51 protein-coding genes and 2 tRNA genes (2 of these 53 cut by a window edge) are annotated in these 57,235 nt (G+C 64.3%); 27 read left to right on the top strand and 26 right to left on the bottom strand.

Features of this window, described 5'->3' with window-relative positions:
* Positions 1-518: the final stretch of a DUF3298 domain-containing protein gene (locus VE26_RS17195; RefSeq protein WP_152658838.1), read on the top strand. The gene continues 538 nt to the left of window position 1, outside the view; the window shows 518 of its 1,056 coding nt (coding positions 539-1,056); the start codon falls outside the window, past its left edge; it ends in the stop codon at positions 516-518.
* On the opposite strand, the gene VE26_RS12525 is transcribed toward VE26_RS17195, so the two are convergent.
* A complete protein-coding gene (locus VE26_RS12525; protein ID WP_046105582.1) occupies positions 515-817 on the bottom strand; it encodes a GNAT family N-acetyltransferase in 303 nt (100 codons plus the stop codon). The two genes, VE26_RS17195 and VE26_RS12525, sit on opposite strands and share 4 nt — an antisense overlap.
* Positions 818-951: 134 nt before the next feature.
* On the opposite strand from VE26_RS12525, the gene VE26_RS12520 reads away from it, so the two are divergent.
* Positions 952-1,341, top strand: coding sequence for a RidA family protein (locus VE26_RS12520; protein WP_200897268.1), 390 nt, complete (start codon positions 952-954; stop codon positions 1,339-1,341).
* A gap of 101 nt (positions 1,342-1,442) precedes the next feature.
* Here the strand turns inward: VE26_RS12520 and nadA are convergent, their stop codons facing one another.
* On the bottom strand, positions 1,443-2,501 hold the full coding sequence (gene nadA / locus VE26_RS12515) for a quinolinate synthase NadA (protein ID WP_046105581.1): 1,059 nt from the start codon (positions 2,499-2,501) through the stop codon (positions 1,443-1,445).
* A 161-nt stretch (positions 2,502-2,662) separates the two neighbouring features.
* On the opposite strand from nadA, the gene eda reads away from it, so the two are divergent.
* The 5 genes from eda (at position 2,663) to VE26_RS12490 (ending at position 6,505) form a co-directional block, all read left to right on the top strand.
* Complete coding sequence (gene eda / locus VE26_RS12510; protein WP_046105580.1) at positions 2,663-3,298, top strand: bifunctional 4-hydroxy-2-oxoglutarate aldolase/2-dehydro-3-deoxy-phosphogluconate aldolase; 636 nt, start codon at positions 2,663-2,665, stop codon at positions 3,296-3,298.
* Positions 3,299-3,359: 61 nt separating this feature from the next.
* A complete protein-coding gene (locus VE26_RS12505; protein ID WP_046106309.1) occupies positions 3,360-3,719 on the top strand; it encodes a winged helix-turn-helix domain-containing protein in 360 nt (119 codons plus the stop codon).
* 70 nt (positions 3,720-3,789) lie between these two features.
* Entirely contained in the window at positions 3,790-4,518 is a 729-nt protein-coding gene (gene modA, locus VE26_RS12500; protein ID WP_046105579.1) for a molybdate ABC transporter substrate-binding protein, read from the top strand.
* A gap of 23 nt (positions 4,519-4,541) precedes the next feature.
* Positions 4,542-5,222 carry a molybdate ABC transporter permease subunit gene (gene modB / locus VE26_RS12495; protein WP_046105578.1) on the top strand — a complete coding sequence of 227 codons (681 nt, stop codon included), beginning with the start codon at positions 4,542-4,544 and terminating at the stop codon, positions 5,220-5,222.
* 92 nt (positions 5,223-5,314) lie between these two features.
* Positions 5,315-6,505 carry an alpha-hydroxy acid oxidase gene (locus tag VE26_RS12490; protein WP_046105577.1) on the top strand — a complete coding sequence of 397 codons (1,191 nt, stop codon included), beginning with the start codon at positions 5,315-5,317 and terminating at the stop codon, positions 6,503-6,505.
* Here the strand turns inward: VE26_RS12490 and VE26_RS12485 are convergent.
* From VE26_RS12485 to VE26_RS12475, 3 genes are read right to left on the bottom strand one after another with little or no spacing between them, the layout of a single operon-like run.
* Positions 6,490-7,278: an anti-sigma factor family protein gene (locus VE26_RS12485; RefSeq protein ID WP_046105576.1), complete on the bottom strand. Its 789-nt coding sequence runs from the start codon at positions 7,276-7,278 to the stop codon at positions 6,490-6,492. The two genes, VE26_RS12490 and VE26_RS12485, sit on opposite strands and share 16 nt — an antisense overlap.
* The gene (locus tag VE26_RS12480; protein ID WP_046106308.1) at positions 7,275-7,781 is read right to left on the bottom strand and encodes a sigma-70 family RNA polymerase sigma factor; all 507 of its coding nucleotides are present in this window, start codon (positions 7,779-7,781) and stop codon (positions 7,275-7,277) included. Before VE26_RS12480 ends, VE26_RS12485 begins: the two co-directional genes overlap by 4 nt.
* A 29-nt stretch (positions 7,782-7,810) precedes the next feature.
* A complete protein-coding gene (locus VE26_RS12475) occupies positions 7,811-8,209 on the bottom strand; it encodes a COG4315 family predicted lipoprotein (RefSeq protein WP_046106307.1) in 399 nt (132 codons plus the stop codon).
* 236 nt (positions 8,210-8,445) lie between these two features.
* On the opposite strand from VE26_RS12475, the gene VE26_RS12470 reads away from it, so the two are divergent.
* Both VE26_RS12470 and VE26_RS12465 read left to right on the top strand, forming a co-directional pair.
* The gene (locus VE26_RS12470) at positions 8,446-9,546 is read left to right on the top strand and encodes a TRAP transporter substrate-binding protein (RefSeq protein WP_046105575.1); all 1,101 of its coding nucleotides are present in this window, start codon (positions 8,446-8,448) and stop codon (positions 9,544-9,546) included.
* A 159-nt stretch (positions 9,547-9,705) separates the two neighbouring features.
* A complete protein-coding gene (locus VE26_RS12465) occupies positions 9,706-11,568 on the top strand; it encodes a diguanylate cyclase (RefSeq protein WP_052715886.1) in 1,863 nt (620 codons plus the stop codon).
* Positions 11,569-11,636: 68 nt separating this feature from the next.
* On the opposite strand, the gene VE26_RS12460 is transcribed toward VE26_RS12465, so the two are convergent.
* Positions 11,637-13,280 (bottom strand): Na/Pi cotransporter family protein, encoded by a 1,644-nt coding sequence (locus VE26_RS12460; RefSeq protein ID WP_046105574.1) that lies wholly within the window; start codon positions 13,278-13,280, stop codon positions 11,637-11,639.
* 198 nt (positions 13,281-13,478) lie between these two features.
* Here VE26_RS12460 and VE26_RS12455 point away from each other — a divergent pair, with 198 nt between their 5' ends.
* On the top strand, positions 13,479-15,101 hold the full coding sequence (locus VE26_RS12455) for an ABC-F family ATP-binding cassette domain-containing protein (protein WP_046105573.1): 1,623 nt from the start codon (positions 13,479-13,481) through the stop codon (positions 15,099-15,101).
* 2 nt (positions 15,102-15,103) lie between these two features.
* Here the strand turns inward: VE26_RS12455 and VE26_RS12450 are convergent, their stop codons facing one another.
* The 3 genes from VE26_RS12450 to VE26_RS12440 form a co-directional block, all read right to left on the bottom strand.
* Positions 15,104-15,814 carry an SDR family NAD(P)-dependent oxidoreductase gene (locus VE26_RS12450; RefSeq protein ID WP_046106305.1) on the bottom strand — a complete coding sequence of 237 codons (711 nt, stop codon included), beginning with the start codon at positions 15,812-15,814 and terminating at the stop codon, positions 15,104-15,106.
* 119 nt (positions 15,815-15,933) lie between these two features.
* The gene (locus VE26_RS12445) at positions 15,934-17,325 is read right to left on the bottom strand and encodes a TRAP transporter large permease (protein WP_046105572.1); all 1,392 of its coding nucleotides are present in this window, start codon (positions 17,323-17,325) and stop codon (positions 15,934-15,936) included.
* Positions 17,325-17,882 carry a TRAP transporter small permease subunit gene (locus VE26_RS12440; RefSeq protein WP_046105571.1) on the bottom strand — a complete coding sequence of 186 codons (558 nt, stop codon included), beginning with the start codon at positions 17,880-17,882 and terminating at the stop codon, positions 17,325-17,327. Before VE26_RS12440 ends, VE26_RS12445 begins: the two co-directional genes overlap by 1 nt.
* A gap of 187 nt (positions 17,883-18,069) precedes the next feature.
* Between VE26_RS12440 and VE26_RS12435 the strand changes: the two genes are divergently transcribed.
* The 4 genes from VE26_RS12435 (at position 18,070) to VE26_RS12420 (ending at position 21,181) form a co-directional block, all read left to right on the top strand.
* On the top strand, positions 18,070-19,014 hold the full coding sequence (locus tag VE26_RS12435; RefSeq protein WP_052715885.1) for a carbohydrate kinase family protein: 945 nt from the start codon (positions 18,070-18,072) through the stop codon (positions 19,012-19,014).
* Positions 19,015-19,095: 81 nt separating this feature from the next.
* Complete coding sequence (locus VE26_RS12430; RefSeq protein ID WP_046106303.1) at positions 19,096-19,812, top strand: cytochrome c biogenesis CcdA family protein; 717 nt, start codon at positions 19,096-19,098, stop codon at positions 19,810-19,812.
* Between the two features lie 12 nt (positions 19,813-19,824).
* Entirely contained in the window at positions 19,825-20,235 is a 411-nt protein-coding gene (locus tag VE26_RS12425; RefSeq protein ID WP_200897247.1) for a thioredoxin family protein, read from the top strand.
* A 70-nt stretch (positions 20,236-20,305) separates the two neighbouring features.
* Positions 20,306-21,181 (top strand): c-type cytochrome, encoded by an 876-nt coding sequence (locus VE26_RS12420; protein WP_046105570.1) that lies wholly within the window; start codon positions 20,306-20,308, stop codon positions 21,179-21,181.
* Between the two features lie 7 nt (positions 21,182-21,188).
* On the opposite strand, the gene VE26_RS12415 is transcribed toward VE26_RS12420, so the two are convergent.
* The 4 genes from VE26_RS12415 to VE26_RS12400 all read right to left on the bottom strand — a co-directional run bounded on the left by VE26_RS12415 (position 21,189) and on the right by VE26_RS12400 (position 25,114).
* Complete coding sequence (locus VE26_RS12415; protein ID WP_046105569.1) at positions 21,189-22,778, bottom strand: L-aspartate oxidase; 1,590 nt, start codon at positions 22,776-22,778, stop codon at positions 21,189-21,191.
* A gap of 199 nt (positions 22,779-22,977) precedes the next feature.
* Entirely contained in the window at positions 22,978-23,829 is an 852-nt protein-coding gene (locus tag VE26_RS12410) for a fumarylacetoacetate hydrolase family protein (protein ID WP_046105568.1), read from the bottom strand.
* A gap of 84 nt (positions 23,830-23,913) precedes the next feature.
* Positions 23,914-24,348, bottom strand: coding sequence for an RbsD/FucU family protein (locus VE26_RS12405; protein ID WP_046105567.1), 435 nt, complete (start codon positions 24,346-24,348; stop codon positions 23,914-23,916).
* A gap of 16 nt (positions 24,349-24,364) precedes the next feature.
* Entirely contained in the window at positions 24,365-25,114 is a 750-nt protein-coding gene (locus VE26_RS12400) for a GntR family transcriptional regulator (protein WP_046105566.1), read from the bottom strand.
* Positions 25,115-25,246: 132 nt separating this feature from the next.
* Between VE26_RS12400 and VE26_RS12395 the strand changes: the two genes are divergently transcribed.
* A complete protein-coding gene (locus VE26_RS12395) occupies positions 25,247-26,800 on the top strand; it encodes a UxaA family hydrolase (protein ID WP_244465693.1) in 1,554 nt (517 codons plus the stop codon).
* A gap of 38 nt (positions 26,801-26,838) precedes the next feature.
* Here the strand turns inward: VE26_RS12395 and hpt are convergent, their stop codons facing one another.
* Positions 26,839-27,381 (bottom strand): hypoxanthine phosphoribosyltransferase, encoded by a 543-nt coding sequence (gene hpt, locus VE26_RS12390; RefSeq protein ID WP_046105565.1) that lies wholly within the window; start codon positions 27,379-27,381, stop codon positions 26,839-26,841.
* 133 nt (positions 27,382-27,514) lie between these two features.
* Here hpt and VE26_RS12385 point away from each other — a divergent pair, with 133 nt between their 5' ends.
* Positions 27,515-27,757 carry a DUF982 domain-containing protein gene (locus tag VE26_RS12385; protein ID WP_046106300.1) on the top strand — a complete coding sequence of 81 codons (243 nt, stop codon included), beginning with the start codon at positions 27,515-27,517 and terminating at the stop codon, positions 27,755-27,757.
* Positions 27,758-27,803: 46 nt separating this feature from the next.
* Here VE26_RS12385 and VE26_RS12380 read toward each other — a convergent pair whose 3' ends face one another.
* The 4 genes from VE26_RS12380 to VE26_RS12365 all read right to left on the bottom strand — a co-directional run bounded on the left by VE26_RS12380 (position 27,804) and on the right by VE26_RS12365 (position 35,744).
* Entirely contained in the window at positions 27,804-29,231 is a 1,428-nt protein-coding gene (locus tag VE26_RS12380; RefSeq protein ID WP_046105564.1) for a glutamate synthase subunit beta, read from the bottom strand.
* 155 nt (positions 29,232-29,386) lie between these two features.
* The gene (gene gltB, locus VE26_RS12375) at positions 29,387-34,120 is read right to left on the bottom strand and encodes a glutamate synthase large subunit (protein ID WP_046105563.1); all 4,734 of its coding nucleotides are present in this window, start codon (positions 34,118-34,120) and stop codon (positions 29,387-29,389) included.
* Between the two features lie 530 nt (positions 34,121-34,650).
* On the bottom strand, positions 34,651-35,124 hold the full coding sequence (dps, locus tag VE26_RS12370) for a DNA starvation/stationary phase protection protein Dps (RefSeq protein ID WP_046106299.1): 474 nt from the start codon (positions 35,122-35,124) through the stop codon (positions 34,651-34,653).
* A 167-nt stretch (positions 35,125-35,291) separates the two neighbouring features.
* Positions 35,292-35,744 carry an Hsp20 family protein gene (locus VE26_RS12365; RefSeq protein ID WP_046105562.1) on the bottom strand — a complete coding sequence of 151 codons (453 nt, stop codon included), beginning with the start codon at positions 35,742-35,744 and terminating at the stop codon, positions 35,292-35,294.
* Between the two features lie 454 nt (positions 35,745-36,198).
* On the opposite strand from VE26_RS12365, the gene VE26_RS12360 reads away from it, so the two are divergent.
* Positions 36,199-37,173, top strand: a complete 975-nt coding sequence (locus VE26_RS12360; protein ID WP_046105561.1) for an alpha/beta fold hydrolase — start codon at positions 36,199-36,201, stop codon at positions 37,171-37,173.
* A 21-nt stretch (positions 37,174-37,194) separates the two neighbouring features.
* Here VE26_RS12360 and hisN read toward each other — a convergent pair whose 3' ends face one another.
* Both hisN and VE26_RS12350 read right to left on the bottom strand, forming a co-directional pair.
* The gene (gene hisN, locus VE26_RS12355; protein ID WP_046105560.1) at positions 37,195-37,986 is read right to left on the bottom strand and encodes a histidinol-phosphatase; all 792 of its coding nucleotides are present in this window, start codon (positions 37,984-37,986) and stop codon (positions 37,195-37,197) included.
* 311 nt (positions 37,987-38,297) lie between these two features.
* Positions 38,298-39,194, bottom strand: coding sequence for an N-formylglutamate amidohydrolase (locus VE26_RS12350; RefSeq protein WP_244465692.1), 897 nt, complete (start codon positions 39,192-39,194; stop codon positions 38,298-38,300).
* Between the two features lie 210 nt (positions 39,195-39,404).
* On the opposite strand from VE26_RS12350, the gene cpdR reads away from it, so the two are divergent.
* From cpdR to VE26_RS12335, 3 genes are all read left to right on the top strand, one after another.
* Positions 39,405-39,764, top strand: a complete 360-nt coding sequence (gene cpdR, locus VE26_RS12345; RefSeq protein WP_046105558.1) for a cell cycle two-component system response regulator CpdR — start codon at positions 39,405-39,407, stop codon at positions 39,762-39,764.
* Between the two features lie 138 nt (positions 39,765-39,902).
* A tRNA-Val gene (locus VE26_RS12340) sits at positions 39,903-39,977 on the top strand.
* A 42-nt stretch (positions 39,978-40,019) separates the two neighbouring features.
* Positions 40,020-40,094, top strand: a tRNA-Val gene (locus VE26_RS12335).
* Positions 40,095-40,292: 198 nt separating this feature from the next.
* On the opposite strand, the gene VE26_RS12330 is transcribed toward VE26_RS12335, so the two are convergent.
* Positions 40,293-40,919: a pyridoxamine 5'-phosphate oxidase family protein gene (locus VE26_RS12330; protein WP_046105557.1), complete on the bottom strand. Its 627-nt coding sequence runs from the start codon at positions 40,917-40,919 to the stop codon at positions 40,293-40,295.
* Positions 40,920-41,005: 86 nt separating this feature from the next.
* Here VE26_RS12330 and msrB point away from each other — a divergent pair, with 86 nt between their 5' ends.
* On the top strand, positions 41,006-41,410 hold the full coding sequence (msrB, locus tag VE26_RS12325; RefSeq protein ID WP_046105556.1) for a peptide-methionine (R)-S-oxide reductase MsrB: 405 nt from the start codon (positions 41,006-41,008) through the stop codon (positions 41,408-41,410).
* A gap of 40 nt (positions 41,411-41,450) precedes the next feature.
* On the opposite strand, the gene hrpB is transcribed toward msrB, so the two are convergent.
* On the bottom strand, positions 41,451-43,895 hold the full coding sequence (hrpB, locus tag VE26_RS12320) for an ATP-dependent helicase HrpB (protein WP_046106298.1): 2,445 nt from the start codon (positions 43,893-43,895) through the stop codon (positions 41,451-41,453).
* Between the two features lie 179 nt (positions 43,896-44,074).
* On the opposite strand from hrpB, the gene VE26_RS12315 reads away from it, so the two are divergent.
* Positions 44,075-44,941, top strand: a complete 867-nt coding sequence (locus tag VE26_RS12315) for an aldose 1-epimerase family protein (RefSeq protein WP_046105555.1) — start codon at positions 44,075-44,077, stop codon at positions 44,939-44,941.
* On the opposite strand, the gene VE26_RS12310 is transcribed toward VE26_RS12315, so the two are convergent.
* From VE26_RS12310 to VE26_RS12300, 3 genes are all read right to left on the bottom strand, one after another.
* Positions 44,942-46,465 (bottom strand): helicase HerA domain-containing protein, encoded by a 1,524-nt coding sequence (locus VE26_RS12310; protein WP_046105554.1) that lies wholly within the window; start codon positions 46,463-46,465, stop codon positions 44,942-44,944. It abuts the gene before it with no gap.
* Positions 46,466-46,651: 186 nt separating this feature from the next.
* Positions 46,652-49,198, bottom strand: a complete 2,547-nt coding sequence (locus tag VE26_RS12305; RefSeq protein ID WP_046105553.1) for an ABC transporter permease — start codon at positions 49,196-49,198, stop codon at positions 46,652-46,654.
* Positions 49,198-49,899 (bottom strand): ABC transporter ATP-binding protein, encoded by a 702-nt coding sequence (locus tag VE26_RS12300; protein WP_046105552.1) that lies wholly within the window; start codon positions 49,897-49,899, stop codon positions 49,198-49,200. Before VE26_RS12300 ends, VE26_RS12305 begins: the two co-directional genes overlap by 1 nt.
* Before the next feature lie 274 nt (positions 49,900-50,173).
* On the opposite strand from VE26_RS12300, the gene VE26_RS12295 reads away from it, so the two are divergent.
* The gene (locus VE26_RS12295; RefSeq protein WP_046105551.1) at positions 50,174-50,683 is read left to right on the top strand and encodes a heme-binding beta-barrel domain-containing protein; all 510 of its coding nucleotides are present in this window, start codon (positions 50,174-50,176) and stop codon (positions 50,681-50,683) included.
* Positions 50,684-50,845: 162 nt separating this feature from the next.
* On the opposite strand, the gene VE26_RS12290 is transcribed toward VE26_RS12295, so the two are convergent.
* Positions 50,846-52,126, bottom strand: a complete 1,281-nt coding sequence (locus VE26_RS12290; protein WP_084620416.1) for a Gfo/Idh/MocA family oxidoreductase — start codon at positions 52,124-52,126, stop codon at positions 50,846-50,848.
* A gap of 199 nt (positions 52,127-52,325) precedes the next feature.
* Here VE26_RS12290 and VE26_RS12285 point away from each other — a divergent pair, with 199 nt between their 5' ends.
* The 4 genes from VE26_RS12285 to VE26_RS12270 all read left to right on the top strand — a co-directional run.
* Complete coding sequence (locus VE26_RS12285; protein ID WP_046105549.1) at positions 52,326-53,003, top strand: GntR family transcriptional regulator; 678 nt, start codon at positions 52,326-52,328, stop codon at positions 53,001-53,003.
* A gap of 96 nt (positions 53,004-53,099) precedes the next feature.
* On the top strand, positions 53,100-54,074 hold the full coding sequence (locus tag VE26_RS12280) for an aldo/keto reductase (protein ID WP_046105548.1): 975 nt from the start codon (positions 53,100-53,102) through the stop codon (positions 54,072-54,074).
* A 159-nt stretch (positions 54,075-54,233) separates the two neighbouring features.
* Positions 54,234-57,140, top strand: coding sequence for an insulinase family protein (locus VE26_RS12275; RefSeq protein ID WP_046105547.1), 2,907 nt, complete (start codon positions 54,234-54,236; stop codon positions 57,138-57,140).
* Positions 57,141-57,192: 52 nt separating this feature from the next.
* Positions 57,193-57,235, top strand: the start of a protein-coding gene (locus VE26_RS12270; protein ID WP_046105546.1) for an exopolysaccharide biosynthesis protein. 560 nt of this gene lie beyond the right edge of the window; the window shows 43 of its 603 coding nt (coding positions 1-43); the start codon lies at positions 57,193-57,195; its stop codon lies beyond the right edge, outside the window.

Below are 57,235 nucleotides of genomic sequence, written 5' to 3'. Positions count from 1 at the left end.
ATGCCCTCGCGCTGTCGCCGGTGATTGCCGGTACGATCGGCCCGGACAGCGAGGACGACGGCAGCACGAGCGATACCGACAATTCCCTGGGGCTGGAAGCGGTTGCCGGGGCGAGCCGGATCACGCTCAATGGCACAACCTATTGGTATGGACACGGCGCTGCGCATGGCAATTGGGGCATTTTCTACCGCCATTACCTGGTGAAGGAAGGTCGCTTCATGCAGGCCAGCGACCTGTTTTCCGGCGAAGGCTGGGAGGCGGCGCTGGTGGACCTGGCGCTTGCTGCCGCCGAGGCGGAGCATGGCGACAACCTGATGCTGGACGATACCAGCTATATGGCCGAGGCCGTGGTCGATCCGCAGCGCTGGGATCTGTCGGACCCCTACGCGCTGGTGATCCAGTTTCAGCCCTATGAGATCGCGGCCTATGCCTATGGCGCGCCCGAAGTGCGGGTCAAGTGGGAGGATATCGAGGGTTATCTCGTTGATGGCGCTGACGAAATTCGGTTCGGCTACTAGGCCTGCGCCAGAAGGTCGGCCCAGTCAGGATGGCGGCGGAACTGGACGACGACATAGGGGCATACAGGCTTGATCTTAAAGCCTTTTTCCCGAGCGTCGGCAATGGCGGCCTTGACCAGCTGGAGCGCGATGCCGCGACCCTCGAACTGCGGCGGAACGCCGGTATGGTCGATGACCATGGGACCGTCAGCGGCCTGGCGATAGGTCATCTCGGCCTCCAAACCCGGCGCCAGATCAATGACATAGCGACCGCCGGCGGGGCTTTTCTCGTGGACGATGGCGTATTCGGTGTCGGCCATGGCTGGCGCCTTTCTCGTTTGTCGCCGACAATGTGGGACTTTCGCCGCGGCATCGCAAGTCGGTGGCTGCGGTCAACAGACTGTTCACGTTGAGCTTCGCCTCAGCCCGCTAATGAGAAGATACGATGTCGGATCTGCTGCACCACATGATTTCGACCGGCCCCCGTCCGGTCGCTCCGTTCAGCCACGCGGTGGAAACAGATGGCTGGGTCTTCGTGACCGGCCAGATGCCGACCGATCCGGACGCGCCCGATGCGCCCTTGCCCGAGGGGATCGAGGCGCAGACGAGGCGCGTGGTGGACAATCTCAAGATCGTTCTTGGGGGGATCGGGCTGGGGCTCGAGCATGTGACCATGGCGCGGATCTATCTCACCCAGTTCGAGCGCGATTATGCCGCGCTCAATGCGCTCTGGCCGCGCTTTTTCGAAACCGGCAAGTTGCCGGCGCGGACCACGGTGGGCGTGACGGCCTTGGCGGTGGGGGCGCTGGTGGAGATCGATCTCGTGGCAAGGCGCCCGGGATAGCGCCCTGGGCTCTACCCCCTTCGGGCCTGGCCAGCTGCGCCCATGAAGGCCTTGGCCTTTATTGCGCTCGAAGGTGCTTTGGCGTCGCGGACGCGGAAGGGTTAGTCGCGCTTGCGGCTCATTTCGATCATGCGTTCCACCGCCTGGCGGGCGGGGCCGATAATGTCGGCAGGAATGGTGACTTCCTCGCTCATCGTGTGCAGCGACCACAGGACATTTTCGAGATTGATGCGCTTCATGTGCGGGCAGATGTTGCAGCCGCGCAGGAAATCGACGCCGGTGGTCTCGGAAGCCACATTATCGGACATGGAGCATTCGGTGACCATGACCACGCGAGGTGGTTTTGTGGTCTTGACCCAATCGATCATGGCGGCCGTGGAGCCGGCAAAGTCGACCGCGTCGATCACTTCGGGCGGGCATTCGGGATGGGCGATGATCTTGGCTGCCGGATAGGCATGGCGCAGCTCGGCGATGTCCTCGGCGGTGAAGGTTTCGTGAACCTCGCAGGCCCCGGCCCAGGTGATGATATTCTTATGGGTCTTCTTGGCGGTGTTCTTGGCCAGGTACTGATCGGGGATCATCATCACCGTGTCGCCCTCGACCCGGTTGACGATGTCGAGCGCGTTGGACGAGGTGCAGCAGACGTCGGTGACGGCTTTGACGGCAGCGGATGTGTTCACATAGGTGACGACGGGCACGCCGGGATAGCGGGCGCGCATGGCCATGACATCCTCGGCGGTGATGCTCTCGGAGAGCGAGCACCCGGCGCGGCTGTCGGGAATGAGTACGGTCTTTTCCGGGTTCAGCATCTTGGAGGTTTCGGCCATGAAATGGACGCCGCACTGCACGATGACCGATTGGTGGACCCGCGTGGCCTCGATGGCCAATTGCAGGCTGTCGCCGACGACGTCGGCGACGCCGTGATAGATCTGCGGGGTCTGGTAATTGTGGGCGAGGATGACCGCGTCCTTCTCCTTTTTGAGCCGGTTGATCTGCACGATCAGCGGCGCATAGAAGGACCATTCGATTTCCGGGATCTTGTCCTTGACCCGCTCGAAGACGGTTTCGGTTTCGCGTTCCACCGCCTTGGAAAATTTCAGATCGAAGCTGTCGGCCAGGATGGCGCGGGCCTCGGATAGCGGGGTCAAGGCATTGATCATCTGCACCATGGGGGCCTCCCTGCCGGGGTCGCGTCCGCCGCCCCCGCTCCAGTGCGCGGAACCTAGGGATTTTTGCCTTTCATTTCAATGAATGGCCTTGCGGGAAGTTTGCCGGACGCCTAACGCTTTTGCCGACTTCTTCCAGAAGAGGACTATTTGTCATGCCGCAGGACGCAAACGCCATCCGCTCCATTCTGTCGCTGGCCCCGGTCGTGCCGGTCATCATTCTTGATGACGTGGCGCAGGCCCGGCCGCTGGCCGAAGCCCTGGTGGCCGGTGGCCTGCCGGTGCTGGAGGTGACGCTGCGCACCCCCAATGCGCTCAAGGTGATGGAAGAGATGGCCAAGGTGACCGGCGCCATCGTCGGCTCGGGCACAGTGCGCAATGCCGGCCACATGAAGGCGTCGGTGGATGCGGGCTGCCGCTTCATGGTGTCTCCGGGCGCCTCGCCGCGCCTGCTCGACGCGGCCGACGATGTCGCCATTCCGCTCCTGCCCGGCATCGGCACCCCGACCGAGGCGATGGCTGCAGCCGAGCGCGGCTATTCCTTCCTCAAGTTCTTCCCGGCCGAAGCATTGGGGGGCGCCCCGGTGCTCAAGGCCTTCGCCTCGCCGCTGCCGGACATTACCTTCTGCCCGACCGGCGGGATCGATGCCGAAAAGGCCAAGACCTATCTCAGCCTGCCCAATGTGATCTGCGTGGGCGGCAGCTGGATCATGCCGGCCGATGCCCTGGCAGGCGGGGATTTCGCACGGATCGAGGCTCTGGCGCAGGAAGCGAGCGCCCTGCGAGGGTAAGACCTGACTTGCAAGAGTGTCGACCGTCGCCACCGCCCGGCTGGTTGGGGTACAAAGCGCGATGACCGAACCCCGCCAGGCCCTTGGCCACCTGCGCATCGTTCTATCGGACTCGGCCTATATCGGGCCGGGGCGGGCCGATCTGCTCGAGGGAATTGCCAAGACCGGCTCCATCTCTGCGGCGGGCAAGGCGATGGGAATGAGCTACAAGCGGGCCTGGGGCCTGGTGCAGGCGCTCAATGATGGGTTTGGCGCGCCGCTGGTGGAAACCAATCGCGGCGGGGTCGGGCAGGGCGGGGCGGTTTTGACGCCGCTCGGGCAAAAGGTCCTGGCCCATTACCGGGACATGCAGCGCAAGACGGAACGTGCCGTCGCCGATGATGTTGCGGCGCTGCGGGCGCTCTTGTCCGATATTTCCTGACGAACATATCGCTTGCGTCGTCCTGCTCTTTGGTCGACGATATGTTTAAGAAAACATATCGGAGCCTGACGTGCCCCGCCTCCTCCTTGCCACAGCCCTGCTGACCGCGACGGCGCTGCCCACTTTCGCAGACAATGTGCATGTGGCCGTGGCCGCCAATTTTACTGCCGTGGCGGAAGACCTGGCGGCCTTGTTCAAAGAGCAGACCGGCCACACGGCGCAGCTCAGCTTCGGGGCGACCGGGCAGCTTTATGCCCAGATCAGCCAGGCTGCGCCGTTCGGGGTGTTTCTCGCGGCCGATCGCACACGACCGGAAAAGGCAATCGATGAGGGCCTTGCCGTCGATGGGTCGTTCTTTGTTTATGCCGAAGGGCGGCTGGCGCTCTATGGTCCGGGTCGCGATCTCAGCGATGGGGCAGCGGCGCTATCGGGCCCTTTCCAGAAACTCGCCATAGCCGACCCGGCGTCTGCGCCCTATGGGCAGGCAGCGGTGGAGACGCTGACGGCGCTCGGCCTTTACGCGCTTGTGGAGCCCAAATTGGTGCAGGGGGAAACTATCTCCCAGACACTGCAATTTATCGTAAGCGGCAATGCCGAACTCGGCTTCGTGGCCGCGAGCCAGGTGCAGGGGCAAAACGATCAATGGCTGGTGCCAGCTGACCTGCATGCGCCGATTGCGCAGGGCGCGGTGTTGCTCGAGGCGGGCGCGGACAATCCGGCGGCTTTGGCTTTCGTGGACTTCCTGAAATCCGATGCGGCCGTGGCCGTGATCGAAGCCGCCGGGTATTCGGTGCCGTGAGACGGTCCGGCATTGGAGGCTAGATGGATTTCAATGCACTCATGGCTCCAATCAGCCTGACCATCTCGCTGGCACTTTGCGTGACAGCCATCCTTGTGGTGATCGGAACGCCGCTGGCCTTATGGCTGGCGCATGGGCGGGGCGTTGGCAAAGAGGCTGTGGGGGCTCTGGTGACCATGCCGCTGGTGCTGCCGCCCACCGTGCTGGGCTTTTATCTGTTGCTGGCGCTGGGACCCAATGGACCGGGCGGATGGCTGGCAGGGCTATGGGGCGCAAGGACGCTGGCCTTTTCGTTTGCGGGCCTCGTGATCGGCGGCGTGGTCGGCTCGCTCCCCTTCATGGTGCAGCCGCTGCGCAACTGCTTTGCTGCGATCGAGAGCGAGGTGATGGAGGCCGCTGCGACCCTGGGCGCCAGCCGGCTGCATCTGTTCTTTCGCGTGATGCTGCCGCTGGCGCGGCCGGGATATCTCGTGGGTGCGATCATGACCTTTGCCCATACGATCGGAGAATTCGGCGTGGTGCTGATGATCGGGGGCAATATTCCGGGCGAGACGAAGGTGCTTTCCATCGCCATCTACGACTTTGTCGAGCGGCTGGAATGGGACAAGGCGCATGTCCTAGCCGGAGGCATGGTGTTTTTCGCCTTTGTCGTGGTGTTCGCGACGCTGATGGTCAACCGGCGCGCGAACGTGGCCCTGCGATAAGCTTTTCGGCGTATAGCGTTCCGAGGCCATTTGACTTCCGCAACTAACATGTTAGTTGCGGGGGACGTGAGTGCTGAGCCCGGAGACCCCGCATGCCTGCCATCGACAAGGTGCTGACCGTCGCGGAAATGAAGCGCCTGGCGCATCGCCGGGTGCCCAAGATGTTCTTCGAATATGCCGATAGCGGCTCCTACACCGAAGGCACTTATCGGGACAATGAGAGCGATTTCGGCAAGATCCTGCTCAACCAGAAGGTGGCGGTGAACCTTGAGGGGCGTAATCTCAAGGTCAGGATGCTCGGCAAGGAGATCGCCATGCCGGTGGCCATCGCCCCGGCCGCCACGGGCGGCATGCAAACCGCGGACGGCGAGATCAAGGCGGCCAAGGCCGCGGAGCGCTTCGGCATTCCGTTTTCGCTTTCGACCATGAGCGTCTGCTCGATCGAGGACGTGGCGGAAAATACCAGTGCTCCGTTCTGGTTCCAGCTCTATGTGATGCGCGACCGGGACTTCATCAACCGGCTGATCGACCGGGCCAAGGCGGCGAAATGTTCGGCGCTGATCCTGACCATGGATCTGCAGATCCTGGGGCAGCGGCACAAGGATATCCGCAATGGGCTGGCCACGCCGCCCAAGTTCACGCCCTATTCGATCTGGCAGATGATGCAGCATCCGCTCTGGTGCCTGCGCATGCTGGGGACCAAACGGCACACGTTCCGCAATATCGTGGGCCATGTGGGGGGCGACCATGACCTGGCCTCGCTCTCGGCCTGGACGGCGAGCCAGTTCGATCCCACCCTCAACTGGGGCGATGTGCGCTGGATCAAGGAGCGGTTCGGGGGGCCGGTGATTGTCAAGGGCGTGCTCGACGCCGATGATGCCCAGGCGGCGGTCGACAATGGCGCTGATGCCATCGTCGTTTCCAACCATGGCGGCCGGCAGCTGGACGGGGCGCCGTCGACGATCCGCGTCTTGCCCGAGATCGTCGACCGGGTGGGGCACCGGACTGAGGTCTATCTCGATAGCGGCATCCGCTCGGGGCAGGATGTGATCAAGGCGCTGGCCTATGGCGCCAGATCCACCTTTATCGGCCGGCCGATGCTCTATGGCCTGGGCGCGGGCGGGGAGGCCGGGGTGCACAGGGTGCTCGAGATCATCCGCAAGGAACTCGATACCACCATGGCCCTGTGCGGGGAGCGCGACATTGCCAATATCGGCCTGCACACCATCTATTCAAACGATATTCCGCCGCGCAATGCGCCCCTGGCTCAGAGCGCGCGATAGGGCGAGCCGGGGGAGCCCGGGCTGAGCTGGGCAGCGATGGTGGTGAGGAGCGCCTCGAGCCTGTCGACCGGCTGCGGGCCGACCAGGGTGCAGGTAAAGGTGTCGTCGGCCCAATAGAGCGCGGTATCGAGGCCGAAATCGACCGCCTCATAGCTGGGGCCGTCAATGCCCGAGGACGGGGTGATGTAGAGCGTGAGGCGCGCGCCCGAGCCATCCTCGTACATCAATTGCGCGGCGCGGCCACCGGCGATCTCGGGGGCGGGCAGCAGGCGGCCGCCGAGAAAAGTGAAGCCGTCCGCCGACAGGTCGGGCATGGCCAGAGTCGTGGCGAGGCGGTTGGACAGCCAGCTCGAAAGATGGGCGCTGTCGTCGCCGGCGACTTCCACGGCATGGCGGTTTTCCGCGACATAGACGGTGTGTGCACTGACGGCATTGGCGATCAACCGGTCATAGAGCTCGGGCGCGTGGCTGGCGGGGCGGAGCCACCAGCCGGCGGCGATGCCCAGGCCGAGCACGGCGACGAACATGGCGGCGCGGCCGAGGGCTGCCCGGGTGCGGCGGGCCTGGTGGGCGGCGAGGCGATGCGGATCGAGCCGGACGGGCACGGGTTCGGCGCCGGCAGGGGCGTAGAGGGTGCGGATGGCATCGGACTGGCGCTGCAGCGCGGCAATCTCGGCCATGGCGACAGGATCGGCCTCGAGCGCGGCGCGGGCCCCGGCATCGAGCTGGCCATCGACATAGGCCATCAGCAGGTCGCGATCGGGAGCACTCATTTGACGGTCCTCAGATGCGGCTCGGCAGGGGTGCCGGTCAGGGCGCGCAGGGTGGAGCGGGCCCGGCCGAGGCGGCTCATCAAAGTGCCGGTGGGGATGCCAAGAATGGCGGCGGCGTCGGCATAGGGGAGGCCTTCAAGGGTCACCAGCAGCAGGGCTTCCTTTTGTTCGAGGGGCAGGGTTTCGATGGCGCGGGCGAGTTCGGCCAGGGCAAGATGCCCCGGTTGCGGAGCGGGGACGGCGAGATCGGGCAGAGTATCGATGTCGACCATCTCGCCATGACGGCGCCGGTTCCGCAGGGTGTTGCGATGCAGATTGGTGAGGATGGTGAACAGCCAGGGGCGCAGCGGGCCGCGCGGCCGGAAGAGCAGGCGGCGTGACATGGCGCGTTCGAGGCAATCCTGCACCAGATCGTCGGCGTGATCGATATTGCGAGTGAGCGCGCGGGCATAGCGGCGCAGGGCCGGAACGCAGGCTTGCAGCTCATCGCGGAAGTCGACCACGCCGGACAATCCCTGATGCGGGTTACGCCTTATTCGAGGGCAAGATGCCAGACGCCACCGACGCCGTCACCCTTGGTGTCGCCGGCCGCCATGTCTTCGTACCAATAGTAAAGCGGCCAGCCCTTATACGCCCACATCTTGCTGCCGTCATCGCGGGTGACGACGGTGAAATCGCCCTCGTCAGCCGCATCGGCAGCGGCCATGAGCGGCGGCCATTTGACCGCGCAATCGCCATTGCAGACGCTCTTGCCGTCGCCCTGAGTGTCCTTGTCGAAGGTGTAAAGCGTCATGCCTTCGGCGTCGGTCAGCACCATCTTGCCGCCGATGTCGGTCGACTTGACGGCTCCGCCCATGTAGTCGGCGGCAAAGGCGGGGGTCAGTGTAAGGGCCAGGGCGGTAACGCCGGCCAGAAGTCTACGGATCAGCATGGAAATTCCCTCCAATGGAGCCGCGACTGCGGCCTCCATGAAGATCAACACCAGGGCGCGTGCTTTAATCCCGGCGGCAGGACCAGAATTTGCGCAGGGAAAATTCGCCTGTTGCCGCAACAACATGCTGGACAGAACCCGGCCATATTGCTTTGTTGTCGCCAAGCGGCGCTTCATGGGAGAGCGGGGGCGTTGGCTCTGCGCGTCCTCTGGCGCGCTTTTTTGGGAGGACATCTATGAAAAGACGCGAATTCTTCAAGCAGGCTTCCGTGGCAACCATCGGCGCGGCCGCAGCTGCCACGCTGGCCACGCCGGCCATCGCCCAGGGCAACATCACCTGGCGCATGGTCACCACCTGGCCCAAGAACTTCCCCGGCCTGGGTGTCGGCGCGCAGACGCTTGCCGATCGCATCACCAAGGCTTCGGGCGGACGCCTCACCGTGCAGGTCTTCTCGGCCGGCGAAATGGTGCCGGGCCTGCAGGCGCTGGACGCGGTGATCGACGGCTCGGCCGAAATGAGCCATGGCACGCCCTATTACTGGCAAAACAAGAGCCAGGCTCTGAGCTTTTTCACCGGCGTGCCCTTCGGCATGACCAATCGCGAGCTGACCGCCTGGGTGCGTTATCTCGGCGGCCAGGAAATCTGGGACAAGGTCTATGACCAGTTCGGACTTCAGGGCTTCCTGTCGGGTGATACCGGCACGCAGGCGGGCGGCTGGTTCCGCAACGAGTTGACCGGCGTTTCCGATATCCAGGGCCTGCGCTTCCGCACGCCGGGCCTGGGTGGCCAGGTCTGGGGCAAGCTGGGCGCTTCGGTGACCAATCTGGCCGCAGGCGAAATCTTTGCCGCGCTGCAGTCCGGAACGCTGGATGCGGCCGAATTCGTGGGTCCCTACAACGACCTGGCGCTCGGCTTCTACCAGATCGCCAAGAACTACTACTTCCCCAGCTTCGTCGAGCCGGGCCTGGCCACCGAAATCGTGGTCGACAAGGCCAAGTTCGCTGCGCTGCCCGAGGACCTGCAGGAAATCGTACGCATCGCGGCCCAGGCTTCCTATGATGAAGTCGCCTCCGACATGTATGCCAACGACCCGCGCGCTCTCAATGCGCTGGTGTCCGAACATGGCGTGCAGGTGCGGCGCTTCCCCGAGGAAATCATCGAAGCCGGTGCCAAGGCATCGATGGAACTGATCGCGGAAATCCGCGAGGGTGGCGATGCGCTGACCAAGGAAACGGCAGAAAGCTTCGTTTCTGCCTTCAACCTGCTGCGCCAGCGCACCGAGGGCACCGACATGCCCTATCTCGCGGCACGCGAGAAATACATCACCTTCGACTAAGCACGATGCCGGAAGGCTGAACGAGCGGGCTCCCGGATCGCGGGGGCCCGTTCTTTTTTGCAAAAGTGAACCGGCCGAGGGGAAGTGCGCGGCATTTCTTTAACGCTTGTTAAAGACCTCCGACAGAAAGCTGAAGCCCTCTCTGACCCGGACCATGCCGTGACGGCCAATCTCCTCGCCAATCTTGCCGTTGTCGGCCTGTTCGTCGCCGTGCTTGCCCTGTCGCAGGAATGGGTGCAGTCCTGGTCGCGGTCCGCACGGATCATCGGCATGGGCGTGTTGATGGGCCTGGGCGCGGGGGCATCGATGGAATTGTCCATCGAAGTCGTCCAGGGCGTGCGGTTCGACCTCCGACTGGTCATGGTTTCGCTCTCGGGCATTTTCGGAGGACCGGTCGCCGGCCTTATCTCCGGTGTGATCGCGGCGCTGTTTCGTATCCAGCTGGGCGGGGCAGGCGTGCCGGTGGGCATCGCGGTGACGGCCATTGCGGTGGGATTGGGATGGGCGGGCTTCGTGCTCAGGCGTCGCTTCGGGCTGCGGCCGTCCCTCATTGCAGCGCTGTCGCTCACCGAGGCGATGATGCCCGCTCTCGTCGTGCTGATGCTGCCGCAAGAGGCGCGCAATGTCGCCGCCGGCACAGTGATGCTGCCCTTCATGGCCCTGACAGGCGTCGCTTTTTCCCTGGCGGTCATCGGCATCGAGCACAGCCGCTATCGCGGCTGGCTCACGCACCTGACCAAGGTGGCGCTGAGCCAGGCGCCGGATTTCTTCTATATCAAGGATCGCCAGGGCCGCATCGTCTTGGCCAATGACGCCGCCGCGCGCGTCAGCGGCCTTGCCGCGGGAGGGGATGCCGTTGGCCTGACCGATTTCGACCTGACCGATGCCGACCGCGCGCAGGTGCTGTTCGACGCCGAACAGGCCTTGTTCCGCACCGGGGTTCCGATCGTCGACTTCGAGGAAGATGTGCCCCAGGCGGATGGTTCGGTGCGAACGATGGTGACCACCAAGCGCCCGATCTTCAATGCCGATGGCAGCATTGCCGGGCTGGTTGGCGTCACCAAGGACCTGACCGAGCGGCTGGCGCTGGAGCGCAAGGTCAGCGACACGCGGGCCGAACTCGACGTGGTGCTGAACGAGATGTCGGAAGGGCTGGCGCGGTTCGACGATGCTTTCCGCCTGGTATTCAGCAATGCAAATTACCGGGCGCTGTTTCCCCTGACTGGCGAGGCCCGGCAGCCGGGCGCCCATATCCGGGACATTCTCAAGGCCGTGGTGGAAACCGGCGAGCAGGTGCTCGATGGCCTGGCCGCCGAGGACTGGATCGCCGCCGTTATCGAGAAGATGGACACCGGTGGCGAAGAACAGGTCAAGATGTATGACGGGCGCTGGCTCCTGATCCGCTCGACGCCGTTGCGGGCCGGCGGCACGGTGGTGATCGTCTCCGACATCTCCGATCTCAAGGAAGCCGAGCGCAATCTCATGGCAGTGGCCGAGCAGATGCGCGTGCTCTCGATCACCGATGCGCTGACCGGGCTGCACAATCGCCGCGATTTCGACAATGGACTGGCGGCGCATTTCGAAACCGCCCGGCGCGAAGGCTTCGATCTCAGCGTCATTCTCTTCGATATCGACCGGTTCAAGGCCTATAACGACACTTATGGTCATCCGGCTGGCGACAGCTGCCTCAAGCGCGTGGCGGCGAGCATCCGTGACAATGTCAAGCGCCCGGCCGACCTCGTCGCGCGCATGGGCGGGGAAGAATTCGCCGTGCTGCTGCCCAATACGAGCCTTTCGGGTGCACAAAAGGTCGCCGACAATATTCGCGGGGCTATCGAGGGCCTGAGCATGCCCCATAGCGGCGCGGAGAACGGCCGGGTGACCATCAGCGCCGGGGTGGCGGCACTCGACCGCGAGGGGCGCATCGAGACCGGCGACCAATTGGTGGAAAAAGCCGATCGCGCGCTGTATGCGGCCAAGGCCAATGGCCGCAACCAGGTGGTTTCCGCCCCGCTCGGCTAGGGCGGATAGGCTTTGCGCGACGCGAGAGGCCTTGGCGACAGGGGCTCGCTTGCGCCGGAATGACCCGGTCAGCCCTGCTGGGGCTGGGCGGCCTCGGTCTGGCGCAGCACCGGATAGGCAACGCTGGCAAGCAGCGAATTGATGGTCTTGAGGGCGCGGATGGTTTCGAGGTGCAGGTCGCTGGTGGCGATGGACTGCTGGGCGCCTTCGCGCAGCCGCGCCAGGTGCTCGGCAGCGCTGGCCCGGCCGGCCATGCCCAAAGAGGCCTTTTCCTCGAGCAGCATCTTGGCGGCGGCCCGATCCTCGGACATGAGGACGTTGAGCGCCAGATGGAGATTGTCGATGACCCGGTGATGGAGATCGTTGAGTTCGCGCCAGCCGGCGGGGGAGAACTTGACCTTCTGCTCGGCCCGGCTTTCGGCCAGCTTCACCAGCGTCTTGACCACCGCGTCGCCCACATATTCGAGGTTGATGGCCAATTGCGCCAGTTCCTGCCCGCGCAACGCCTCGGGACTGTCGGGGTCCGGATAACGGATGCGGGAGAGATACAGCTTGATGTCGGATTGCGCGGCGTTGACGGCCCGCTCCAACAGTTTGATCTGACGGATCTTTTCAGGGTCGGCATTCTCGTAGAGGTCCATGACCGGCTCGATCATGCGCTCGACGATTTCGGCCATGCGCAGCAATTCCCGCTTGGCGCTGGCGAGAGCGAGTACGGGCCGCTCGATCAGCTTGTCATCGAGCCGCATGGGGGAGACCAGGCCCTGATCGGGCTGGGGCGCGCTGCGCACGAGACGGGCGGTGAGCCGGGCCATGGGCTCGGTCAGCGGCAGGGCGACAAGCAGCAGCACGAGATTGAAGGCGAAGTGGAAATTGATGATCTGCCGCGCCGCATCGGGGCCGAGCCAGGTGCCGGGGATATGGCTGAGCCAGAGCAGGCCCAGACCGGTCATGGCCAGAACGGCGCGGAAGACAAAGTTGCCCAGCGTGATCCGCCGCGCCGCGGCTGAGCCGCTGCGGGTGAGCATGAAGGCGATGATGGACGAGCCCATATTGGCGCCCAGGACCAGCGACGCGCCCAGTTCGAACGGCACCATGCCCTGGGCGGCAAAGGTGGCAACGAGCAGGATGAAGGCCACGGAGGAATGAATGACCCAGGTGAAGGCGGCGGCGAGCAGGAAGGCGGTGAACGGATCGCCGGCAAGATAGGCGACGATCTCGGGCAGGACTTCCGCCTCGCGCAGGGGAATGGTGGCCTCCCCGATGAGACGCAGCGACATCAGGATCAGCGCGATGCCGATGACGATGCGGCCGGCCTGGCGGATATCGCGGGTCCGGCCGCGGAAGAAGAGAATGCCGCCCAGGATCATCAGCACCGGCATGAGCCAGGCCGGATTGACGCTGAGCACCTGGACGACGATGGCGGAGCCCAGATCGGCGCCCAGCATGGTGGCGAGCCCCGCCGAGAGGGTGAGCTTGCCGCTGGCGGCAAAGCCGGCGGCGATGAGCGCGACCGCCGTGGAGCTTTGCAGCAGGATGGCGACCACCCCGCCCAGGAAGGCGGACTTGAGCTGGCCGCGCTTGCCCTGGCTCAACAGCCGGTGCAGCACCGCCTTTTGCGACCGCTCCATGCCCGTGCGCACCATGCGCGTCGCCCAGAGCAGGAGGGTGACCGCGCCGGCGATGTTGATGAGCACGAGATAGATGGACATGGCATCCTTTCGAGACGGCGCAATCGGCCCTTGAAACCTGGATCATCGGCCCGTTTGCGCACGTGTGCAATGGCTTTGCTCCCCTGCCGAACAATGCGACCTGCCCCCGCATGGGTTCCCGGGCCTTGCCAGGACCGGCCATGGATGCTTTAGGAGCCCCTCTCTCCCCGCCCCCAGACGACAAGGCTTTGTGCGCCCATGATCAGGCTCGAAAATATCGGCAAGCAGAACGGCAAGCAGATCGTCTTCATCGAAGCGAGTGCCGCGCTGCAAAAGGGCGAGAAAATCGGGCTGGTGGGGCCGAACGGGGCGGGCAAGACGACGCTCTTTCGCATGATCACCGGCGAGGAAGCCCCCGACGAAGGGCAGGTCTCGGTCGATCGGGGCACGTCCATCGGCTATTTCAGCCAGGACGTGGGCGAGATGGCCGGGCAATCGGTGGTGTCGGCGGTGATGGACGGCGCCGGGCCGGTCAGTACGCTGATGGCCGAGATGGCGGTGCTCGAGGCCGACATGGCCGATCCGGACAAGGCCGATGCGATGGACGCCATCATCGAGCGCTATGGCGAGGTGCAGGGGCGGTTTCAGGAGCTGGACGGCTATTCGCTGGACGGGCGGGCGCGCGAGGTGCTGGCGGGGCTGGGCTTTTCGGCCGAGATGATGGATGGCGACGTGGGAGCGCTGTCGGGAGGCTGGAAAATGCGGGTGGCGCTGGCGCGCATCCTCCTGATGAAGCCCGACGTGCTGCTGCTCGACGAACCGTCCAACCATCTCGATCTCGAAAGCCTGATCTGGCTCGAAAACTTCCTTAAAGCCTATAGCGGCGCGCTGTTGATGACCTCGCATGACCGCGCGTTCATGAACCGGATCGTCAACAAGATCCTCGAGATCGATGCCGGGACGCTGACCAGCTATACGGGCGATTACGAATTCTACCAGAGCCAGCGCGAGATTTCGGACCGCAACCAGCAGGCCCAGTTCGAGCGGCAGCAGGCCATGCTAGCCAAGGAAGTGGCTTTCATCGAACGGTTCAAGGCGCGGGCCAGCCATGCCGCGCAGGTGCAGAGCCGGGTGAAAAAGCTCGACAAGATCGACCGGGTGGAGCCGCCCAAGCGCCGGCAGGTGGTGGCGTTCGAATTCCGCCCGGCGCCGCGTTCGGGCGAGGATATCGTGCGGGTGGAAAACGTGCACAAGGCCTATGGCAGCCGCACGATCTATGACGGGCTCGATTTCCATGTGCGGCGGCGGGAGCGCTGGTGCATCTTGGGCGTCAACGGGGCGGGCAAGTCGACGCTGCTCAAGCTGGTCGTGGGCGCGTCCGAGCCCGACAAGGGCTCGGTATCACGGGGCCCGAGCGTCAAGCTGGGCTATTTCGCCCAGCATGCCATGGACACGATCGATGGTGACCAGACCATCTTCCAGACGCTGGAGGCGGCGTTTCCGCAGGCCGGGCAGGCGCCGTTGCGGGCGCTGGCGGGGTGTTTCGGCTTTTCGGGCGACGATATCGAAAAGAAGTGCCGTGTGCTCTCGGGTGGCGAGAAAGCCCGTCTTGCCATGGCGCTGATCCTGTTCGATCCTCCCAATTTCCTGGTGCTGGACGAGCCGACCAACCATCTCGACATCCAGACCAAGCAGATGCTGATCGAGGCGCTGAGCGCCTTCGAGGGGACGATGCTGTTCGTCAGTCACGACCGGCACTTCCTCGCCGCGTTGTCCAACCGGGTGCTGGAGCTGACCCCGGAGGGCCCGCATGTCTATGGCGGGGGCTATACCGAATATGTAACGGCGACGGGCCAGGAAGCGCCGGGTCTGCGCAGCTAGCCCTACCAGGGCAGGGGGCTGCCCGAATGGTCGAGGAACAGACCGTTCTCGTCCGGGCCGAGGCCATCGATGACGCCGAGAAGGCGTTGCGCGGCGATAGCGGGGGCGACCGGTTCATGGCCCGAGCCGCCGAAAGGCGCCGACAGAGCGGTGGCGACCGTGCCGGGATGGAGCGTGACGCAGAGAGCTTCGGGCCGTGTGCGGCGCAGTTCGATGGCGGCCGTATGCAGCAATTGGTTGAGCGCGGCCTTGGCGGCGCGATAGCCATACCAGCCCCCCAGCTGGTTGTCGCCAATGGAGCCGACCTTGGCCGAAAGGGCGGCAAAGACCGCCTTGCCTTCGCGCGGCAGGAGCGGCAGCAGATGTCGCGCCAGGAGCGCCGGGCCGGTGGCATTGACCGCAAAGCTGCGCGCGAGCCGGTCGGCTTCGAGCTGGCGCCAGCTTTTTTCCGGTTGCAGATCGCCATCATGCAGGAGGCCAGTGGCCACGATGACGAGGCGCAGCGGCAGGCCGGTGGCCGATAAAGCGGCGGCGGCCTTCTCGATGCTCTCCGCATTGGTAAGGTCGAAATCTCCAGCCCGACGGGACAGGCCGATGACCCGCTCGAAGCGCTCGGTGGCCACGACCGCGTCGGTCAGGGCATCGCCAATGCCGCCGCTGGCACCAAAGATTACGGCGAGCCCACCGGAGGGGAATGAGGCAAGATCGGTCATGACGGTCTCCTTGGCAGCAGATACGTCCAGCCGCGGCCATTGGTTCAATGTACCCGATCAGCCAAAAGGGCCGGACGGTTTCCCGCCCGGCCCCCTGATCGCATCGCTGTGCCGTGATCCTAGTTGTAGAGTATGCTCGGCAACCAGGTGATGAGCTGCGGGAAGGCGAAGAGCAGGACCAAAGCCACGAGCTGCAGCATCACGAAGGGGAAGGCACCCTTGTAGATCATGCCGGTCGACACCCGGGCCGGAGCCACGCCGCGCAGATAGAACAGCGAGAAGCCGAAGGGCGGGGTGAGGAAGCTGGTTTGCAGGTTCACGCCCACCATGACACCCAGCCAGATCGGGTTCACGTCAAGCGCCAGCAGCACCGGAGCGGTGATCGGGATGACGATGAAGATGATCTCGAAAGTGTCGAGGATGAAGCCGAGCAGGAACATGATCAGCATGACGATGATCATGGCCCCGATGGCGCCACCCGGCATGGACGAAAGGAATTCGTGCACCAGATTGTCGCCGCCCATCATGCGGAAGACGATGGAGAACACTGCCGCGCCAAAGAGGATGATGAACACCATGGACGTGATGGTTGCGGTGGAGATCACCGCCTGCCGCAGCACGCCCAGACCCAGCCTGCCGCGCAGCACGGCCAGGATCATGGCGCCGACCGAGCCCACGGAAGCCGCTTCGGTCGGGGTGGCAACACCCGCCAGGATCGAGCCGAGAACGGCAATGATGAGGAGGAGCGGGGGCAGCAAGGCCACGATCACTTCGCGCATCAGGCCGGCGCGCTCTGCTTCCGGAACCGGCGTTGCCGGGCAGGATTGCGGATCGGTGACGGCCTTGTAGATCATGAACAGGGAATAGAGCCCGACGAGGAGCAGGCCGGGAATGATGGCGCCGGCAAACAGGGCGCCCACCGAGACCGGCTCGGGCGCGAAATTGCCCTTGCTCATCTGCACCTGGGCATTGATGCCCGAAAGCATGTCGCCCATGAAAATAAGGACGGTGGAGGGCGGAATGATCTGGCCCAGCGTGCCCGAGGCGCAGATGACGCCGGAGGCAAGCTTGGGATCATAGCCCGCCCGCAGCATGGCGGGCAGCGAGATCAGGCCCATGGTGACCACGGTGGCGCCGACCACGCCGGTGGACGCGGCCAGCAGCGCACCCACGACGATGACGGACAGGCCGAGGCCGCCGCGCAGATTGCCGAAGAGCTTGCCCATGGTGAGCAGCAATTGCTCGGCGATGCCGGAGCGCTCGAGAATGACGCCCATGAAGATGAAGAGCGGCACAGCCACCAGCACTTCATTGGTCATCAGACCGATATAGCGGCCGGCGAGAGATCCGTAATTGGACGGGTCGTAGATGCCCAGCCACCAGCCGACGAGGCCGAAGAGGAGCGCCGTGCCGGCGAGCGAAAACGCCACCGGAAAGCCCAGCATGAGCACGCCGATCACGCCGAAGAACATGAGGGCGGAGAGAATTTCGCCCAGGAGAACGGGATCCATCAGCCATGCCCCTTTTCGGCTTCGTAACGCAGCGTGGGAGGCAGCAGCTCTTCCTTGCCGCTGAGGACCAGGATGGACCGCGCGGCCATGGCCAGGCCCTGCAGCCCGACCAGAACCGCAAAGACCAGGATGAAAGTCTTCAGAATGAAGAGGCCCGGCATGCCGCCGATATTGGCCGAGGCTTCATAAAAGCCCCAGGACCGCCGGACGGCGGGGAATGTATAGAGCCAGACGACGACCATGAAGGGAATGAGGAAGAGGATCACGCCGACAAGGTCGGCAATCGCTTTGCGGCGCACCGATGACGGACGATAGAAGATATCGACGCGCACGTGATCCTGACGCAGCAGGGCAAAGCCGGCCACCCCGGTAAACATGGCGCCGGAGACCCAGACATAGAGGTCCTGCATCCACAGGGTCGAGGTGTGAAAGAAGTAACGCTGCACCACGACGGCGAAGCAGACCAGCACGCAGACGAGTGCGAGCCACGACAGAACCTGGCCCACAAGCCAGTTGATGGCGCTGATCCCTCGGACCAGCGCGGCGAGCCCTTGCAATTGAGCGCCTCCCTATACCTATGCGGCGCACGCTCTCCCAAAGCGCGCCTGCCTCTGAACCGATTGAGCATTATCCGCAGGGATGGTCAATATTGCTGGTTGCCCGCTCCACGCAAGGCTGCACTCAATTGGTGACAAATGGCACGAAACTGCTATTGACCCGGCGATTGCGCTCGTGGAGGAAGCCATGTTTGTCGTTGGCGGGGAAAGCCTGATCGATCTTGTGCCAGTATCGTCCGCGGCAGATGCCGAGCGGGTGGCGCTGGCGGGTGGATCGCCATTCAATTGCGCCATTGCGCTGAGCAAGCTGGGGCACGAAACCGGGTTCCTGTGCCCGATCAGCGCCGATCAATATGGGGACCTGCTGCTCAAACCACTGGCCGAGGCGGGCGTCGCGGTGCTGCTGGACGAACGGGTCGATGCGCCGACCACCAAGGCGATCGTGACGTTCAACGACAAGATGCAGGCATCCTATGTGTTCGAGCGCGGCGCCGACCGCGCCTTTACGCGCGAAGGTCTGATCGCGGCCCTGCCCCGGCAGGTGGCACTCTACCAGATCGGGGGATTCTGCCCGATCCTGGAGACAGACGCCGATGTGTGGCGGGCCGTAGTGAGCGAAGCGGCGGCGCGCGGCGCCACGATCTCCATCGACATCAATGTGCGCGAAAAGCTGGTGGACGACGAGGCGGGCTACCGGGCGCGTCTCTCGGATTTTCTCGACATGGCCCACATCGTCAAGCTGTCCGAGGAAGACCATGAATGGCTGGTGCCCGGCCAATCCATCGAGGCCTATGCCGCCGAGCTGCTCAAGCGGCCCCATTGCGCGCTCGTCGTCGTGACGCTGGGGGAGCAGGGCAGCCGCGCCTTTTCGCGCGCCGGGAAAGGCGAGGCCCCGATCTATGCTCCGCCGGTCTTCGGGGACACGGTGGGCGCCGGCGACAGCCTGATGGCCGGTATCCTCACCTGGCTGAGCGAAGCCGATGCGCTGGGCCCGGATGCCCTGGCAGCGCTCAATGACGAGCAATTGAGCGCCATGCTGGGGTTCGGGGCCGTGGTGGCCGGCATCAATTGCGGGCGCAAGGGCTGCCAGCCGCCGACCCGGGATGAAGTCGACGCCGTATTGGCGCAGTAATCACGCGCATGTGATGGCCTCGGCGTAACCGCCGGGACTTTGCCGCCGTAATAGCTTCCAAAGCGTCTTTGGGAGGCCGTGGTGCTCGATCTGGTGCTGGCCTATGCGGCGGGTCTGCTGACCCTGATCAATCCCTGCGTCCTGCCGTTGCTGCCCCTGATCGGGGCCAGCGCGCTGGCCCGGCATCCGCTTGCGCCACTGGCGATGGCGGGCGGCATGGCGGCCAGCTTTACCCTTGCCGGAATGGGCGCCTTTGCGCTGACGCGGGCGCTGGGCCTGCCACAGGACGCGATCACCCTTGCCGCCGGCTGGTTCATGCTGGCCTTCGGTCTTGTTACGCTCACCCCGCCGCTCCAGGCCCAGTTTTCACGGCTTGCCGGCGCCACGGCCTCCGGCAGCACGCGGCTCCTGGGGCAGGTGGAAGGCCGGGGATTGTGGGGTGAGGCGGCGGCCGGCGCGCTTTTGGGCCTTGCCTGGTCGCCCTGCATCGGGCCGACGCTGGGCGGCGCCATCGGGCTGGCCGCGCAGGGCGAAAACCTGGTTCATGCCGGGGCGATCATGGGCTTTTTCGCCCTCGGTTCGGCTAGCATCGTGCTGGCTTTGGCCTATGGCACCCGCGCCGCCCTGTCGAGCCGACGCACGACGCTGATGCTGCTGGCGCCCCATGCCAAGACGGTATTGGGGGTCAGCCTCGTCGTCGTTGGGCTGGCGGTGATCCTGCGGATCGACCGCATGCTCGAAGCCCTGGCGCTCGAGGTCCTGCCCAGCTGGCTCATCGATCTTTCCGTCAGTCTTTAAGGAGACATGTCCATGATGACCCGTCGACATTTTCTGGCCGGCCTTGCCGGCACCGCGCTGGTCGCCGCACTGGCCCGCCCCAGCATGGCGCTGATGATCGTGCCCTATACGGGCGCCGAATATGATGCGCTCGTGCAAAGCGGGGAGCCGTTCCTGGTCAATTTCCGCGCCAGCTGGTGCGGCACGTGCGCGGCCCAGCAAAGGGTGCTCGATGCCCTGCAGCAGGAAAGCGCCGCCTATGCCGATATTCCGATCCTGCGGGTGGACTGGGACGAATATGGCGATGGCGAGCTGGCGCGCAGCCTTGCCATCCCCCGCCGCTCGACGCTGGTGCTGATGCGCGGCACCAGCGAATTGGGGCGGCTGGTGGCCGAGACGCGCAAGGACCGGATCAGCGCGCTGCTCGACCTCGCAAGCTCTTGAAAAGACCGGCAATTGCCTCCCCGTCCCGCATCTGGTCTGATGTCATGCAGCGATCAGTGCGGGGGCGGGGATGAAAAAGCGGTTTGTTGCATTTGGGGCGCTGGCCATCCTGGGGGTCGCCGCGGTGGTGTATTTCCTCAAGCCGGTCAGCGGGCCGGCGCGCGACCTGACGCTGGTGGGCGATGTCGATCGCGGCAATTACCTGATCCGCCTGGGCGGGTGCGTGGCCTGCCACACCAATCACCAGGCGGAGACGGGATTCCTCGCTGGCGGCTACGGACTGGAGACGCAGTTCGGCACCTTTGTTCCGCCCAATATCACCTCGGACCCCGAAGCCGGTATCGGCGCCTGGACGCTGGCGCAGTTTTCGGATGCGATGAGCAATGGCATGGGGCCGCAGGGGCATCTCTACCCGGCTTTTCCCTATGAGAATTATACGCTGATGAGCGACCAGGAGATCGTCGATCTCTATGCGGCGCTGATGGCGACCGAACCGGTCAGCACGCCTTCGGCCGAAAACCAGGTGCCGTTCCCGTTCAATATCCGGTTGCTGATGGCCGGGTGGCAGAATCTTTTCTTCTCGCCGGGCCGGTTCGAACCGGAAGCAGGGCAGTCGGACATCTACAATCGCGGCAAATACCTCGCCTATGGGCCGGCCCATTGCATTGCCTGTCACACGCCGCGCAATGCGCTCGGCGCCCTGGAGTGGGATCAGGCCTTTGCCGGATCGCCCGGCGGCACGGGCGGGCGGGCGCCGGCCATTAATGCGGCGGCGCTGATCGAAGAGGGCTATGACGTCGAAACGCTGGTGCAGACGCTCAAGGACGGATTTACCCCCGGCTTTGACGTGCTGGGCGGCTCGATGGGCGAGGTGATCTCCGATTCCACCTCGCACTGGAGCGATGACGACCTGACGGCGCTGGCGACGTATCTATTGACCGAATAGGAGCGCGCTAGCCGGCTTCGGCGCGGATGGCGAGCGCCTCGGCCAGTGTCATTTCCGTGTGGTGTTCCCAGCTTTCGCTCGGCTCGGGGAAGTCGGTGCGGAAATGGCCGCCGCGGCTTTCGGTGCGCTGGAGGGCGGCGGCGGCGACCAGGGTGGCCGACGTCGTCATGTTGAGATAGGCGCTGGTGACCTGCTCGGCATGGGCTTCGAGATCGGCGATGCGGCGCAGGGCCTGGCGCAGGCCATCGGCATCGCGCTCGACCCCGACGAGATCGGTCATCAGCCCGCGCAGGTCCTGGACGGCACGGGTATTGCGCAGGACGGTCTCGGCGCGGTTGCCTTCCTCTTCGTCCCATTCGATGCCCTTGAAGGGAGCGAGGTCGCGGGCGGGTTCGAGCCCGCCGATATCCTCGGCAATGCGGGCGCCATAGACCACTGCCTCGAGCAGGGAATTGGAGGCCAGGCGATTGGCGCCGTGCAGGCCCGTGCAGCTGGCCTCGCCGCAGACCCAAAGGCCCGGCAGGGAAGAGCGGCCGCGCTCGTCGACCTTGACGCCGCCCATGTGGAAATGCGCGGCGGGGGTGACCGGGATCATCTGGGTGACCGGGTCGATGCCGGCATCGCGGCAATAGGTGCTGACGGTGGGAAAGCGGGTGAGGATGTCTGCGCCCAGAACCGTGCGCGTATCGAGAAAGACCTGCCGGCCGGACTGGATCTGGCGGAAATTGGCGCGGGCGACGATGTCGCGGGGGGCGAGCTCGGCATCGGGATGGATGGCGGGCATGAAGCGCTCGCCCAGATCGTTGAGCAGGATCGCGCCTTCCCCGCGCAGGGCCTCGGTGGCCAGCGGAGCCGGATCGGCATGGGTGAGGATGGCGGTGGGGTGGAACTGGACGAATTCGGGATCGGCGATGACGGCACCGGCGCGGGCAGCCATGCCCATGGCGTGGCCCCGGACGCCCGGTGGATTGGTGGTGACGGCATAAAGCCCGCCCAGGCCCCCGGCCGCCAGGATCGTGGCGCGGGCGCGGATGAACACCGGCTCGGAATAGCGATCGCCCAGCCGCCGGCAATAGACGCCGACGACCCGACCGTTTTCGCGCGCAAGGCTGAGGGCGGTGATGCCCTCGACGACGCGGATGGAGGGGGTGTTGCGGACCTGGGCGATGATGGCCTGCATGATGGCCCAGCCGGCACGGTCGCCCTCGACCTTGACGATACGGTTGGCGGAATGGGCCGCTTCCCGGCCGAGCTCGAAATTACCGAAATCGTCCCGATCGAATGGCGTGCCCCAGCGCGCCAGATCCTCAATGCGGGCAACCGCCTCGGCGGTGACGCTGGTGGCAATGCCGTGATCGACGATGCCGGCGCCGGCCATCTCGGTGTCCTGGGCGTGGGCATGGGGGCTGTCGTCCTTGCCGATGGCGGCGGCGACGCCCCCTTGCGCCCAGGCAGACGACGCGCCGGTGCCGAGCGGCTTGGGCGACAGGACGGTGACGGGGCGGGGGGCGAGCTTGAGCGCGGTAAAAAGACCGGCCAGACCGGCGCCGACAACGAGGGCGCCATCGGCGTAAAGCGTATTGTCGAACGTGGTCATGGCGGCTCCGAGGCGATCAGCGCAGGCAATGGCGGTCGTCGTCACCACCGGCTCGGTGCCGGTGGTCCATGCTCCGCAAGATGGATTGCCGGGACGAGACCGGCAATGACGGTGTGGCTATCTTGGCGAACGCCCTCCGCAGGCAACCTGCGACAGTGTCCCGCGAAACGAGCGCAAAAGGCCCCGTGAAAACCGGCGGTCAGGCGCCATAGGCCCTGACATTCTGGGTCTGCTCGCCCAGCCCGTCTATGCCCAGGCGCATGACATTGCCCGGCTTGAGCCAGACGGCTTCGGGCTTGACGCCCATGCCGACGCCCGGCGGGGTGCCGGTGGAGATAATGTCGCCCGGCTGCAGGCTCATGAACTGGCTGACATAGGACACCACATGGGCGATGCCGAAGATCATGGTGCGGGTGGAGCCGTTCTGGTAGCGCTTGCCGTCGACTTCCAGCCACATGCCCAGGTTCTGCGGATCGGGAACCTCGTCGGTGGTCACAAGCCAGGGGCCGATGGGACCGAAGGTATCGCAGCCCTTGCCCTTGTCCCAGGTGCCGCCGCGCTCGGTCTGGAAGTGCCGCTCGGAAATGTCGTTGATGAGGCAATAGCCAGCGACATGGTCGAGCGCGTTGTCCTGATCGACATAGCGGGCTTCCTTGCCGATGACGATGCCGAGCTCGACTTCCCAGTCGGGCTTGATAGCGTTCTTGGGAATGATGACATCGTCATTGGGGCCGATAATGGCGCTGGTGGCCTTCATGAAGATGATCGGCTCATCGGGAATCTTGGCACCGGTTTCGGCCGCGTGGTCGGCATAGTTAAGCCCGATGCAGATGAACTTGCCGACATTGGCGACGCAGGGGCCGATGCGCTCGCCGGCGTCGAGGCGCGGCAGCAGGTCGATATCGGTTGCCCGGATGCGGGCCATGCCTTCCGGCGTCAGCGCGATGCCGCCGATGTCGGAAACCACGCCGGAGAGGTCGCGGATGGAACCGTCTTCAGCGATGATGGCAGGCTTTTCGGCGCCCTTGGCACCGACGCGAAGCAGTTTCATTTGCGGATCTCCCTAAAGTGGCCCTGTCTTAGGGCTGACATGTCAGTGTGTCGAGGGCGGAAATCCGCCCCCTCAAGTCGAGGTTCAGCCGACGGGTCGGATGACGCCCTTCTTGAGAATGATGTTGCCGTAAAGCCGCGCCTCGCCGGTCTGGACGATGGCTGCGGCCTGGCGCGCCCGGTCGTAGAAGGCATAGCGCTCGATGGCGGAAAAGCGCCGGCCGGGCTCGTGACGGGCGAGGATGGTTTCGAACTCGCCGAATATGGGGGGACGCTCCTGGGCATTGCCGACCACCTGCATGCCGATGGCGGCCTCGTCGACGAAATCGTCGAGCGGCAGCAGCGTCAGGATGGCGTCGAGCATGGCGGTGGCCGAAAGGCCATCGGCGCGGTGCACGTCGGGGCCCAGGAACTCGGCGGGAAAGTTGGCATCGACGATGACGATTTCGTCGCCATGGCCCATGGCGCGCAGGGCCGCCAGCAGATCGGGACCGAGAATGGGCGGTATCAACTTGAGCATGCAGGGTCTCCTCGGCTCAGCCGAACGGGAAATCGTCGGTATCGGGCGTGAATTCAGCGCCATCGGCGAACAGGCCCGGCCGCTCGGCGGCGAAGGCGAAGAGCTCGACCATGACGGCGTCTATATGAGCACGAATGGCGGCAATGGCCTGGGCGGCGTCGGCGGCCAGGATACCGTCGAAAATGGCCTGATGCTCGGCAATGGTCAGCGCCAGCCGGCGCGGGGTGATGATGAGGCGGCGTGCCCGGTCGAGATTGGAGCGGGCCCGGTCGATGATGGCTTTGACCTTGGAAAGGCGCATACGGCGGAAAATGATGTCGTGGAAGTCGACGTCGATCTGGTGGAAGGCCTCGGCATCGTCGCGTCCGGCCGCTTCCCTTTGGGCCGCCATATTGGCGTGAAGGGCCGCGATGACCTCGTCGTCGTGCTTGCCGATGAGGACGCGCAGCGCCTCGCTTTCCAGTCCCTTGCGGATGAGCATGTATTCGCGGACATCGGCAATGCGCACCAGTGATACGGTAGAGCCGCGCTGAGGCGCGATGTCGACCAAGCCTTCTTCGGCAAGGCGCGCCAGCGCTTCGCTGACCGGAAAACGCGACACGCCCAATTGGCTGCAAATCGCCGACTTGTCGAGGCTGGCGCCGGGTGGCAGGGCCAGGGTGACGATGGCCTGACGCAGGGTGTTGGTGACGTCCTGGGTGACGCTGCCGCGCGAAAAAGTGCCCGCAGCGGGCAGAAAGTCATAGGGACCGGCTTCCGTTTTCATGCTAACATGTTAGTTAGTGATGCGGTGAAAGACAATGCTGCTGATCCCCTGATGCCCCTGGTATCGGGGGTAAACCAAGGCAGAGCAAAGCACCACACGATTTTTCCCGAGGCCCCCCGGAAGACCCTTGCCATGACCGAGACCATGACCCGCCCGCCAGAGGGCAAAACGCTGGTCCTCAATTCTGCCGACAATATCGCCGTCGCGCTGGCGAACCTGGAGGTCGGCACGCAGACCGCCCAGAACGTCGCCATCGTCCGGCGGGTGCCGCGCGGGCACAAGTTCGCCACGAAAGGGATCGGGGCAGGGGAAGCGGTGGTCAAGTTCGGGCAGATCATCGGCTTTGCCAAGGAAGCCATTCCCCCGGGCGACTGGGTGCACGAGCACAATTGCGGCATGGGCGGGCCGGACGGATCGCTGACCCATGATTATGCCTTTGCCGAAGGCGCCCTGCCGGTCGACTTCGTGCCGGTGGCGCAAAGAGCCACGTTCGAAGGCTATCGCCGCGCCAATGGCGATGTGGGCACGCGCAATTATATCGGCATCCTGACCTCGGTGAACTGCTCTGCCACCGTGGCCAAGTTCATGGCCGAAGCCATCAACCGCTCCGGTATTCTCGCGGATTATCCCGAGATCGATGGCGTCATCCCGTTCGTGCACGGCACCGGCTGCGCCATGGACCTGCAGGGCGAGGGCTACCAGATCTTCCGGCGGACCCAATGGGGCTACACGTCCAACCCCAATCTAGGGGCGGCGCTGCTGGTGGGCCTGGGCTGCGAGGGCTTCCAGATCGACCGGATGAAGCAGGCCTATAATCTCGAGGAAACCGATACCTTCCAGACCATGACGATCCAGGAGATCGGCGGGACGCAGAAGATGATCGACTGGGGCGTCGAGCGCATCAAGGCCATGTTGCCGGTGGCGGCCAAGGCGCGGCGCGAAACGGTTGACGCGAGCCACCTGACGCTGGCGCTGCAATGCGGCGGTTCGGACGGCTATTCGGGGATCACCGCCAATCCGGCATTGGGGGTGGCGGCCGATCTGCTCGTGCGCCATGGCGGTACGGCGATCCTGTCGGAAACACCGGAAATCTATGGCGCCGAACACCTTTTGACCCGGCGCGCCGCATCGCGCGATGTCGGCGAGAAGCTGATCGAGCGCATCCATTGGTGGGAAAAGTACACGAGCCGCAATGGCGGGGAGATGAACAACAATCCCTCGCCGGGCAACAAGCTCGGGGGACTGACCACCATCCTCGAAAAGTCGCTGGGCGCGGCAGCCAAGGGCGGCACGAGCCCGCTCAACGCGGTCTATAAATATGCCGAAAAGGTCACCGAAAAGGGGTTCGTGTTCATGGACACGCCGGGCTTCGATCCCGTGTCGGCCACTGGACAGGTGGCGGGCGGCGCCAATATCCTGGCTTTCACCACCGGACGCGGCTCGGCCTATGGCTGCAAGCCGGTGCCCTCGATCAAGCTCGCGACCAATTCGGATATCTATGGCCGCATGCAGGACGACATGGATATCAATTGCGGCGATATCGTCGAGGGTGTGTCCATCGCGGACAAGGGACAGGAGATTTTCGATCTCCTGCTGCGCGTGGCATCGGGCGAAAAGACCAAGTCCGAGGCCTTGGGCTATGGCGACAACGAATTCGTGCCCTGGCAGGTCGGCGCGGTGATGTAGAGCCTTTCCGGCCCCACCGGTCCTCACCCGAAAGGTGGCTATTCCTGCGTGAACCTGACCTTGCCGATATGGGGCAGGTTGCGGTTGCGCTGGGCATAGTCGATGCCGTAGCCGACGACGAATTCGTCGGGAATGTCGAAGCCGATCCAGCGGGCAGGCACCTCGGCTTCGCGGCGCGAGGGCTTGTTGAGCAGGGCGCAGACTTCCATGCGGCGCGGATGGCGCGTGCGCAGGATTTCCAGCACGTGGCTGAGGGTGTGGCCGGTATCGATGATGTCCTCGACCACCAGTACGTCGCGGCCGGCGATCTCGCCGCGCAGGTCCTTGAGGATGCGCACTTCGCGGCTCGATTCCATGCCGTCGCCATAGGAGGAGGCCTCGAGAAAATCCACCTCCACCGGCAGGTCGATCTCGCGCACCAGATCGGCAATGAAGATGAACGAGCCGCGCAGGAGGCCGACAACGACGAGCTTGTCGGTGTCGCTGAAATTCTCGGTGATCTCGGCGGCCAGCGCCTCGACGCGGGCAGCAATGGCCTTGGCGGAGATCAATTGGTCAACGACATAGGGCGCTTGGGACAAGGGAGATTCTCCGGGGCATCGACAGGGCTGTTGAAGCACTCATCGCCGGGCCGGACAAGGGCAACATCACCGATCATTGTGCGGAACCGGCGTGCGCCTGGCTCCGTTGGCGAAAAACACAATGAGGTTCGCCATGCTCGATGCCATCCATACCTGGGACAATCCGGTCATCATCTCGCTGGGAGGGGAGCAGGTGATCGTGCGCACGCCGGCCCAGGCGCGCAATGTATTGCTGCTCGACTGGCCGGCCGAGCGCAGCGACAAGCACAAGATTGCCAGCGGCTTGTGCAAGGCGGCGATGGAGGGCGACGACCCGGGCCCGTCCTATTGGGCCTTCATCGAGGCAACGCTGGAAGCCGGAATTTTCGTCAAATAAGTGCGCAAGACGCCACCCGGCCGACTGGAACGGGTGGCGGCCTGGCCTAGCGGGGCAGGGCGGTCTTGCCCATCAGATCGAAATCGATGGAGCGGGCAGCCTGGCGGCCTTCGCGAATGGCCCAGACGACGAGGGACTGGCCACGGCGCATGTCGCCGGCGGCATAGACCTTGGGAACGGACGTCTTGTAGCTCATCGTATCGGCAAAGAGATTGCCGCGCTTGTCGAGATCGGCGCCGAGTTCGGTCAGCATGCCGTCCTGAACCGGGCCGGCAAAGCCAATGGCAAAGAGCACGAGATCAGCCTTGATGACGAATTCGCTGCCCGGAATGGGCTGGCGCTTGCGGTCGACACGGGCGCATTCGACGCCGGTGACGTGACCCTTGGCGTTGCCGATGATCTTCATGGTGCCGGCTGAGAATTCGCGGATGGCGCCTTCGGCCTGGCTCGAGGAGGTGCGCATCTTGACCGCCCAATTGGGCCAGTTGGTCAGCTTGTTCTCGAGCTCGGGCGGCATGGGGCGGACGTCGAGCTGGGTAACGGCAATGGCGCCCTGGCGGAACGAGGTGCCGACGCAGTCCGAGGCGGTATCGCCACCGCCCACGACCACGACATGCTTGCCCGCAGCCGAGAGCTGGAATTCGTTGCTGACATCCTCGCCACCGACGCGACGGTTCTGCTGCACGAGGAAGGGCATGGCATAGTGGACGCCGGCGAACTGGTTGCCTTCGACCTCCACCGCACGCGGCTTTTCGGCGCCGCCGGCGAGCAGGACCGCATCGTGGTCGCGCTGCAGGTCGGAAAGCGGGGTGGTAACGCCGACATTGACGCCGTAATGGAAGGTGACGCCTTCGGCTTCCATCTGGGAGACGCGGAAGTCGATATGGTCCTTTTCCATCTTGAAGTCGGGAATGCCATAGCGCATGAGGCCGCCCGCCTTGGGCTCGCGCTCATAAAGGTGGACGTCGTGGCCGGCGCGGGCGAGCTGCTGGGCGGCGGCCATGCCGGCGGGGCCGGAACCGACCACGGCGACCTTCTTGCCGGTCTTGTGGGCCGGGACCTGCGGCTTGACCCAGCCGGCGCGGATGGCCTTGTCGGCAATGGCCTGCTCGACCGTCTTGATGGCGACGGGCGTGTCCTCGAGGTTGAGCGTACAGGCTTCCTCGCACGGGGCGGGGCAGATGCGGCCGGTAAATTCGGGGAAATTGTTGGTCGAGTGCAGGTTGCGCGCCGCCTCTTCCCAATCCCCGCCATAGACCAGGTCGTTCCAATCGGGGATCTGGTTATGGACCGGGCAACCGGTATCGCCGTGACAGAAGGGAATGCCGCAATCCATGCAGCGGGCCGCCTGGTCGGTGACCCGGCTCTCGCTCAGCGGAATGGAGAATTCGCCCCAATGGCGGATGCGATCGGAAGCCGGTTCGTAGCGCGGTTCTTCGCGGTCGATTTCGAGAAAGCCTGTGACCTTACCCATGGCTTCTTCCCTACCTCATGTGCAGCGCTTTGCGCTTTCAACTTACTCTGGGGGTCATCCCCGCAAAAGCGGGGATCGGTGTCTGACGCCTGGCATCTGCGACAGGGATTCCCGCATACGCGGGAATGACCCGGTGGTTTGGCTCGGAGCCGTTCTTACTCGGCCGCCACGTGAGCGCCACCCGAAGCGCGCTTCTTTTCCATCTCGAGGATGGCGCGGCGATATTCGACCGGCATGACCTTGACGAATTTCGGGCGCATCTCGGCCCAGTTTTCCAGGATCTGCTTGGCCCGGGTGGAGCCGGTATAGTGCAGATGGTTGGAGATGAGCTGGTGCAGGCGCTCGTCGTCGTGCTTGGTCATGTCGCCGGAAATGTCGACGCGGCCATGCCATTCGAGGTCGCCACCATGGTGGTGGATCTTGCGCATCAGGTCTTCTTCTTCCTGAACCGGCTCGAGATCGACCATGGCGAGGTTGCAGCGGGAGCGGAAGCTCTCGTCCTCGTCCAGCACATAGGCGACGCCGCCGCTCATGCCGGCCGCGAAGTTCCGGCCGGTGGGGCCGATGACGACGACAAGACCGCCGGTCATGTATTCGCAGCCGTGATCGCCGGTGCCCTCGACCACCGCAATGGCGCCCGAATTGCGCACCGCGAAGCGCTCCCCGGCAATGCCGCGGAAATAGCACTCGCCCGACGTGGCGCCATAGAGCACGGTATTGCCGACGATGATGGACTTCTCGGGCACGATGCCGACCTTGTCGGAGGGCCGCACCACGATACGGCCGCCGGAAAGACCCTTGCCCACATAGTCATTGGCGTCACCGATCATGTCGATGGAAATGCCCTTGCCCAGGAAGGCGCCGAAGGCCTGGCCTGCCGTGCCGCGCAGGGTGATCGAAATCGTGTCCTCGTTGAGCCCCTCATTGCCGTATTTCCTGGCAAGAGCACCCGAGAGCATGGCTCCGGCCGAACGGTCGCGGCTGCGGATGGGCAGGTCGATCTGCACCGGCGTGCCGCTTTCGAGCGCGGGCGCGGCCAGCTCGATGAGCTTGCGGTCGAGCACGGATTCGAGGTGGTGGTTCTGCACTTCCGAATGGAACAGCGTGTCACCCCCGATCGGATCGGGCTTGTGGAAGAGCCTCGAGAGATCGATGCCCTGGGTTTTCCAGTGGTCATCGGCGCGGCGCTGGTCGAGCAGGTCGGCACGGCCAATCAGCTCGTTGAGCGTACGGGCGCCCAGGCCGGCCATCAGGCCGCGCAATTCCTCGGCGACGTAGAAGAAGTAGTTGATGACGTGCTCGGGCGTGCCCTTGAAGCGCTTGCGCAGCACCGGGTCTTGGGTGGCGACGCCAACCGGGCAGGTGTTGAGGTGACACTTGCGCATCATGATGCAGCCGGCCGCAATCAGCGGCGCGGTGGAGAAGCCGAACTCGTCGGCACCCAGGAGGGCGCCGATCAGCACGTCCCGACCGGTCTTGAGACCGCCATCGACCTGCAGCTTGACGCGGCTGCGCAGGCGATTGAGCACCAGGGTCTGATGGGTTTCGGCGAGGCCGATTTCCCACGGGCCGCCGGCATGCTTGAGCGAGGTCAGGGGCGACGCACCCGTTCCGCCGTCGAAGCCGGAAATGGTGATGTGATCGGCACGCGCCTTGGCAACACCTGCCGCCACCGTTCCCACGCCGACTTCGGACACCAGCTTGACCGAGATATCGGCCTGCTCGTTGACATTCTTGAGGTCGTAGATCAGCTGAGCGAGATCTTCGATGGAATAGATGTCGTGGTGCGGCGGCGGGCTGATGAGGCCCACGCCGGGGGTCGAGTGACGGGTCTTGGCGACGATCCAGTCGACCTTGTGCCCCGGCAGCTGGCCGCCTTCGCCGGGCTTTGCACCTTGGGCAACCTTGATCTGAATCTGGTCGGAATTGACCAGATATTCGGTGGTGACGCCGAAGCGGCCGGAGGCGACCTGCTTGATGGCGCTGCGCAGCGGATTGCGCGAGCCATCGGGCAGGGGCTTGTAGCGGTCGGGCTCCTCGCCGCCTTCACCGGTATTGGACTTGCCGCCAATCTGGTTCATGGCGATGGCGAGCGTGGTATGGGCCTCGCGGCTGATCGAGCCAAAGCTCATCGCACCGGTGACGAAACGACGGACGATCTCGGCTGCCGGCTCGACCTCATCCAGGCTGACGGCCGGGCCGACGGGGCGGATGTCGAAGAGGTGGCGAATGGCCAGGTAGCCGTTCTCGCCGGTATTGGCGCGGTTGGCGAAGCTGTCATAGCGCGCCTGGGCGGTTTCGGGCGCCTCTTCGGCGGTGCGCACGGCATGCTGCAGATCGGCCACGAGGTCGGGCGACCAGGCATGCTTTTCACCGCGGATGCGATAGGCATATTCGCCGCCGACATCGAGCGCCTTGCGCAGCACCACGTCGTCACCGAAGGCCTCGGCATGGCGGCGCACGGTTTCCTCTGCCACTTCGGAAAGGCCGACACCCTCGATGGAGGTGGCGGTGCCGAAGAAGTACTTCTTGACGAACTCGGAATTGAGACCGACCGCGTCGAAGATCTGGGCGCCGCAATAGGACTGGTAGGTCGAGATGCCCATCTTGGACATGACCTTGAGCAAGCCCTTACCCACGGACTTGATGTAGCGGTAGACCACTTCCTCGGCCGAGACTTCGGGCGGATATTCGCCCTCGGCATGAAGAGCGGCCAGCGCCTCGAAGGCGAGATAGGGGTTGATCGCCTCGGCGCCATAACCGGCCAGCATGGCGAAATGGTGCATTTCGCGGGCTTCGCCGGTTTCGACGACGAGACCGGAAGAGGTGCGCAGACCCTTGCGGATCAGGTGGTGGTGCACGGCGGCGGTGGCCAGCAAGGCCGGGATGGCAATGCGATCGGCAGCCAGGAGCCGGTCGGAAAGGACGATGATGTTGTATTCGCCGCGCACGGCCGCCTCGGCGACCTCGCAGAGATCGGCCAGCGCCTTTTCCATCCCCGCCGCGCCTTGGGAGGCGTGGTAGGTGATGTCGAGCGTGCGCGTCTTGAACTGGTTGTCGGCCATGTCACCGATGTCGCGGATCTTTTCGAGATCCTCGTTGGTGAGAATGGGCTGCCGCACTTCAAGGCGCTTTTCGCGGGAGACGCCTTCCAGATCGAAGATGTTGGGGCGCGGGCCAATGAAGGAGACCAGGCTCATCACCGATTCCTCGCGGATCGGATCGATGGGCGGGTTGGTCACCTGCGCGAAGTTCTGCTTGAAATAGGTATAAAGGAGCTTGGACTTGTTGGAGAGCGCCGACAGCGGGGTGTCGGTGCCCATCGAGCCCACGGCTTCCTGACCGGTCGTGGCCATCGGGGCCATGAGCAGCTTGACGTCTTCCTGGGTGTAGCCGAAGGCCTGCATGCGATCGAGCAGGGAATCGGTGCTGGTCGGGGCCTTGGGCTGGGTAGCCGGCAGGTCTTCGAGCACGATCTGGCTGCGGGCGAGCCATTCGGCATAGGGATTGCTGGTGGCGAGCTGCTTCTTGATCTCGTCGTCGGAGATGATGCGGCCTTCCTCGAGGTCGATCAAAAGCATCTTGCCCGGCTGCAGGCGCCAGCGCTCGACGATATCCTCGTCTGGAATATCGAGCACGCCCGATTCAGAGGCGAGGACGACGTGCCCTTCCTTGGTGACGAGATAGCGGGCCGGACGCAGGCCATTGCGGTCGAGCGTCGCCACGACGTAGCGTCCATCGGACAGCGACATGGCGGCCGGACCGTCCCAGGGCTCCATCAGGGCGGCATGATATTCGTAAAAGGCGCGGCGCTGCTCGTCCATCAGCGGGTTGCCCGCCCAGGCCTCGGGGATCAGCATCATGGCCGCGTGCGGCAGCGAATAGCCGCCGCGCACGAGGAATTCGAGCGCGTTGTCGAAACAGGCGGTGTCGGACTGGCCCTCATAGGAAATCGGCCAGATCTTGGTGATGTCGTCGCCGAACTTGGGCGAGGAAACCGAGGCCTGGCGGGCCGCCATCCAGTTGACGTTGCCGCGAATGGTGTTGATCTCACCATTGTGGGTGGTCATGCGATAGGGGTGGGCCAGCTTCCAGGACGGGAAGGTATTGGTCGAGAACCGCTGGTGCACGAGGGCAATGGCGCTTTCGAAGGTCTCGTCATGCAGGTCGGTATAAAAGGCGCCCAGCTGGTCGGCCAAGAACATGCCCTTATAGACCAGGGTCCGCGCGGACAGGGACACGACATAAAAGCCGTTGTCGCTGTCGCTCTCAGGCACTTCCTTGTAGACGGTGTTGGAAATCACCTTGCGCACGATGAGCAGCTTGCGCTCGAATTCGTCGAGGGACAGGCCCTCGGGGCGCGCCACGACCATCTGTTCGATGATGGGCTGGGTGGCGATGACACCTTCGCTGAGACGGGAATTGTCGGTGGGCACGACGCGCTCACCCAGAAGCGTCAGACCTTCGCCAGCCAGGCAGCGACGCACGACGTCGGCGCAGCGGTCGCGCAACGCCACCACATTGGGGTAAAAGATCATCGCCACGGCGTAGTGGTGCTTTTCGGGCAGGGCGAACGGCATGACCTTCTGGATGAAGGCATGAGGGGTCTGCACCAGGATGCCGGCGCCATCACCCATGAGCGGGTCGGCACCCACGGCACCGCGATGTTCGAGGTTCTCGAGGATTTCGAGACCCTTCTCGACCACTTCGTGGCTGGGCTTGTTCTTGATGTTGGCGATCATGCCGATGCCGCAGGCATCGTGCTCATTGGCGGGGTCGTAGAGGCCCTGCGCCGCCGGACGTCCGTCCACGCGCTTGCCATCGAGGATCAAGGTTTTGGTTTTGGCAGTGCTCGACTGGGCGGGAATTCCGGTCCGTACGTTTGCCATGGCTCAACCTCATCTCTGTTCGGCGCCCGCTGGGGGCTATTGCTGTCGCGTGCGCATCCTGTTGTTGCCGGTTGTCCGGCCCGCTGGATGCATCCTTGTCCTCTTGGGCACAGTGTTCAGGCGGGTCGTACTACACAGTACGGCTCGAATGAGCAAATGTGGCCATGCATGGGGAGCGGCACTGCATCCAAATGGCCGCTCATAATTCGAGCTCGGGCGGGGTCTTGGGGGCCAAGCCTGCCGTCGTTAGCTCCGCCTGTCCGTTTCCGCTATCGACTAGCGGTCCAGCCGGACCAGCGCGCGCGCTGGCCGCGGAGAGCGGGGCGACGCGTCAGATAGGACAGATATACTGCCCTAACGACGGCACATTTGCATAATTCAAAACTGCGGGCAAGCGATTTTGCCGCTTTGCGGTCACAAAAAATAGGACTTGGGGAAGTTTGCCTATAGGAAAGTATAGGATTTGACCGCAAAAAGAAAGGGGCGCCTGCGCGAGACGCCCCTTTTTGTTACCAAAGGGTCAAGAAGTCCTATTCGAGATGCGACTTGATGAACCAGAGGTCCTTGTCCAACTCGCGGGAGAAGGCGGTAAGAATATCGGCGCTGTCGGCGTCGCCAGCCTCGTCGGTGGTATCGATATCCTCGCGAACCTGGTTGGCGAGCGTGGCATAGCGATCGGCCAGGGCGGCGAGGTGGTCGGTAACCTTGCGGATGTCCGTCGGATAGGCCTCGAGCGTCGAGGCCTTGGCGACGACCTGGCTGGTGCCCAGGGCAATGCCGTCGAGCTGGGCGACGCGCTCGGCAATGACATCGACATGCTTGTCGATGGCGGCGCGCATGGGGTCGAGCATTTCGTGCACGGCGATGAAATTGGGACCCTTGAGGTTCCAGTGCGCCTGCTTGGTGATCAGGGCCAGGTCGATGGCATCGGCCAGGCGCGCATTGAGCACGTCGATCACGGCAGACTTAGCATTGGACTTGAGGGCGATGGAGGGGGTTTTCATGGGCATGTCATCCTGACGCTGGAGGAAAGTCACGGCCTTGCGGCTTTCGCTCCTTCAACTTGCCAGATGTCCGAGTCGTTCCCCGCAGGAGGCGAAGCCGGCAACAGAGAAAGGGCGCGACCCCTAAAGGATCGCGCCCTTCATTTCCGATGGACGTCGGAACTGGCCTAGTTGACGGACTTGTCCTCGAGGACCGCGCTGCCGCCACTGATCTGAATGGTCCGCGCCTTCTTGCTCTCGGGCAATTCGCGCTTGAGTTCGAGATGGAGCAGGCCGTTCTCGAGATTGGCGCCGGTTACCTCGACATAATCGGCCAGCTGGAAGCGCAGTTCGAAGGCGCGCTCGGCAATGCCGCGATGGAGGAATTCGCGCTTGTCCGCGCCGTCAGCAGGCTTCGCGCCTTTGACGACCAGACTGTTCTCCTTGGTTTCCACGGCGATATCGCCATTGGAGAACCCGGCCACGGCGATGGAGATGCGGTAGGCATCATCACCGGTGCGCTCGATATTGTAGGGCGGGTAGGTCTTGGTTTCCTGACCGACCATGGAATCGAGGCGGTTGAACAAGCGGTCGAAGCCGACGGTGGAACGATAGAAGGGGGAAAAATCATAGGTCTGCATTTGTCACATTCTCCTTGAGCAACGTGTGGTCTCGGCTTCTGTCGCGAAGGGTTCCCGAAAGCGGCGAACCGTGATTTGGACAGGGCCGGGGTCCCCGGATGACCGGCGGACAGCACAGATGTAGGTGGCGATTTGCGCGGTTCAAGAGCCCATTGGCGTGGACCTTAAACCGTGCGCAAATAGGATGGAGCACAGGGAGGACGATCCTTTGCCGATCGGATGAACCGCAGATGAACGGGGCGCTCCAGCTGGGTTCAGCCGGGGCGGACTAAAAGGGGTCATGTGAACAAGAGCGGCACGCGTCGTTTCGGACTTCACTGATCCTGTCGGCGCTTTCATCCGCCCCCCGCAAGGCGCCGCAGACACAGGAAAGCCGGCAATCCATGTGGTTGCCGGCTTTTCTTTTTACCTCTGCCGGATATGGTCCGCCCAGTATCTTGAAACGAGGCCGAGCGTGACCGCCCAAGTCGATCCCCATGGACCGAAACTGACCGCCACCGCATCAAACCCGGTGCCCGAGGGGGCACGGGTGGGCTATTTCACCACGTCGGACAAAGTGCGGTTGCGCTATGCGCTCTGGCCCAAGGGCAAGGGCGCCCCAAAGGGCACAATCTGCCTCGTGCAGGGGCGCACGGAATATATCGAGAAATATTTCGAGACCGTCGAGGACTTCCGCCGGCGCGGCTTTGCGGTGGCCACGTTCGACTGGCGGGGCCAGGGCGGTTCGGACCGGCTGATCGGCGAGCCCGGCCTCGGCTATGTCGACCATTTCGACGATTACTGGACCGACCTGCGCTGTTTTCACGCCGATATCCTGCTGCCCGATTGTCCGCTGCCCTTCTATCTCGTGGGTCATTCCATGGGCGGGCTGGCCAGCCTTTATGCCACGACGCGTGACCGGATGATGTTCGATCGGGTGTTTCTCTCGGCGCCGATGATCAGCCTTTACAATATGGAGCACAGCCTGCCGCGCTGGGCGCTGTTTGCCGAGGCCGCAAGCTTTGTGGGGATGGGTCGATTGCCCATGGCCCGACGCGGTGACCGCCGGCCCGACGAAGCCATGTATCCCGATAATCCCCTGACCTCTGACATGTTGCGCTACCGGCGCATGGTGGAGACGATCCGCGCCGATGACAGCCTCTATCTCGGCTCGCCGACGTTCCGCTGGCTGGCTTCGGCCATGCGGGCCATGGTCAATGCCGGCAGGGACAGCTTCCCGGCCAGCGTCAAGATCCCGCTGCTGATGCTGGCGGCCGGCCATGACCGCATCGTCTCGACGCCCGCCATCGAGCAGATGGGCCTGCGCCTGCGCAATGGACGGCACATGGTCATCCCCGGAGGCCGGCACGAATTGTTCATGGAAACCGATGCGATCAGGGGACAGGTGCTGGCAGCGTTCGACGCCTTCATCACCGAACAGAGCGGCTAGACGGTAGAACGATCGGCCGTGTCAGGCCGCATTGATGCGGTCGAGGGCGTGTTCGAGCAGTGCGGGCGTAGCCGCCGCCACCACATTTCCGCCGCCCGTGGGTTCGGACCCGTCCCAGCAGGTGATGGCGCCGCCCGCTTCGCGAATGATCGGCACGAGCGCAGCAATGTCATAGGTGTTGAGGTAGGGCTCGACGACCAGATCGGCATGGCCGGCGGCAAGCAGGGCATAACCATAGCAATCCATGCCGAAGCGCTGCAGGCGCGTTGCGGCCTCGATCGCTTCCCACTTGGCCCAATGTTCGCCCCGGAAGAGGTTGGGCGTGGTGGTGAAGATGCGGGCTGCCGCCAGATCGGTCTGGCCACTGGTGTGATTGGGCCGGGTTTCTCCGCCGCGGCGATAGGTCGAGCGTCCAGGGACGGCCAGGAAGGTTTCGCCGATGAAGGGCTGGCTCATGACACCGGCCACGGCAATGCCGTCGATTGCAAAGCCGATCAGCGTGCCCCAGACCGGCGCGCCGGAAATGAAGGCTCTCGTGCCATCGACTGGATCGATGATCCAGCTGAAAGGGCCAGTGCCGGAAACGCCCCATTCCTCGCCGATGACCGCATGATCGGGAAAGGCGGCAGAGATGATGTCGCGGATCGCCGTCTCGGCGCTCTTGTCGGCCTCGGTGACCGGGTCAAAACCGCTTTCGAGCTTGTTGTCGATGGCAAGGCCCGTGCGAAAGAGCGGCAACGTGCGGCCTGCAGCGGCATCTGCAGCGGCAAGAAGTACCGCTTCCACCTGGGCGAAGTCGATCGAGGGGGTCATGGGTCACGCCGTCCGATAAAGAGTAAGGGCCTGTTCTGGACCCATCGCTTAGCCTGCGGCGCGACAGAACCGAAGCGGAAAATGGACCGGCCCGCCTGGGGAAAGCCCGGATGGCCCTGAATCCTTTTTGCAACAGGATCGCCCCTTTCCGCGCCAATGCCGCGATCCGGCTTGCTGGCGGAGTCAAATGGGTTCATCCCTGAGAAGCATGGTCTGTGCAGGACGTCGCGGTTGAGGCCCCGCTCCCGGCACAAATCGTTCCTCCCTTGACTGGGGCCGTCTTTGGGGGCGGCCCCATTTTGTTCAAGCTGCTATTCGGCCGCTTCGCGCTCGACGATGGCGCCATGGCCGGCCAAGGCGACGAGGTCGATGCCGATCAAGGTCTGCACCAGCCGATCCAGCAGCGCCTTGATGCTGTCAAAACCCGCATTTTTCTCGAGTGTCGCCTCGTTCATGTAGAGGTGGCGACTGATTTCGATCTGCAGGGCATGCACCCCATGCTGGGGCCGGCCATAGGTGCGGGTGCAGAAACCGCCGGCATAGGGGCGATTGCGCGCGACGCGCAGGCCCGCGGAGGTGAAGATGGTCTCGACCAGATCGACCAGCGGGGCCGCGCATGTGGTGCCATAGCGGTCGCCGAGTACGATGTCGGGGGTGGCGCGTTCGCCGTGGCGGCCGATGCGCGGCATGGAATGACAATCGATCAGCACTGCCAGGCCGAAGCCGGCCAGGGCCTCGCCCAGCAGCTTCTGCAGGGCAGCATGATAGGGGTGATAGATGCCCTCGATGCGCATGCGGGCGTCGTCCAGGGTCAGCCGCTCGCGATAGATCGGCTTGTTCTCCGCCACCACCCGGGCGAGTGTACCCAGGCCTGCGGCGACGCGGGGCGAGGTGGTGTTGAACCGATCCGACAGCGGTTCGGCGAACATGGTGGGGTCGAGCTCCCAGGGCTCGCGATTGACATCGAGATAGGCCCGCGGGAAATGCGCCCGCAAAAGCGGTGCACCCAGATGCGGAGCGCGGCCGAACAAGTCATCGACGAAGGCGTCTTCGGACTGGCGGATCGAGAGATGGTCGAGCCGCGTCATGGCCAGGAAGCGCGGCGGATAGACCCGGCCAGAATGGGGCGAGTTGAATACGACGGGCGAGAGGACGCGCCGTGGCCTGATCGTTTCGAACGCCGGTTGATCCCAATAGTCGGACCGCACGCCCACTCCCCCGCTCTGGCAGCCGTTGGCCGCCGGTGATTTGCTTGTCACAATGTTGCGCGGCAATGGGTCGCCTGTCCAGTTTTGCGGGATCGCAACGCTGTGAAAAGAGCGGAACGGCCGACGCTAACGGTTGCGAAAGCGCTCAACTGGCATAAACATCGCCAGATACCGACTCACTTGCTGCGAACGGCCTCGAGGTTTGAATTGATGAAGCGCATCCTGCTCGCGGAAGACGATAACGACATGCGTCAGTTCCTGACGCGGGCTCTCAAGAATGCCGGCTACGAAGTGGTGTCGTTCGACAATGGGCTGAGCGCCTATGAGCGCCTGCGCGAGGAGCCGTTCTCGCTGCTGCTCAGCGATATCGTTATGCCAGAAATGGACGGGATCGAACTGGCCCGGCGCGCCACCGAACTCGATCCCGATCTCAAGGTCATGTTCATCACCGGCTTTGCCGCCGTGGCGCTCAACCCGGACAGCGATGCGCCCAAGGATGCCTCGGTTCTGTCCAAGCCGTTCCACCTCAAGGACCTCGTCAACGAGGTTGAGCGCCTGCTGGCCGCCTGAGGCGGCGGTACGCGCCGCAGGTTTTCCCCAAGGAAACAATTTGCCGGACGATCGCAGCAAAGGCCCTTGACCAAGGGTCGGGATATGTGGTCTATCCGCGCCACCGGAAGAGCCAAGGCAATTCCGGCCCGGAGAGATGGGCGTATAGCTCAGCGGGAGAGCACTACGTTGACATCGTAGGGGTCACAAGTTCGATCCTTGTTACGCCCACCATCTCTTTCCGGCCGCTTGCTTCCATAGGGGGCGATGCGGAGTGGGAGTATAGCTCAGCGGGAGAGCATTCGCTTCACACGCGAAGGGTCACAAGTTCAATCCTTGTTACTCCCACCATTCACCTCATCCTCGATTTCGGACGACCTGCAAACAGGCATGTCCTGCGCTTCCGGTGCTCACGTGCTCATGCACGCTCCGCGCCGGTTCTCGGACACACCTGTTCTCGACTCGCCCGAAACCAAGACTGAGGCAAATGGTGCTTCCGAGGGGCGCCAGCTTTGCGGCTTATCTGACGACGCGCTGCGTGGCAGTTGATCACCACATCGTCTGTCTGGCGCGTTCGGGCCAGGCTTTGTCGTAGCCTTCGCCGCCGACCTGGTTTTCGGTCATGGAGGCGAGGATTTCTCCGGGCGTGGGCAAGCTTGCGGGGTCGACGTGGCGGTCCGGGTTCCAGAGTTCGGAGCGGATGATGGCGCGGGCACACTGGAAATAGAGCTCGTCGATGTCGAGCACGATGACGCTGCGCGGGGCCTTGTCCTCGACGGCAAAGCTCTCGAGCAGGTCCGGGTCGATGGAGAGATGAGCGCGCCCGTTGACGCGCATCGTGGTGCCCGAGCCCGGAATGAGAAACAAGAAGGCGCAGCGGGAATCGCGCACGATGTTACGCAGGCTGTCGATGCGGTTATTGCCGCGCCGGTCCGGCATCATCAGGGTGTGGTCGTCATGAATGCGCACAAAGCCGGGCTTGTCGCCGCGTGGCGAGCAATCGATGCCCTCCGGCCCCACCGTTGCCAAAGCGGCAAAAGGGCTGATCTCGATGAGGCGCCGATAATGTGGCGTCATAAAATGGGCGACCTTGGTGGTCGAGGCGGGGGCCGGCGCGGGCAGATAGAGCGCTTCAAGCGCTTCGATGGAGGTAATCCGGGCGGAAGTATCGGTCATGGCAAAGGTTTGTGAACAGTGCTGGGAAGTTTGCCGCACTATGCCTATATCTGGGGCCAAGACGAGCCCGACAAAGGAGTGATGTCATGGACGCTCATGCCTTTCCCGTCACGCGGACCGATGCCGAATGGCGCCAGAAGCTGACCCCCGAGCAATATCAGGTCATGCGCGAGCACGGAACGGAGCGGCCCGGAAGCTGTGCGCTGCTCTATGAAAAGCGCCAGGGCACCTTTGCCTGCGCGGGCTGCGACACACCGCTTTTTGCCTCGACGCTGAAATTCGAGAGTGGCACGGGCTGGCCCAGCTTCAACGATCCCATTCCCGGCTCAGTGGAGACGGAGACGGACCGTTCTTATGGCATGACGCGCACGGAAGTGCATTGCGCCAGCTGCGGCAGTCATCTGGGCCATGTGTTTCCCGACGGGCCCCCGCCCACCGGATTGCGCTATTGCATCAATGGCGTGGCGCTCAACTTCACGCCGGCCGAATGACCGAAAGCCCCGGACCTTGGTCCGGGGCTTTTTATTGGCATCAGGTGCCGCGCGGCTTGGCGCGGCTGGTGGGGTTGGCGGCGAGAGGGTCGTCGGGCCAGGGATGGCGCGGATAGCGCCCCTTGAGGTCCTTGGCGACATCCTTCCAGGACCCGCGCCAGAAGCCGGGCAGGTCGCGCGTCGTCTGGATGGGGCGATGGGCCGGCGACAGGAGGACAAGCAATAGCGGTACGCGGCCGCCCGCAATGCTCGGGTGGCGATCCAGCCCGAATAGTTCCTGGACGCGGATTTCGAGCGCGGGACCGTTCTCGGCCTCGTAATCGATGGGCAGATGAGAGCCGGAGGGGGCGTGGAAATGGCTGGGCAGGAGCCTGTCGATATCCTGGCGTCGCGCCCAGGGCAGGACGCTGTCGAGCGCCATGCCCAGATGATCGGCTTTGATGGCCGATAGTCTTGTTTCGCCGAGGAGGTGAGCGGCGAGCCAGTGCGGATCGGCGGCGAGGGCGGTGTCGGAAAGATCGGGCCATTCGGCGCCGACCTGGCGATGGAGAAAGCTCGAGCGCGCCCGCAGCGTCTTTTGGTCCCTGGTCCAGGGCAGGGCCTCGGGGCGCTTCATCGCCGCTTCCGACAGCAGGCGTGCAGCGGTTTCGAAGTCGGCGACGGGCGCGGTGTCGTCGGCAAGGCGCAAGGCGTCGAGGCGGCGCTGCCGACGAGCGCGCACCGCATTGCTGGTCGGGTCGAAAGCGAGGCTGGTCGTCGTCTCGATCCGGTCGGAAAAGAGGGTTTCGAGCTCGGTTTGCTCCAGTGCGGCGGCGGCGCGAATGCGCGCCTGTCCGGCGCTGCCGGTCACATCGGCGACCACGATGAAGGGGGCGCCGGCCAGGCCATGGGTTTCGTCCAATTGGGCCTGTCGGCCATTGGCGAGCCGGAAGCGGCCGCGCGCGCCGGCCGATTGGGCCACCCGATCGGGGAAGGCGCGGGCGAGGTGGTGCCCGGCCGAAAGGGCTGAACCCGACCTGCCGGCTGCCAGCTTTGCCCAGCGCCGAGCAAGATTACGGGCATCTTCGGCACGACGGGAGCGGTCGAGACCAAAGCGGTCGAGCCGGCGTCCCAGATCGATGTCGTCTCCGCCCAGGCCGCGTTCGCCGATCAGAACCGCGAGTTCGGCCGCGCGCTGGGCGTCTCCGTCTTCGGCGCCGGCAAGGACCATGTGCGCCAGCCGGGGATGAAGCGGCAATCGCGCCAGGGCGCGACCAGCCGGCGTCAGGCTGCCGGATGGATCGATGGCGCCGAGGCGCAGCAAGAGCGCGCGGGCCTCCGCCCATGCGGGGGCAGGCGGGGGATCGAGAAAAACCAACTGGCCGGGATCGGTGACGCCCCAGGCGGCCAGATCGAGCATGAGGCCGGAAAGGTCGGCGGAGAGGATTTCGGGTGCGTCGAAGGGGGAAAGCGCAGCGGTCTGCCCCTCGTTCCAGAGGCGGATGCACACGCCCGGTGCGGTACGGCCGGCACGGCCGCGGCGTTGATCGGCCCCGGCGCGCGACACGCGCGTGGTGGCCAGGGTGGTCATGCCGGTGGCCGGCTCGTAGACCGGGATGCGACGAAAGCCGCTATCGAGGACGATGGTGATGCCCTCAATGGTGAGGGAGGTTTCCGCGATGGACGTGGCCAGGACGACCTTGCGGCGTCCGGCCGCCGCCGGCTGAATGGCGCGATCCTGCTCGGCGGGGGTCAATTGGCCATAGAGCGGGGCAAGGTCGACATCGGCGGGCAGGCGCCCGGCGAGGCGCTCGGCTGTGCGGGTGATCTCGCCCTGGCCGGGCAGGAAGACGAGCGCCGAGCCCTGATGCTCGCGCAGGGCCCGCAGGACAGCACTTGTTACCTGATCCTCGAGGCGAAGCAGCGGATCTGGCTCGGCGTAATGGGTTTGCACCGGGAAGGTGCGCCCCGGACTGTCGATCACAGGGGCGTCGCCGAGCAGGGCGGCGATCCGGGCGCCGTCGATGGTGGCGGACATGACCAGGATACGCAGGTCGGGCCGGAGGGCGCGGGCATCGAGGGTCAGGGCCAGGCCCAGATCGGCATCGAGGCTGCGTTCATGGAATTCGTCGAAGAGGATTGCGGCGACCCCGTTCAGTTCGGGATCGTCCAGAACCATGCGGGTGAAGATGCCTTCTGTGACGACCTCGATGCGGGTGCGGGCGGAGACCTTTGCTTCCATGCGCACGCGATAGCCGACGGTCTGGCCGACATCTTCACCCAGCAAATGCGCCATCTGTCGCGCTGCGGCCCGGGCGGCAAGGCGCCGCGGCTCCAGCACGATGATACGGCCATCGGCACGCCAGGGGGCGGCGAGCAGGGCCAGCGGCACGCGGGTGGTCTTGCCCGCGCCGGGCTGGGCGACGAGGACCGCCGTCGTGGCTGCAGAAAGGGCCTCGGCAAGACGCGGCAGGACAGCATCGATGGGAAGGGGTGGCATGGACATGCCCAGCAGATAGCGGCAGCCGGTCCTGCGCGGCAAGGGGCTGCCGGCATGGTCGAGACCGGCGAGAGAGCAGTCTGGCGATTGATAACTTGTTCACCCCGCAGCGTACTGGGCAGTTCTCACCCAGGCACGGCGTCAGTACAGTGCGGTCCGAACAAACGAATCGCCTGGGGACGCGCATGCAGCTCACTCGAATCGGTAATGGCGATATCACGGTCGATGTGGCCGCATTGGGCGCCGAAATGCAGTCTATCCAGACGCGCGATGGCCGGCACTGGATGTGGCATGGCGATGCGGCCTATTGGACGGGGCGGTCGCCAATCCTGTTTCCGATGGTCGGGCGGGCGCCCAATGACAGCGTTTCGATCGGCGGGCAGCGCTATCAGATGGGGCAGCACGGCTTTGCCCGGCGCAGCAATTTTACCCTGGTGGTCGAGGAGACGGATCGGTGCGTCTATCGGCTCGACGCCTCCGAGGCGAGCCGGGCGCTCTATCCGTTCGAATTCCGGCTCGATGTGGAACACAAGATCTCGGGGCGCTGCGTGACCGTCGCGGCCGAGGTTACCAATCTGGGCGATGCGATCATGCCCTATGGCATCGGCTTTCATCCGGCCTTTGCCTGGCCCTTGCCCGGCTCGGGCACCGCGCCGCACTGGATCACGCTCGACAATGGCGCCGATCCCCAATTGCGCAGGCTATCCGGTGGCCTGATCGATCCGCAGGAACAGGCATCGCCGTTCCACGGCGGCGAGCTGGCGCTGGATGCCAGTCTGTTCGAGAGCGATGCCATGATCTTTCCGCAAGGTGCAGGCGCGGGTCTTCGCTATGGTCCCAAGGCTGGGCCAGCCATCCATTTCACCTGGGAAAACCTGCCCAACCTGGCGCTGTGGAGCAAGCCGGGCGCGCGGTTTGTCTGCCTCGAGCCCTGGCACGGTACGGCCGCAGAAGTGGGAGGGACCGACGATCTGGCGGCGCGGCCCTATTCGGTGCAATTGCCCGCCGGGGCGTCGGCCCGCTACGCCTTCAGCGCCGAGCTCGTCGACTGATCACTCGGCAGCGCCGCGTTCCTCGGCCAGCATGTCGGGGCCGTTGGGATCGCCGGGCGCTGTTTCCACGCCCAGCTCGGGGAAGGCGATGATCCGCTGATTGCGGAAATCGGTGCGCAACACGATCAGGCCCCGTTCCTCGAACCAGGTGAGCAGCCGGCGCGCACGGCTGGAGGAATGGGTGCCGTATAGGCGCGCAAGGGTGGCATCCGAAGGGCAGGGCGCTCCCGACAGCGCGGCCTGGGCAATGACAAGGAACACGCCCTGGACGTCGTCGGTCAGGGTGGTGGACAGCGTCAGTGCCTGCTGCCAGCCGTCGGAGGCGGCGGTTTCCGCATCGGGTGCGACGCGGGCCACGGCGAGGAGCCGCTTGAAGGCAGGCAGGGCCGGCGGCTCGCCGGGCACCCGGCGAATGCGGCAGCGCACCAGGAAATCCTGATAAAGCACGGCATGGGTGCGGAAGCCGGCATCGGGATCGCTCAGAAGCTCGGCCATCACCGCATTGATCAAGGCCTCGCGCTCTGCCTCGTCGATCTCGGGGAAGAGCGAAACCGGCGCCTCGGGCGCTTCCGCGCGGGCCTTGGCGCGCGCTTCGGCCACCTGCGCCAGCAATTCGTTGGTGGAGGGCGGTGGTGGTGGTGGCGGGCGGCGCACGACCGGGCGGGCGAGTTCAGCCGGATCCTGGGTAAAGATCAGGTCGGCCGCATCTTGCGGCGCCTCGGGCAGAGGCGTGAGCTTCGGGCTGGTGGAGCGGGCGGAGGTTTCCACCGGCCCGATGGTCACTGGCAGGGGGCGGCGGGAAATGGCCGGGCCCAGGGCGACGAAATGGCCTCGGGCCAGATCGCGGAACTGCTCGGCCTGGCGGCGGTCCATGCCCAAAAGGTCGGCGGCGCGGGCCATGTCGATATCGAGAAAGGTGCGGCCCATGAGAAAATTGCTGGCTTCGGCAGCGACATTCTTGGCCAGCTTGGCAAGGCGCTGGGTGGCGATGACACCGGCAAGGCCACGCTTGCGGCCGCGGCACATGAGGTTGGTCATGGCGCCAAGCGACAATTTACGGGCTTCGTCGGAGACGTCGCCAGCGGCGGCGGGCGCAAAAAGCTGGGCTTCATCGACGACGACCAGAACGGGATACCAGAAATCGCGGTCGGCATCGAAAAGGCCCCCGAGGAAGGCGGCCGCGGCGCGCATCTGCTGCTCGACATCGAGCCCTTCGAGATTGAGCACGACGGAGACCCGATGCTGGCGAACGCGCGCGGCAATGCGGGTCAATTCGTTCTCGGTGCGAGCGGCATCGACCACCAGATGGCCGTAGCGATCCGCCAGGGTGACGAAGTCGCCTTCGGGATCGATGATGCATTGCTGCACCCAAGGGGCGGATTGCTCGAGCAGGCGGCGCAGGAGGTGAGACTTGCCTGACCCCGAATTGCCCTGCACCAGCAAGCGGGTGGCCAGGAGCTCCTCAAGGTCCATATGGGCGGGGCCGGCGCCGCGGCTTTCTCCCATGTCGATGGCGACTTGCATTGTCTCTCCGGCTGGATGCGTTCTCGGTCCAGCGGGGACGGGGCGAACGCACGGCTTACTGGTTGGCGCAGTGTTAGCACACAGCGTCACCGATTCGGGCCAAAGGTGAAAGCCGGCTTCCACAGCCGATCCGCGTTCGGGGGGTATGCGAACCGGTGGGCGAGCGTCCACGGTCGGAAAGATGCGCTAGAGGTCGCGCAACAGCCGCGCCGGTCGCGCCGAGGCCGCGCGCAGGATCGTCATGGCGCCGAGCAGGGCTGTGATGACGATAGCGGTGACCAGCACCAGGCCGATGACATCGGGACGCCAGGTGAATTCCACCTCGAGCATGAGCATGGTGACGATCCGGCCCACGCCGAGCCCGATAATGAGCGCGGGAATGGCAGACAGAAGCCCCAGAAGGCCGTATTGCAGGCAGGCGGTGGCGATGAGCTCGATGCGGGTGGCGCCGAGGACCTTGGTGATGATGGTGTCGGCCTCGCGCTGGCGGCGGCCGGTGGAAAGCGATCCTATCAGCACAAGCAAGCCATTGCCCACAGCCAGACCACCGACCAAGGCGGCGGCAAACGACAATTGACCCAAGGCATCGGTGACCTGCTTGAGCGTATCGCCCACCGAGATGAAGCGGATATCAGGCAATTGGCTGGCCAACAGGCGGGTGACGTTCTCCTCCTGCCCGGGTTGGGCGGTGACGGCTGCAAAGAGCGTCGTGGGATAGGCGTCGAGAACGCCGGGGGAGAAGGTGGCAAGGAAGTCGATGCCGCCCTGCCAGGAATAGTCGCGGAAGCTGGCAATGGTTACCGTGACCGGCTCGCCGAAAATGGAGAAGGTCAGCGTATCGCCCAGGTCAACCCCCAGGCCATTGCGCAGGCTCTGGTGCAGGCTGACAAGGCCAGGTCCCGAATAGTCCTCAGCCCACCATTGCCCTGCGGTCACGCGCGAGGAGGCCGGCAATTCGGTGCGCCAGGTGAGGGGAACGTCGCCGGACAGCAGGAATGTCGCCTCGGGCCCGCGGGTGCGCAGGCTTTCGGCCGTCGTGCCGCCGACATCGACCAGAGAGCCACGCAGCATGGGTGTCGAGACGAAGCGGGACATGCCATTACCCGCTTCGGCCAGGGTCGCAAGGTCCTCGACCTCGTCGGGGAAAAGGTCGGATCCGACCAAGGTCGGGGCGTCGAAGGCGGAGGCGCCCAAAAACTCCTGCTGCAGATTGGCCTGCATGACGAGGACCACGATCAGCATGGCCAAGGCCATGCCGGCCGAAACGACAATAGCGGCTGCGTTCTGCCCGGCTGCGGAGATATTGCGCAGCGCATGGCGCAGGATGCGCGGACCCCGCTCGGGCAGGCGGGCGAGGCCGGCCTGCACGAGGCGGATGAAGAGCTGGAAGAGGATGGCGGCCAGGCTGCTGGCAAGGCCAAAGGCTGCGACGAGGGCGATGTCGCCCGTCATCAGCCAGGCCAGCACGCTGAACGCCGCGATGGCGACAAGGAGCGGGAGCACCTGCCAGGAGAGGAGCAGCGATCGCCAATCGACTGCCGGCGCATCCAGTCCCCTGGAGCGGAACAGCAGGACCGGGCGGATGGTCTGGGCCTGTTGCAGGGGCAGATAGGCAAAGGCAAAGGCGGTGACGAGGCCGGCGCCGGCTGCGATCAACAGGGGCTGGATGTGTATGGCGCGGCTGAGGGGAATGCCGACCGCGTCGCCGATGGAGGGCAGGATGAGGAAAGCGATCGAGGCGCCGGCGGCAAGACCGATGCTGACCCCGACCAGGGCCAGGGCCGCGACCTGGGCGAGGAAATGCACGAAGACCCGGCCGCGCCCGGCGCCGATGGACCGCATGACGGCGATGACGCCGGAGCGTTCGGCAATATAGGCCCGCATGCCTGTCCACACACTTACGCCGCCGATCAGCAGCGAGCCGAGGCCGACAATGACGAGAAAGCGCATGAAAAGGTCGTAATAGCGCGCCATCTGTCCCAAGCCCTCGCGGGCGGAGCGGATGGTCCAGCCGGCATCGGCAAATCGGGCAGTGGCGGCTTCGAAGCCGGCCTCGAGATCCTCGGTGGCGAGATCGATCTTGTAGCGATACCAGGTGGCAAGGCCGGGCAGAGGCGAGGTGCGGTCGCTGACGACGCCGAAGCCGTCACTGGAGATCAGCACCGGCAGGCCAAGTCGGAAGCCGCGCACGGGCGCGTCGGGCAATTGCCCCAGCGTACCGCGGACCACGAATTCGGTGCCGCCGAGCCCGAAGCTGTCGCCGACCGAAATGCCGAGTTGATCGAGCATCACGGCATCGACCAGCGCCCCGGGCGTGTCGTCCTCGATGGCCAGGAAAGTGGTGATATCGGTCCCTACGGGCACATGCGGGCTCGAGACCTGCCCAAAAAGTGGATAACCGGGGCCAACCGCGCTGACATCGGCAAAGGCTTCCCCGTCAAAGGTCTCGGCGCGCAGATTGGTGTCGATGGTGCCGACAAGCCGGCCCATCTCCGCCATGGCAGCCAATTCCTCGGCGGTGGCGAGGCGATCGGCACGAGACAATTCGATGTCGCCGCCCATGATCTCGGCCGCGCCCGATTCGATAGCGCGGCTGATGCTGGCGCCGACAGAGTTGACGCCGGCAATGAGCGCGGTCCCGACAGCAAGGCAGGTTACCAGCAGCAGGAAGCGGCGCAGGTCGCCGCGCATGTCCAGAAGGCCGATGCGAATGGCGGGCCAGACTTTGGGCATCAGCGGGCCACCGGCGTTTCGGTCAGTTCGCCATTGGTCATGGTAAAGACCCGGTCGGCCCGCGCCGCCAGGGCGGGGTCGTGGGTGATCAACACGACGGCCGTGTTGTTGCGGCGGGCGAGGTCGAACATGAGATCGACCACGATGGCGCCGGTCTTCTGGTCGAGATTTCCTGTCGGCTCGTCGGCGAGGAGCAGGGGCGGATTGGCTACACTGGCGCGGGCCAGACCGACGCGCTGCTGTTCGCCGCCGGATAGCGCAGAGGGGCGATGATCGAGACGTTTTTCGAGTCCGACCGAGGCCAGGGCAGCTGCGGCCTTTTCGCGGATCTGGGCCATGGACAGATTGGGCTCCGCGATCTCGAGCGCCATGCCGACATTGTCGAGCGCAGTCAGGGAGGGAATGAGGTGGAAGCTCTGGAAGACGATGCCCAGAGTGTGGCGACGGAAGCGGGCCAGCTCGTCCTCGCTCATGCCGCCCAGATCCCGGCCATTGACCGCGACGGTGCCGCCGGTGGCCTTTTCGAGGCCGGCGAGCAGCATGAGAAGGCTGGTCTTGCCACTGCCGGACGGGCCCACGATCGCCACCACTTCGGCCGGCGCGACGCGCAGGTTGACTTTGCGCAGGATGGTCAGCGGTCGCCCGGCGATCTCGAGCGCGTAGTCAACGTCCCTGGCATCGACGATAGCTGCCTGCGTCATCAAAAGTCCCCGCTTGCCCTCGGTCGCAGCTGTCAGAATCGCTGCGACCTCCCCTTTTCTTTTGACCCTATCGCGCCCTTCGGAAAAGAGGGGGCATGGCCAGAGGTCGCGTTCTCACGTCTCATCACCGCCTGTCCTGCCGCAGCGCACAATCTTTTCAACCATGTGTGCGTTCAATTCGTAACAAAGCCGTCAACGCCAGCACTTTCCTACTGGTCTAGTTCGAATTGGGCTGGCAGACATTGCTGACAGCGAGTGCTCGGAGGAGTTTAGCGTGAAGATTATAGTGCGGGCCCTGTTCGCCCTTCTGGCCCTGCAGATGGTCGTGCCGGCCCAGGCCCAGGGCGAATTGGCGTTGCTCGAATCCTATATCGGGGACTGGCGCGGGGACAGCGCGCTGGTGGGCCCGGACCGCAACGAACCGTTCCGGTGCCGACTGGGCGTGGCCAAGGGTAATCAAGGGCGGATCAACTATACCGGCCGCTGTACCCTGGTGAATGCCACGCTTTCGATCAGCGGCACCATCGCCTATATCGAAGCCCAGCAGCGCTTCGAGGCGGCCATGAGCAGCAATGCCGGCTATACCGGGCTGGCGGTCGGCCAGACGTCTGGCGACCGGATCAGCTTCGATCTGCGCGAGCAGCAGAAGGACCGTGCGGGCAGCGACGTGCGGATCGGCGCAAAGATCCTCTTGGTCGGCAATGACAGCATCACGGTGGATTTCGAAGTCGAGTTCAACGATTCCGGCGAGGTGCTGACGGCGAGCGTACCGTTCAGCCGCTAAGCGCGGCCCCCAGGGGCGGAACAGCTGATGGATGTGGGGGTAGCCCCCAACTCTCTCCCCGCGTCACTGCCGAGCGTCCCGGCAATCCAGTGATTACCGATCCATCCCGTGGACCACCGGAACATTTCCGGTGGTGCCGATGGCGGGACGGTTTCGGGTCTTTTACAGCCGCACCAAACCCTTCACATCGACCGGCAGGCCGGTTTCGAAACTCTTGTTGGCAGCGATACCGGTGAGGATCGAGAGCGCGCCGTCTCGGTGGTTGGCGCCGTAGCCGGGGCGCGGGGTGGCGTTGCCGAAGATTTCCTCGAGCATGATCTTGTCGCCGCCGCCATGGCCGCCTTCGCCATGCTTGACCGGGACGACGCGCGGTTCGCCATGAAGCGGGAAGTGATAGAGTTTCACGCCCTTTGCTGCCCCTTCGGTTTCCGAACCGGCGCCGGCATTGATGTAGGAATTCTCGTGCACGGTAAGTTCGAGCCGTCCACCGGTGCCATTGATGGCGACGTTGAAGCCTTCCCATGGCGCATAGGCATAGAGTGAGTACGTCATCACCGCCTTGTTGCGATAGCGAACGATGACATTCATCGTATCCTCGATGGAAATGCCATCGCCGAAGACATTCTGGTCGCGCTGGTAGCCGTCTTCCTTCTCTGCGTCCCAGTAAAGGCCCTTCTGGACGGGGTTGGCGGTCAGGTCGATGGCGAACTTGTCGTCCCTTGCCGCCTCGACCCCGGTGGTGCGCGTATAGGGCGTGAAGACGCCACGCTCCTCGGCATTGGCGCGCCCATAGAACTTGAGGTCGCCCATGCCGAAGACGGTCTCGGGCTGGCTGCCGAGCCAGAAGTTCACCAGGTCGAAATGGTGAGTGGACTTGTGGACCATGAGCCCGCCCGAATTGCGCTTGTCGCGGTGCCAGCGGCGGAAATAATCCGCGCCATGGCGCGTATCGAGCAACCATTCGAAATGGACCGAGGTGACCTTGCCGATGGCGCCCTCGGCAATGAGTTCGCGCAGGGCCGAATTGTGCGGGGCATAGCGGTAGTTGAATGTGACGCGGACCTGTTTGCCGGTGCGCTCGACGGCGTCGAGAATGGCCTGGCACTTTTCCGGATCGGTCGTCATCGGCTTTTCGGTGATGACGTCGCAACCGGCTTCCAGCGCGGCGATGATATAGTGGTGGTGGGTGCGGTCGATCGAGGTGACGATGATCGTCTGCGGCTTGAGCTCTTCGATCATCTTGGCGAAATCGGCCGCCCTGTAGGTGGGAACCGCATTGCCGGACAATTCCTCGACGATCACCTTGTTGGTGAAGTCCATGCGCGCCTGATTGGTGTCGCAGAGTGCGACCAGCCTCGATTGCTCCTTATGAGGGCCAAGGATGGCTTCGTAGAACATGCGCGCACGCCCTCCGGTCCCCACGAGCGCGTAGGTCTTCGTCATTCTCATTCTCCGGTCTCAAGACAACAGGCAGCGCCCATCACCAAGCGCAGATGCGTATCTACCATACAAGATTGCGAAGTGGCACATTTTCTTTCTACAATCGGTATCGGCCGAGCTGGCAGAAAGCTGTGGAAGCCCGCAAAAGCGGTGCAGTCAGGACCGGCGCAGCGGCCCATGGTCGGATGAAAGGGAATCAGCAATGGCTGTCGATGCACCCGACTTGACCGAAGAAACCATGGCCATGCGCCTCGTGAGCGCATTGCGCGACGATATCGTGACCATGGCGCTCAAGCCGGGGGACGTGATCTCGGAGAGCGATATTGCCGGGCGCTATGGCGTTTCCCGCCAACCGGTGCGGGAAGCCTTTATCCGCCTGGCGCAGCAGGGCCTGCTGCTGATCCGCCCAAAGCGGGCGACCGTTGTCAAAAAGATTTCGCCTGACGGTGTACGGCAGAGCCGGTTCATCCGCGAAAGCATCGAGGTTGAAATCATCCGGCGCGTGGCCTCCAGCCCGGGAGCCGATGCAGCATCGGTGCTGGCCGCCCTGATCGACGAGCAGGATGCCGCCTCGGCCGCCAATGACAGCCGGCGCTTCCACATCCTGGACGAGCTTTTCCATCGCACGCTCGCCCGTCTGGCCGGGGTCGAATATGCCTGGCAATTGATCGACGACCACAAGATGCAGCTCGACCGGGTGCGCTATCTGACGCTGGGTTCGTCGTCGAGCCAACGCGCTATCGCCGAGCACAGGATCATCGCCGAGGCGGTGGGCGAAGCTGATCCCGCGGCTGCCGAGGCCGCGATGCGGGCGCATCTGGGGCGGGCCGAGGTGCTTCTGACCCAGACCATCAGCGACTTTCCCGACTATTTCGAATAGGGTGCTGCCCAAGTCAGCATTGGGCGTCACGTCCTGCCTGAAGGCCGGATGCACAGCTTCGAACATGCGCCCGAACCAAAAAGACGGAGAACGAAAATGAAAACGCGGCGCCTAGGCAAGACGGGATATTTGGTAAGCGAGATCGGACTGGGTTGCTGGCAGCTAGGCGGCGATTTCGGTCCGGTCGGCGACGAGATGGCGTCGAGCATCCTCGATCACGCAGCCAGCGCCGGCATCACCTTCTGGGACAGTGCCGACGTCTATGGCGGCGGGCTCAGCGAAAGCCGGATCGGTGCCCATACAAAAGGGCCGAACGTGCATGTGGCCACCAAGGTGGGCCGCTCCGGCGCGCTCTTCCCGGACACCTATTCCAAGCAGGGCCTGCGGGAAAGCCTCGAAGGCTCAGCGCGGCGGCTGGGGGTGCGTACGCTCGACCTGGCGCAATTGCACTGCGTGCCCACGCAGGTGCTGCGCGATGGCGCCATTTTCGGCTGGATGGACGAGCTGCGGACCGAGGGCCTGGTGCGGCACTGGGGGGCAAGCGTCGAGACGATCGAAGAAGGCCTGATCTGCCTCGAGCAGCCCGGATGCGCGACGCTGCAGATCATCTTCAATCTCTTCCGGCAGGACGCGGCCGAAGCCCTTCTGCCCAAGGCGGCCGAGCGCGACGTGGGTATCATCGTTCGCCTGCCCCTGGCATCCGGCCTGCTCAGCGGCAAATATGACAAGGATACGCGTTTCGACGAGACCGATCACCGGAACTACAATCGCGATGGCGCGGCGTTTTCGGTGGGCGAAACCTTTTCGGGCATTCCGTTCGATCGTGGCGTCGAACTGGTCCAGGAATTGCGCGGCCTCGCCCCCGAATCCATGTCGATGAGCCAGTTTGCCCTGCGCTGGATCCTCGATCATCCGCAGGTTTCGACCGTGATTGCCGGCGTCAGCAAGCCCGAGCAGATCGCCGACAATATCGAGGCGTCGGAGCGGCGCAGCCTCTTCCCCGCGCTGATGGGACAGTTGGGCGAATGGTATCGCAACGAAGTGAAGCCGGAAATCCGCGGCGCGGTTTGAGGTGGCGAAACCGGCTGTAAGCCGGGTTGCGCGGCCTGGATCGAGACTTCCTCCTCCCCAGAGGGAACTGCATTCTTCAGCATTTGTCGTCCCGGCCGCTCTAGCGGTCCGGGCCGCAGATGCCTAACTTAATGGTCCGACTGTCCGAAAGAGAATTGCATGTCCCACCCCGCCTTCGAGATCGTCCGCGACGAAAACATTGCCGAAATCAATTCGCAAGCGAAGCTCTACCGGCACAAGAAAACCGGGGCGGAGGTGCTCAGTCTCGTCAATGACGACGAGAACAAGGTCTTCGGCATTACCTTCAAGACGCCCCCCGAGGACTCAACCGGCATAGCCCATATTCTCGAGCATTCGGTGCTGTGCGGCAGCGAAAAATATCCGGTCAAGAAACCGTTCGTGGAGCTGCTCAAGGGCTCCATGCACACTTTTCTCAATGCCATGACCTTTCCGGACAAGACCGCCTATCCGGTGGCCAGCCAGAACCTCAAGGACTTCTACAACCTTGTCGATGTCTATCTCGATGCCGTGCTGTTCCCGCTGATCAGCGAGGAGACGTTCGAGCAGGAAGGCTGGCATTACGAGCTCGAGAGCCTCGATGCACCGCTGGTCTACAAGGGTGTGGTCTTCAACGAGATGAAGGGCGTCTATTCCTCGCCCGATTCGGTGATGCACACGCTCACACAGAACGCGCTCTATCCCGACACGACCTATGGCAAGAGTTCAGGGGGCGATCCCAAGGTTATCCCCGAGCTGACCTACGAGCAGTTCAAGCGCTTCCATCGGACATATTATCATCCGTCCAATGCCCGCGTGGTGTTTGCCGGGGATGATCCGGCAGACAAGAGGCTCGAGATTCTCGATGCCTATTTCAGCCGGTTCGAGCGGATCGCGATCGATGCAGAGGTCAAGCTGCAGCCGCGCTGGAATGCGCCGCGTGCCGTGTCCGGGACCTATGCCGGCACCATCGATCCCGACAAGCGCCGCGACGGCATGGTCTCGGTGAACTGGATGATCGAGCCGGCACAGAGCCGGGAGGAGGTGCTGAGCCATGGCATGCTGAGCTATCTCCTGGCCGGCAATTCGGCAGCGCCGCTGCGCAAGACGCTGACCGAGAGCGGTCTGGGCGAGGGCATGATCGGGGGCGGGATTTCATCCTACCTGCGCCAGCCGATGGCCAGCTTCGGGCTGAAGGGCGTCGACCCGGCAGATGCGGGCAAGATCGAAGCGCTGGTGCTCGACACCCTGGCCGAGATCGCCCGGACGGGGTTTTCGGCCGAACAGGTCGAAGCGGCGGTGAATACGTTCGAGTTCAACTTGCGCGAGCAGAATACCGGGTCTTATCCGCGCGGCATGACTTATATGTTCAACGCGCTCGGCACCTGGCTGCATGGGGGAGACCCGCTGGCACCGCTCAGCTTTGAAACTGCTCTTGAAAGTCTCAAGCAAAAGGCGCGGGGCGAGCATTTCCAGGGGCTGATCCGCAGCCTCTTCCTCGACAATCCGCACCGCGCGACCGTCAAGCTCGAAGCCGACCCCGACCAGGGTGCGCGCGAAGCGAAGGTGGAGGCTGACACGCTGTCCAGCGTGCGCGCCGGGCTCAGCGAGGCGGACCTGGCGGCTGTGCTCGAGCGGACAGAGCGCCTCAAGGCGCTGCAGGAAAGCGTTGACAAGCCTGAAGACCTTGCTCGCATTCCAACCCTGACGCTGGCCGATCTCGACCGGTCCATTCGAACCATCCCCACCGAGGAGTGCACGCTGGGCGGCGCCAGGGCGCTCTACCATCGGCTGCCAACCCTGGGCATCGCCTATCTTGATATTGGGTTTGACCTGCACGTACTGGACAAGGCCTTGCTGCCCTATCTGCCGCTTTTCGGTCGCGCCTTGCTGCAGACCGGGACGGGCAAGGAAGATTTCGTCTCGCTGACCCAAAGGATCGGACGGACGACAGGCGGCATCGCCCAGCATCGCGGGCTGGCAACCCGGCAGGACGGGGCGGGTACCGCGGCCTGGTTCTTCCTCTCCGGCAAGGCGGTGCCGGACAAGTTCGGCGCTATGCTGGAAATTTTCTCCGATGTCCTGCTCGACGCCCGTCTCGACAATCGCGAGCGTTTCCGCCAGATGGCGCTCGAGGAAAAGGCCGGTTTCGAAGCGCGGCTGGTGCCGGGCGGCAATGGCATCGTCGATACCCGCCTCAAGGCCGGGCTGACCGAGGCCGGCTGGATCGCCGAGCAGATGAGCGGCGTATCCTATGGCCGGTTCCTCAAGGATCTGGTCAAGCGTATCGATAGCGACTGGGAGGCGGTGGAGAGTGTCTTGCGGCGCATTCGCGATACGCTGTTCAATCGCGGCCGCATGGTCATCAACCTCACCACGGACGAGGCGATCTGGGACCGGGCGCAGGGAGAGCTGACGACTTTTGCGCAAGCCCTGCCCGACACGCACCATGCCGATGCCGACTGGAGCCACGATTTCGCACCGGCCGACGAGGGGCTCGTCATCCCGGCCCAGGTCAATTATGTCGGCAAGGGTGCCAATCTCAAGGCCTTGGGGTTTGACCTGAGCGCGGCCTCGGCGGTGGCGCTGCGGCTATTGAACACCACTTATCTTTGGGACAAGGTCCGGGTGCAGGGCGGGGCCTATGGCGGATCGAGCCGGTTCGATCTCAGCTCGGGCAATTTCGCCTTTCTTTCCTATCGCGATCCCAATCTGACCAAGACGCTAGACGTCTATGACAATGCCGCCAAGGCGCTGCGGGCCGAGATCGGAGAAACCGATCTCGTGCGGTCGGTGATCGGGGTGGTCGGCGATCTCGACCGGCCCGAATTCGTCGACGCCAAGGGCTATTCGGCCATGTGGCGCATACTCAACGGCACCAGCGATGAATTGCGCCAGCGCCGGCGCGACGAGATCCTGGCGACCAGCCGGGCCGATTTCCTGGCCCTGGCCGACGCTCTGGATGCAGTTGCCGCTCAAGGCCACGTGGTGGTGCTGGGTGGTGAAGCGGCCATCAATGCGGCCAATGAGAAGCAGCCGGGCCTGTTGAGCGTGTCCAAGGCCGTCTGATGGCGGGAACGGGCTTTCGGCAGAAGCGTTCATCTGCCGAAAGGACACCATCATGACAGCAACGCGGGAAGGCGCGCTCGGCCGGCTCGTCCGAA

Origin of the sequence: Devosia chinhatensis (assembly GCF_000969445.1) — a bacterium.
GTDB classification, from domain to species: Bacteria; Pseudomonadota; Alphaproteobacteria; order Rhizobiales; family Devosiaceae; genus Devosia; species Devosia chinhatensis.
The sequence above is the reverse complement of the archived record's forward strand: the minus strand, read 5'-3'. Positions and strand labels throughout refer to the sequence as shown.

Coding starts and splice junctions, on each gene's coding strand:
- VE26_RS12285 (WP_046105549.1), top strand. CDS start 52,326: ATGGCTGTCGATGCACCCGACTTGACCGAAGAAACCATGGCCATGCGC.
- VE26_RS12450 (WP_046106305.1), bottom strand. CDS start 15,814: ATGACCGATCTTGCCTCATTCCCCTCCGGTGGGCTCGCCGTAATCTTT.
- VE26_RS12405 (WP_046105567.1), bottom strand. CDS start 24,348: ATGCTCAAGTTGATACCGCCCATTCTCGGTCCCGATCTGCTGGCGGCC.
- nadA (WP_046105581.1), bottom strand. CDS start 2,501: ATGATCAATGCCTTGACCCCGCTATCCGAGGCCCGCGCCATCCTGGCC.
- VE26_RS12415 (WP_046105569.1), bottom strand. CDS start 22,778: ATGACCACGTTCGACAATACGCTTTACGCCGATGGCGCCCTCGTTGTC.
- VE26_RS12395 (WP_244465693.1), top strand. CDS start 25,247: ATGACCGAGACCATGACCCGCCCGCCAGAGGGCAAAACGCTGGTCCTC.
- dps (WP_046106299.1), bottom strand. CDS start 35,124: ATGAAAACCCCCTCCATCGCCCTCAAGTCCAATGCTAAGTCTGCCGTG.
- VE26_RS12490 (WP_046105577.1), top strand. CDS start 5,315: ATGCCTGCCATCGACAAGGTGCTGACCGTCGCGGAAATGAAGCGCCTG.
- VE26_RS12290 (WP_084620416.1), bottom strand. CDS start 52,126: ATGACGAAGACCTACGCGCTCGTGGGGACCGGAGGGCGTGCGCGCATG.
- VE26_RS12380 (WP_046105564.1), bottom strand. CDS start 29,231: ATGGGTAAGGTCACAGGCTTTCTCGAAATCGACCGCGAAGAACCGCGC.
- eda (WP_046105580.1), top strand. CDS start 2,663: ATGCCGCAGGACGCAAACGCCATCCGCTCCATTCTGTCGCTGGCCCCG.
- VE26_RS12385 (WP_046106300.1), top strand. CDS start 27,515: ATGCTCGATGCCATCCATACCTGGGACAATCCGGTCATCATCTCGCTG.
- VE26_RS12475 (WP_046106307.1), bottom strand. CDS start 8,209: ATGCTGATCCGTAGACTTCTGGCCGGCGTTACCGCCCTGGCCCTTACA.
- hrpB (WP_046106298.1), bottom strand. CDS start 43,895: ATGTCCATGCCACCCCTTCCCATCGATGCTGTCCTGCCGCGTCTTGCC.
- VE26_RS12445 (WP_046105572.1), bottom strand. CDS start 17,325: ATGGATCCCGTTCTCCTGGGCGAAATTCTCTCCGCCCTCATGTTCTTC.
- VE26_RS12505 (WP_046106309.1), top strand. CDS start 3,360: ATGACCGAACCCCGCCAGGCCCTTGGCCACCTGCGCATCGTTCTATCG.
- VE26_RS12485 (WP_046105576.1), bottom strand. CDS start 7,278: ATGAGTGCTCCCGATCGCGACCTGCTGATGGCCTATGTCGATGGCCAG.
- VE26_RS12425 (WP_200897247.1), top strand. CDS start 19,825: ATGATGACCCGTCGACATTTTCTGGCCGGCCTTGCCGGCACCGCGCTG.
- modB (WP_046105578.1), top strand. CDS start 4,542: ATGGATTTCAATGCACTCATGGCTCCAATCAGCCTGACCATCTCGCTG.
- VE26_RS12275 (WP_046105547.1), top strand. CDS start 54,234: ATGTCCCACCCCGCCTTCGAGATCGTCCGCGACGAAAACATTGCCGAA.
- hisN (WP_046105560.1), bottom strand. CDS start 37,986: ATGACCCCCTCGATCGACTTCGCCCAGGTGGAAGCGGTACTTCTTGCC.
- VE26_RS12400 (WP_046105566.1), bottom strand. CDS start 25,114: ATGAAAACGGAAGCCGGTCCCTATGACTTTCTGCCCGCTGCGGGCACT.
- msrB (WP_046105556.1), top strand. CDS start 41,006: ATGGACGCTCATGCCTTTCCCGTCACGCGGACCGATGCCGAATGGCGC.
- VE26_RS12460 (WP_046105574.1), bottom strand. CDS start 13,280: ATGTCCATCTATCTCGTGCTCATCAACATCGCCGGCGCGGTCACCCTC.
- gltB (WP_046105563.1), bottom strand. CDS start 34,120: ATGGCAAACGTACGGACCGGAATTCCCGCCCAGTCGAGCACTGCCAAA.
- VE26_RS12300 (WP_046105552.1), bottom strand. CDS start 49,899: ATGACGCAGGCAGCTATCGTCGATGCCAGGGACGTTGACTACGCGCTC.
- VE26_RS12310 (WP_046105554.1), bottom strand. CDS start 46,465: ATGCAAGTCGCCATCGACATGGGAGAAAGCCGCGGCGCCGGCCCCGCC.
- cpdR (WP_046105558.1), top strand. CDS start 39,405: ATGAAGCGCATCCTGCTCGCGGAAGACGATAACGACATGCGTCAGTTC.
- VE26_RS12455 (WP_046105573.1), top strand. CDS start 13,479: ATGATCAGGCTCGAAAATATCGGCAAGCAGAACGGCAAGCAGATCGTC.
- VE26_RS12525 (WP_046105582.1), bottom strand. CDS start 817: ATGGCCGACACCGAATACGCCATCGTCCACGAGAAAAGCCCCGCCGGC.
- VE26_RS12330 (WP_046105557.1), bottom strand. CDS start 40,919: ATGACCGATACTTCCGCCCGGATTACCTCCATCGAAGCGCTTGAAGCG.
- VE26_RS12365 (WP_046105562.1), bottom strand. CDS start 35,744: ATGCAGACCTATGATTTTTCCCCCTTCTATCGTTCCACCGTCGGCTTC.
- VE26_RS12435 (WP_052715885.1), top strand. CDS start 18,070: ATGTTTGTCGTTGGCGGGGAAAGCCTGATCGATCTTGTGCCAGTATCG.
- VE26_RS12280 (WP_046105548.1), top strand. CDS start 53,100: ATGAAAACGCGGCGCCTAGGCAAGACGGGATATTTGGTAAGCGAGATC.
- VE26_RS12410 (WP_046105568.1), bottom strand. CDS start 23,829: ATGAAACTGCTTCGCGTCGGTGCCAAGGGCGCCGAAAAGCCTGCCATC.
- VE26_RS12305 (WP_046105553.1), bottom strand. CDS start 49,198: ATGCCCAAAGTCTGGCCCGCCATTCGCATCGGCCTTCTGGACATGCGC.
- VE26_RS12470 (WP_046105575.1), top strand. CDS start 8,446: ATGAAAAGACGCGAATTCTTCAAGCAGGCTTCCGTGGCAACCATCGGC.
- VE26_RS12420 (WP_046105570.1), top strand. CDS start 20,306: ATGAAAAAGCGGTTTGTTGCATTTGGGGCGCTGGCCATCCTGGGGGTC.
- VE26_RS12315 (WP_046105555.1), top strand. CDS start 44,075: ATGCAGCTCACTCGAATCGGTAATGGCGATATCACGGTCGATGTGGCC.